Raw genomic sequence first — 56,022 nt, 5'->3', positions numbered from 1 at the left:
ACGACCTGGGCGTGGTCGCCGACGTCGCGGACAAGATCGCCGTCATGTACGCGGGCCGGATCGTCGAGGCGGCCCCCGTCCACGAGATCTACAAGGCGCCCGCGCACCCGTACACCCGCGGACTGCTGGACTCCATCCCGCGGCTCGACCAGAAGGGCCAAGAGCTGTACGCCATCAAGGGCCTGCCGCCGAACCTCCTCGCCATCCCGCCCGGCTGCGCCTTCAACCCCCGCTGCCCGATGGCGCAGCCCGTCTGCCGTACGGACGTCCCGCCGCTCTACGAGGTGACCGACTCGCCGGTGCCCCGGACCAGCGCCTGCCACTTCTGGAAGGAGTGCCTCCATGCCTGAGCCCCTTCTCGAAGTGAAGGACCTGGTCAAGCACTACCCGCTGACCCGGGGCGTCGTCTTCCGCAAGCAGGTCGGCGCGGTCAAGGCCGTCGACGGGGTCTCCTTCGACCTGCGCGCCGGCGAGACGCTGGGCATCGTCGGCGAGTCCGGCTGCGGGAAGTCCACCGTGGCCAAGATGCTGGTCCACCTGGAACGGCCGACGGCGGGCGCGATCTCGTACAAGGGCGAGGACATCACCAAGCTGTCCGGGCGCGCCCTGAAGGCGGTGCGCCGCAACATCCAGATGGTGTTCCAGGATCCGTACACCTCGCTCAACCCGCGCATGACGGTCGGCGACATCATCGGGGAGCCGTACGAGATCCACCCCGAGGTCGCCCCGAAGGGCGACCGGCGGCGCAGGGTCCAGGAGTTGCTGGACGTGGTCGGGCTCAACCCCGAATACATCAACCGCTACCCGCACCAGTTCTCCGGCGGCCAGCGCCAGCGCATCGGCATCGCCCGCGGCCTGGCCCTGCGGCCCGAGGTCATCGTGGCCGACGAGCCGGTCTCCGCGCTGGACGTCTCCGTACAGGCCCAGGTGATCAACCTCCTGGCGCGGCTCCAGAACGACTTCGACCTGTCCTACGTGTTCATCGCGCACGACCTCTCGATCGTGCGGCACATCTCCGACCGGGTCGGGGTCATGTACCTGGGCCGGATCGTCGAGATCGGCTCGGACACGCAGATCTACGACCACCCCACCCACCCGTACACGCAGGCGCTGCTTTCGGCCGTGCCGGTGCCCGATCCGGAGGCCCGCGCCCACCGCGAGCGGATCATCCTCTCCGGCGACGTGCCCTCCCCGGCCAACCCGCCGTCGGGCTGCCCCTTCCGCACGCGCTGCTGGAAGGCCCAGGAGCGGTGCGTGGTGGAAGTGCCGCTGCTCGCGGTCCCGGAGGTCTTCCCGTCGGGTCCGGCGGCGCATCCCTCCGCCTGTCACTTCGCGGCGGAGAAGCAAGTGGTCCCGCAGGTGTCGCCGCCGCCGGGGCCGCCGCCCGGGGCCCCGCCGGGACCCTCGCCGACTCCGCTGACCAAGGAGTGACGGACCGATCATTTTGCGCCACCCGTGGATATGCCGCGCCAACGCCGTTTACACGGGGGCAACTTGACCGTTTCTGACCCGAGATCTCGGGCGTGCAGCTTGGATGACGTGCGGCCGTGCGGGTGCCGACAGCCGGCCGGAGGGGCGTACAGGCACTCCGGCCGGCCTCCCCGTGACCCTCTCCATGCGCGGCGTGCGCCCCTCGTGCTGCCGGATTTCGATCGATGCGCTGGCACGGATAGTTATGATCCGTAGCGCACGGTGGGTATGACTCCCGCCGAGCACGAATATGCGTACCGATATCCGCTCGACGTGGAGGTGAAACGCCGTGGCACTCTCGATCTCGGCCGTGGTGCTGCTGGCGATCATCGTATTCCTGCTGGTCCGCAAGTCGGGCCTGAAGGCGGGACACGCGGTGGTCTGTGTGCTCCTCGGTTTCTACCTGGCGAGTTCCACCGTCGCCCCGACCCTCAGCCAGCTGACCTCCAACGTGGCCAGCATGATCAGTGGGCTCAAGTTCTGAGCCCGGCCTCGTAGGCTGGGGCCCATGAACGGTCTTCCCGCCCGTCGGCTGCTCCTCGTGCACGCGCACCCGGACGACGAGTCGATCAACAACGGCGTCACCATGGCCAAGTACGCGGCCGAGGGGGCCCACGTCACCCTGGTGACCTGCACCCTCGGCGAGGAGGGGGAGGTCATCCCGCCCGGGCTCGCCCACCTGGCGGCCGACCGCGACGACGCGCTCGGCCCCCACCGGGTCGGCGAGCTCGCCGCGGCCATGGCCGAACTGGGCGTCACCGACCACCGGTTCCTCGGCGGCCCCGGCCGCTTCCGGGACTCCGGGATGATGGGCGCCCCGCAGAACGACCGCCCGGAGGCCTTCTGGTCGGCCGACGTGGACGAGGCCGCCGCGTATCTCGTGGAAGTGATCCGGGAGGTGCGCCCCCAGGTGCTCGTCACCTACGACCCCGACGGCGGCTACGGCCACCCCGACCACATCCAGGCCCACCGCGTCGCCATGCGCGCCGCCGAACTGGCCGCGGAATCCGCCTACCGGCGCGACCTCGGCGAGCCGCACGCGATCGGGAAGGTCTACTGGAACCGCGTGCCCCTCTCGGTGGTCGAGGAGGGCTTCGCCAAGCTGCGCGAGGCCGGGAACACCGCGCCCTTCCCGGGGCTGGCCTCGCCGCAGGACGTGCCCGGGGTCGTCGCCGACGAGCGGATCACGGCCGAGATCGAGGCCCCGGAGGAGTTCGTGGCGGCGAAGGCGGCCGCCATGCGGGCCCACGCCACCCAGATCGCCGTGGACGGGCCCTTCTTCGCCCTCTCCAACGACCTGGCGCAGCCGCTGTTCGCCCGCGAGTACTACGAACTCGTCGCGGGCCGCCCGGGCGCCCCGGCGGGCGAGCGCGAGCACGACCTCTTCGCGGGGGTGGCGGCGTGAGCGCGGCGCTGACACCGGGGCGGATCGCCGCCTGCCTCGGCCTGCTGGTCGCGGGCGCGCTGACCGGCGCGGCCGGCTGGCTGGTGGTGGACCTGTGGCCCCCAGGCGGCCTGGTGCTCGGGCTGCTCGCCGTCCTCGGGCTGTTCCTCGGAGGGCGGATCGCCCTCGGCGTCGGGCTCGGGGTGGGCGGGGCCGCGGCCGGCTGGTTCCTCTCCTACGTGGTGCTCGGCCTTCCGCGCCCCGAGGGGGACTTCCTGCTGAGTTCGTCCGGAATCCGTACGTATGTATACCTTTTGGGGGGAACGGTCTTCGCTGTGATGTGCGCCACGATGCACGGGCCGCCGGACCGGCCGGTTCCGGCCGCCCGGCCCGCCAAGTGACGTGGTGTCGGACCCCGTCGGAGGGCCGGTCCACAGGGGCGCGCGTGGGCCTCGCGGGGCGCTCGGACACCGTCGGGGGACGGCTATGAGGAACCGCTGATTCCCCATGGTCAGTTGCGCACGGGCGGCGGCCAGTATGGTGGACGGGCCGCCGAGCTGCCCGCGCACGGTATGACGGGCGGCGGAGCCAACCGGGAGAACCTGCCTTGAGTCGTGAAACTGACAGTTCGTCCTCCGGGCCCCAGGGGCGCGGTGGAGCCGCCTACCCCCCGGGTACGCCGCCGTATGGAACCGGCCAGTACCCGTCCACGGACGCTGCGGCGAACACCCCGGAGGAGAACGCTGTGACCTCGAAGTCGTCCACGCCCGATTCCGACGGGCCCAAGACCGAGACCACCCTGACGACCCGGATCCGGATCAACATCCCGGGTTCGCGGCCGATCCCGCCGGTGGTCGTCCGCAAGGCCATGGGCAGCAACTCGGGCCCGGCCGGTGCCGAGCCCGAGGCGCGCCCGACGGCGCCGCAGGGGCCCGACCCGACGCCCGAGGCGGCGTACGGCCCCGGGCGGGGGTCCGATCCGGCGCTCGGGCAGCGGCCGAAGCCCGTGCCGACGCGGATCCAGGCCGAGGCGGAGCCGGCCCGCGACCAGGGCGGCGCCGCGAAGGGCGAAGGGCCCGTCGGCCACTGGTTCGCCCCGCGCAAGGCGCCCGCGCCCGCCCCGGCCCCGGCGCCCACGCCGCCGCCCGCGGCTGCTCCGGCTCCGGGTATGGGGGCGGGCATGCGCGCCGGCATGGGCGCGGCCCCGGCTCCAGGTCCGGGAGGGGGCCCCGCCGGGCCTCCGGCCCCGGTTCCCGGTGCCCGGGTGGGCGGCCCGCAGCCTCCGGCTCCCGGCGCCCGGGTGGGCGGCCCGCAGCCTCCGGTTCCCGGTGCCCGGGTGGGCGGCCCGCAGCCTCCGGCCGGACCGGGCGCGGGCTTCGCGCCGCCCGTACACACCTCCGGCCCGCCGGCCCCCGACTACGGCCAGGGCTTCGCCCAGCCCCCCGCCGGCCCCGGGGCCCCGCGCCCCGGCGGCCCCGGTGTCGGCGCGACCCAGGGCTTCCCGGCGTACGGCCCCGGCCAGGACCACGCCGGCCCCGCCACCGAGGCGTTCCCCGTCTACGGCACTCCGGCCGGCGGCACCCCGACCGGCCCCGCGGGCCCCTCCGGCCCCACGGGCGGCCCCGGCTTCGGGACCGGCCCCCTCGGCGCCCCCCACCCCGACGAGGCGCCGCGCTGGCCCGGACCCGAGGTGCCCGGCCCCGGCCCGGACTCGGTGCGGCCCCCCGTGTCCGACGTGCCCGGGCCCGCGCCCGCCGCCCCCCGGCCCACGCCCGCGCAGCAGAAGGCCACCGGCAAGTCCGCCAAGAAGGGCCGCTCCAAGCTGGTCCTCCTCGGCGGCGGCCTCCTGGCCCTCCTTGGCGTGGCCTACGGCGCCGGGCTGCTCCTGAACCACTCCGACGTCCCCAAGGGCACCACCGTGCTCGACGTCGACATCAGCGGCAGCCGCGCCGAGGCCGTGACCAAGCTCCAGACGGCCTTCGGCACTCGCGCCACCGCCCCGCTCCAGCTCAGCGTCGGCGGCAAGCAGGTCGAGCTGAAGCCCGAGAAGGCCGGCCTGTCCCTGGACACCCAGACCACCGTCCGCAACGCGGCCGGCAGCGACTACAACCCGGTCACCGTCATCGGCTCCCTCCTGGGCAACGAGCGCACGGCCGACGCCGTGATGCCCGTCGACGAGGAGAAGCTCCAAGTCGCGCTCCAGGAACTCGCGGGCACCGCCGGCACGGCCACCGAGGCCACCATCACGTTCGACACCGGCAAGGCCGTGGCCGTCCCCGGCACCCCCGGCACCACCCTCGACGTGGACGCCTCCGTCGACAAGGTCACCAAGGCCTTCCGCGACATGGTCGCCACCGGCAAGCCCGCCGTCGTCGAACTGCCGGTCACCACCAAAACGCCGGCCATCGACCAGGCCGAACTGGACCGGGCCATGAAGGAGTTCGCCGAGCCCGCGATGTCCGCCAACGCCATCGTCAAGATCGGCACCAAGTCCGTGCCCTTCGGCAGCAAGACCCTGCCCAAGATCCTCAGCATGCAGGCGGTGGACGGCCACCTCGTCGAGAAGTTCGACCTCGAAGCCCTCAAGGAGGGCTACGGCAACACCTTCGACGGCATCCTGATCACCCGCGGCACCGGTGCCAAGACCGCGGTCACCCCGCAGGACGTCGCCGGCGCCCTCGGCAAGGCCCTGCGCGGCAAGACCACCGCCGAGCGGACCGTCGTCATCGACACCAACGCCGGCTGACCCCTGGCCAGTGCCCCCGCCCCGGCTGCAAGGCCCGGTGCGGGGGCACTGTCATGCCCGCCGTATGACATCCGTCATCCGCCACCCACGACGGCCGACACTGCCGCGCGAGGCCCCGTACGGGCGAGTCTTGGGCCATGACGACGACCACCGCGACACGCACCGCGCAGCCCGCCACCGACACCGTGGTGAGCTTCGAGAACGTGACCAAGAGCTACGGCACGGTCCGGGCGGTCGACGGCCTCTCCCTCGCACTCCACCCGGGCGAGACCGTCGCACTCCTCGGCCCCAACGGCGCCGGCAAGTCCTCCACCCTCGACCTCCTCCTCGGCCTGCGCCCCGCCGACTCCGGCTCCGTACGCCTCTTCGGCACCACCCCGCGCGAGGCCGTCGCCGCCGGCCGGGTCGGCGCGATGCTCCAGAGCGGCGGCCTGATGGAGGACGTGACCGTACGCGAACTCGTGGCGCTCGGCTGCTCCCTGCACCCGCGCCCGTACCCGGTGGAGGAGGTACTGGCCCGCGCCGGGGTCTCCGAGATCGCCGGCCGGATGGTCAACAAGCTCTCCGGCGGCCAGGAGCAGCGCGTCCGCTTCGCCCTCGCCACCGCCGGCCGGGGCGACCTGATCGTGCTCGACGAGCCGACCACCGGCATGGACGTCACCGCCCGCCAGGCGTTCTGGGCCACGATGCGGGAACAGGCCGCCCAGGGCCGCACGGTGCTCTTCGCCACGCACTACCTGGAGGAGGCGGACGCGATCGCCGACCGGGTGCTGGTCCTGAACAAGGGCCGGCTCCTCGCCGACGGCACCGCCGCCGAGATCAAGGCCAGGGCCGGCGCCCGGAAGATCTCCTTCGACCTGGACGGCCACGACGCCGTGGACGATCAGCTGCTCCGCGCCCTGCCCGCCCTCAGGGCCTACGAGCGGCACGGCGCGACCGTGCGGCTCCAGTCAGCCGACGCCGACGCGACCGTCCGCGCCGTGTACGCGCTCGGGCTCTACCCCCGCAACCTGGAGGTCGCAGGCCTCGGCCTGGAACAGGCCTTCATCGCCCTCACCGAGGAGGCCTCCCAGTGAACGCGCTCATCAAGCTCGAAATCACCCGCGCCCTGCGCAACAAGAAGTACCTCTTCTTCACCGTGCTCTACCCCGCCGCCCTCTTCCTGATGCTCGGCGGCACCCTCGGCGGCACCACCAAGGTCATGGGCACCGAACTGGCCATGCCCGCCTTCTACATGGTCGCCATGGCCTCCTTCGGAGCCCTGACCGCCGTCCTCATGGGAAACAGCGAGCGCATCGCCAAGGAGCGCGAGAAGGGCTGGGTCCGCCAGCTGCGACTGACCGCCCTCCCCGGTCACGGCTACGTCCTCGCCAAGACCGCCGGCGCGGGCGTCCTCTCGCTCCCGTCCATCCTGGTCGTCTTCGCGGTGGCGGCCGCCGTGAAGGACGTACGGTTCGAGGTCTGGCAGTGGCTCGCCCTCACCGGCGCGATCTGGGCCGGCAGCCTGGTCTTCGCGGCACTCGGCGTGGCCATCGGATACCTGGCGACCGGGGACAACGTCCGCCCCATCACGATGCTGTTCTACTTCGGCCTGTCGATCCTCGGCGGCCTGTGGATGCCCACGGCCAACTTCCCGCAATGGCTCCAGACCATCGCGAGCTGGCTCCCCACCCACGCCTACGCGGGCCTGGGCCAGGCCATCGAGCTGGGCGGCGCTCCGCACGCAAAGGACGTGGCGGTCCTCGCCGTGTACTTCGTACTGTTCACCGGTGCCGCCGCCTGGCTGTACCGCAAGGACTCAGTGAAGGCGTGAACCCGTGGCGTGTACGAAGGAATACGAAGACCGCGCAGACCGGGGCTTCCCCGAGATCGCCAAACGGCCGGAGAGCCGCGGCCAGAAGGTGGTGAAGGCCCTCTGGATCAGCATCTGGCTCTTCTACCTGAGCGCGCCCGTCACCGACCTGGTCAGCGGCGGACACGGCCTCGGGGCCCGGCTGCTCGGCGGCGTGGGCCTCGCGGCCTTCGTCGCCTGGTACCTGGTGCTGATCTTCCGCACCATCCCGCAGATGGCGGTCCGCCGGGTCCTGCTCTCCCTGGCGGTGCTCTCCACCCAGGCCACGGTCCTGTCGCTGAGCCTGGGCCGGGAATGGCTCGTCCTGTTCGTCTACGTGTCCATCTCCTCGGGCGTCGCGCTGCCCGGGGAGATCTCCCGGTGGACGGTCCCGGGAGCGACCGCCCTGATGACGGCCACGGCCTTCGTGGTCCCGGGCGGCGACGCCTACCTGGCGGGCCTGCTGATCCCGGCCCTGATGGGCGGCTTCGCGATGGTCGGCATCCGCGCGATGATCCGTACCACCATCGAACTGCGCGAGGCGCGGGCCACGGTGGCGCAGCTCGCCGCCAACGAGGAACGGCTGCGAATGGCGCGGGACCTGCACGACCTGCTGGGCCATTCGCTGTCGCTGATCACGCTCAAGAGCGAGCTGGCGGGCCGGATGCTGCCCGGGCAGCCGGAGGCCGCCGCCCAGCAGGTGGCGGACATCGAGCGGGTCAGCCGGCAGGCGCTGGTCGACGTACGCGAGGCGGTGAGCGGCTACCGGCGGCCCACGCTGCCCGGTGAACTCGCCGGCGCCCGGACCGCGCTGGCGGCGGCGGGCGTGGTGGCCGAGCTCCCGGCGGGGCCGGCGGACGACCTCCCGGAAGAACTCTCGGAGGAGGCGGAGTCGGCCCTGGCCTGGTCCCTGCGCGAGGCGGTCACGAACGTGGTCCGGCACAGCGGGGCGAAGCGGTGCGCGGTCACGCTGACCGGCCGGCAGACACTGGCGGGCCGTTTCGTGGAACTGACGGTGGCGGACGACGGATCCGGCGGCCCGGCCGCCCCGGCAGGCAACGGCCTGACGGGCCTGACGGAACGCCTGGAGGCGGTCGGCGGCAGCCTGTCGGCGGGCCCGGCCGGCAAGACCGGCTTCCGGCTGGTCGCCCGCATCCCCCTAGGATCGGACTCATGACGGCCGCCCCCATCCGCATCCTCCTCGCGGAGGACCAGTCGATGGTCCGCGAGGCCCTCGCCGCGCTCCTCGGCCTCGAGCCGGACATCGAGGTCCTGGCGCAAGTCGCCCGCGGCGACGAGGTGGTGGAGGCGGCCCGCGCCCACGACGTGAACGTCGCGCTGCTGGACATCGAGATGCCGGGCCTGACGGGCATAGAGGCGGCGGCGGCCCTCCGCTCGGCCCTCCCGGAGATCCGGATCGTCATCCTGACCACCTTCGGCCGACCCGGGTACCTGCGGGGCGCGATGGAGGCGGGCGCCTCGGCCTTCCTGGTCAAGGACGCCCCGGCCGCGCAGCTGGCGGACGCGGTCCGCAAGGTCCTGGCGGGGGAGCGGGTCATCGACCCCACCCTGGCGGCGGCGGCCCTGGCGGAGGGCGCGAATCCGCTGACCGACCGCGAACGGGAGGTCCTGCGGGCCGCGGAGTCCGGGGCCACCAACGCCGAACTGGCGCAGCGGCTCCACCTCTCCCCGGGCACGGTCCGCAACTACCTCTCGACGGCGATCCAGAAACTGGCGGCCCGCAACCGCACCGAAGCGATCCGCACGGCCCGCAACAAGGGCTGGCTCTAGCCTCGCCGTTTCACTTGGGTACGGCTGGCTTTGGGGGCGGAAACGCGAAAGTGCCCTTCCTGACCTGGGACGATGAACCTTGCTGAGGGGTTCTGTCGGTCCAGGCGGAGGGCACTTTCTACGTGCAGGCTATCGGGTTGCGTCCCAAGGTCCATGTCAGTGCCGATGGGTCGGGGGTGCTCGGGCATGCAGGGGCACGGTTGCTGGCGGATCTCGCTGATGCCACCGGGCTGACCGCCGCGTACTCCGCCGCTCTCAGGCCGCTTCGGCCGCGCGGGACCGGGCATGATCCGGGCCGGGTCGCCACCGATCTCGCGGTGATGCTCGCCGACGGCGGTGAGGCGATCGCGGATCTGGCCGTGCTGCGGGACCAGGGCGAGGTGTTCGGCCCGGTCGCCTCCACGCCCACGGCTTGGCGGTTGCTCGCCGACACCGACGAGGCTGCACTCGCTTCGCTGCGAGCAGCCCGCGCTTCAGCCCGGGAAGTCGCCTGGATACAGGCCGCCGAGACCGGCGAGGGCGTAACCTGCTGCTCGGGCCGGCCGACGAGAACTTCCCGGCCTGGTCCTGGACCTCGACGCCACGCTGGTCACCTGCCACTCCGAGAAAGAGCAGGCCGCCCCGACCTATAAGGGCGGCTTGGCTTCCATCCGCTGCTGTGTTTCCTCGCGAACACCGGCGAGGCCATGTCGGGGCGGCTACGGCCCGGCAACTCCGGAGCCAACACTGCAGCCGATCACATTGCGGTGTTCGCCCAGGCGCTCGCGCAGATCCCCGACGCTCACCGGCACGGCACCGACATCCTGGTCCGTGCCGACAGTGCCGGATCCGCGAAAGCCTTCCTCTCGCACGTCCGCGACGTGCGGAAACGAGGAATCCGTACCTTCTTCTCGGTCGGATACGCCATCACCGAGCCGGTCCGCCGCGCTGTCCGGACCATGCCCGACCGCCTCTGGCATCCCGCCCTGGACCAGGACGGCACTCTGCGAGGTGGCGCCGAGGTCGCCGAGCTGACCGGGATGGTCGACCTGGACGGCTACCCGGCCGGCACCCGCATCATCGTGCGCCGGGAGCGGCCGCACCCCGGAGCCCAGCTATCCCTGTTCGACCAGGACGAGGGCCTGCGCCACCAGGTGTTCCTCACCGACACCCCGTACTCCGGAGGCGGCTCGGCCCAGTTCCTGGAGGTCCGCCACCGCGGGCATGCCACCGTCGAGGACCACATCCGGTGCGGCAAGACCACCGGCTTCGGCCGCTTCCCCTCCCGCAACTTCCACGTCAACGCCGTCTGGTTCGAACTCAGCCTCGCGGCGATCGATCTGCTGGCCTGGATGCGCGTCCTGCTGCTGGATGGGGAGCTGACCGCTGCCGAGCCGAAGAAGCTCCGCTACCGGCTGCTGCACGTCGCCGCCCGTCTCACCCGCGGCGGCCGACGCCTGCGCTTGCGGATATAAAAGACCTGGCCCTGGAGACACGAACTCGCAACGGCCTTCCATCGCCTCGCCGCACTGCCCAGACCCGCCGGCTGACCGGCAAGACCCCGCCCGCCCACGACCTGAAGGACCCCGGAGAACCCGACCACCGCGCCGGGACTCCGCCCTACCCAATTACCGAAATCACGTCGGCCACCCGACAGTTGGTGACCAGCGACGCCGCCTCATCCCAACCGAAACGCCGAGGCTAGACGACATCGAGCGTCGGGCGGTCTATCTCTCGGAGGGGCTGGGGCATGGCTTCTGCGCGCTCACCGACGACGCGACCCTGAGGTACCTGTGCTCGACGACGTACCGACCGACGCGCCGCTGCTCTCCGCCAGGGACGCGGCGGCACCATCGTGGGCCGAGGTGGATGCTGCCGTCGTACGACGCATGCCTGGCGTACCGCACCTCCGTCCTGTCGTTCAGCCCCGGACAGGCCCCAGAAGCGAAGGCTGAGCAGCCCGCATGCAGGCCCGTGCGCCAATTGAATGAAGCGCAGCGACATTCGCTGTCAACGTCAACCGTCGGCGCCGCAGGTACTAAATCATCGGTTGCCGCTGTGAAATCGGGGCTCAGGGACACGTACGAGCAGGTCGGCGGGTACGACGCCACACGCATGGTGTTGGACGACCAGGACTTGATGTGCCGTCTCTTCCTGGCCGGTGACTTCCACCGCATCCCCCGATGCCTGTACATGCAACGCATGCATCCCGACAACACCCAACGCGACACCGAGATCAACGCACACATCCAGCGCGAGACCGTCGCCCTCTATGACAAGTACATCGAGCCCAGCGCGCTCGCCTGGACCAAGCGGCGCGGGCTGCTCGCGCTGGACCTCGGCGCTGCGCACCGCAAGCCGCCCGGCTACCTGGGAGTGGATCAGTACGCAAGGGACGGCGTCGACATTGTTGCGACGCTGCCCGCGCCCCTGGACCTCCCGGACGACTCGGTCGGTCTGCTCAGGGCGGTGGACTTCCTGGAGCACGTGCCCGCGAAGGTTCCACTGATCAATGAGCTGTACCGCCTGCTGGCACCGGGCGGCATGCTCCTCACCCTCACTCCCAGCTCCGACGGCCGGGGAGCCTACCAAGACCCGACACATGTCGCCTACTACAACGAGAACTCGTTCTGGTACTACACCGACAACCAGTACCGCGCCTTCGTACCGGAGATCCAGGCCCGATTCCAGAACTCACGGTTGGTCACCTACTTCCCGACCGACTGGCACTCCAGGAACCAGATCTCCTATGTGCAGGCCAATCTGATCGCGATGAAGGACGGCGCCGAACGCTGCGGCGGTCCATTGCTGGTGTGACGCCCTGGGCGACGAGGTGCGTGCATGGAACGCGGTCACCCTCCGGACTCGTCCGCGTGATCGCTGACGAACCGAAGGGTGACCGCTGTCTGGATGTGGGTGCTACGTCTCCTGGTGGGATGTGCCGGTTTGATGTCAGTCTGACCGAGCAGTACCAGGAGGCCCTGTTGTCACATGTGTACGCGGTTGCGCCTGTCGACTTCAACTCGGCTGCCCGGTCGTGCGATTGCCTCGCGCACGTGTACGGGAAGGCTGCCGATTGTCAATCCCCTCCGAACGTGGAGGCCTTCCTATGCAGCCAGTTCCTCGGTGAGGCTGGCCTTGCGGTCGAGTTCGTAGTCGATCGGGCTCTTCCAGCCGCACACGCTGTGTAGCCGTCTTGCGTTGTAGAAGTCGGTGATCCAGGTCGCGATCCTGATTGCCCGGCGCAGGCCCGGATTGCCCCCGTCCGGCCGGTGTCCCCGGCCCGTGCCGCACAGGGCAGACGGCAGCGGCCACATCCAGCCCCGCCGGCGTTTGAGGCGCCGGTCCGGGCGGAGCCCGGGAGCCCCCGCGCAGGGGTACTCCTGGCCCAGCCAGCCGCACTGGGCGGACGGCAACAGCCACTTCCGGCCCCGCCGGAGTGTGAGGCGCGGGTCCGACGGGAGCCCGGGGGCCTCAGTTCAGCAGCGCACGCGCAGAGGCGGCTTCGGCGCGGATTCGGGCTGCCGTAGCGGAGTCCACCGCGTCCACGACGGCCGCGTACGCGTCGAGTTCCGCAGCCCCCTCCTGGAAGGAGCCCCGCTCCACCAGCAGCCGCGCCCGCTCGTACCGCAGCGACGCCGGATGCGACGGCAGCAGCAGCGACAGGTCCAGCGCCCACAGCGCCACCCCCGACTGCTCCGGCCGAGCCGAGGCCCACGCACGGACGTTGTTCAGGATCCGCAGCACGATGTCCAGCGTCCGCGCAGGCGTGCGCGGCGCCGCCGCCAGTTCCGCCGGTCCCGCCCCCAAAGACCCACCGCCCGCGAACGGGTCCACCACCACGCCCTCCTCCGGGTCCCCGAAGCCCACCACGAAGTGCCCCGGCAGCCCCAGCCCGTACACCGGCGCACCCGCCCGCCGGGCGACCTCCAGCCAGACGACCGAGAGGAGGATCGGCAGGCCGCGCCGCCGCCGCAGCACCTCGTGCAGCAGCGAGGACGACAGCCGGTCGTAGTCCGCCGGGGTGCCGTGGAAGCCGAGCTCCCCGCCCAGCAGCCGCGTCACCGCCGAGGCCCACGCCCGCCCGCCCCGCAGCCCGTACGGAAGCATCCCGGCCAGCCGGTCCAGCTCGATCTGCGCCCAGTCCAGCACGCGCTCGTCCAGCTCCGGGTCCGCCTCCATCGCCAGCAGCAGGCACAGCAGCGACAGGTCCGGCCGTTCCGAGCGGGCCTCCGCCGCGAACCGCTCCCGCGAGGGCGAGGTCACCGCGCCGCCCGGTAGTGGTGGTAGGCGTGGTGCGTCGCGAAGCCCAGCCCGTCGTACAGGCCCCGCGCCTGCGCGTTGTCCGTCTCCACCTGGAGCCACGCTGCCGAGGCGCCCTCCTCCAGCGCCCGCCGCGCCAGCGCCGCCATCACCGCCGTCGCCAGCCCCTCCCGCCGGTGTGCCGGATCGACCGTCACCGCCGCGAAGCCGGCCCACCGGCCGTCCACCACGCACCGGCCGATCGCCCGGCCGCCGGCCAGCGACGCGAACCACACCGACGGCCCGGCCACCAGCATCCGCCGGGCCAGATCCGGGTCGGTGACCTTTCCGTAGCGCCCCAGCCACTCCTCGTCCGGGGTACGGGTCAGACGTGCGGCCTCGGCCGCCGGCGCGTCCACGTCGCCCACCGGCGCCAGCGCCCCGATCCGTACTTCCGCCGACACCTCGGCCGCCCAGCCGCGCCGCTCCAGCTCCGCGATCAGCAGCTCCTGGGTGCCGACGGCCCCCGTCGCGGCCTGCACATAGGCCGGAAGATCTCGTTCCGCGTACCAGGAGGTCACTCGCGCGAGTGCATCGTCCAGCGGTATCCCGGGCTCGCCGAGCGGCAGCACCGAATTGGCCCGCCGGGTGAAACCGGCGGCCGCCCGCAGCGTCCACTCGCCGAGCCGCTCGCTCTCCAGCGGCTGCCAGGACCGAGCCGCGACCCGCGCCAGCTCCTCGAAGGAGGCCGTGGGACCCCGCCGACGGGCCGGCGCCGGGGGCACGACCTTGCCCGCCACCAGCGCGGATTCCGCGATGTGGACGGACGCGCCGTTCTTTTGTGTGATCAGCAGCACACCCTCGGTCCAGGATGTGAGAACCCCTACGGTGTCCGTGAACGCGGGTGTCCCGCCCGGCCCCTGCTCGACCCGTCGTACGGAGACGCGCTTACCCACGTCAGCTGGGGTAATACGGACCTCCAGCAGTCCACCGGCAGTGATTTCCACAGCTCTGTCCGCCCCTCCTGTTCGGATCGTGCCCGGGAACGGAGATACTAGAGGCGGGCATCGACGACGCCGCGCTCCCGCGCGATATGGAAAGCCCTACCGAGGAGGAACGAGAGCGTGACCTACGTCATCGCGGAGCCTTGTGTCGACGTCAAGGACAAGGCATGCATCGAAGAGTGCCCCGTCGACTGCATCTACGAGGGCCAGCGGTCCTTGTACATCCACCCGGACGAGTGCGTCGACTGTGGTGCCTGTGAGCCGGTCTGCCCGGTCGAGGCCATCTTCTACGAGGACGACACTCCGGAAGAGTGGAAGGACTACTACAAGGCGAATGTGGAGTTCTTCGATGAGCTCGGTTCGCCCGGTGGCGCTTCCAAGCTCGGCCTGATCGAGCGCGATCACCCCTTCATCGCTGCGCTGCCCGCCGGCATCAACGGCGAGCACTGACCTTTCAGGCAGACGCGCCCCTCGGTCCCGTACGGCCTTCCCGCCGCACGGGACCGAGGCGTTTTCCGACCCCCGCACCCCGCACCCAGCACCCAGAGAGAGCAGAGACCACCGTGGCCGCAGTATCCGACCGTCTTCCCGCCTTCCCCTGGGACAAGCTGGAGCCGTACAAGGCGACGGCGGCGGCCCACGCGGACGGCATCGTCGACCTGTCGGTCGGCACGCCCGTGGACCCGGTGCCGCAGCTGATCCAGCGCGCCCTGGTCGGGGCCGCCGACTCCCCGGGCTACCCGACGGTGTGGGGCACGGCCGCCCTGCGCGACGCGATCACGGGCTGGCTACGCGGCCGCCTCGGCGCGAGCGCCGCCGAGCACCGCAACGTCCTGCCGGTGGTCGGCTCCAAGGAGCTGGTGGCCTGGCTGCCGACCCAGCTGGGCCTGGGCGCCGGGGACAAGGTGGCCTACCCCCGGCTCGCCTACCCGACGTACGAGGTCGGCGCGCGGCTGTGCGGCGCCGAGGCCGTCGTCTACGACGACCCCACCGATCTCGACCCGGCCGGCGTGAAGCTGCTGTGGCTCAACTCCCCCTCCAACCCCACCGGAAAGGTCATCCCGAAGGAAGACCTGATCCGGATCGTGGCCTGGGCGCGCGAGCACGGGGTCCTGCTCTTCAGCGACGAGTGCTACCTGGAGCTGGGCTGGGAGGCCGAACCCGTCTCCGTCCTCCACGACGACGTCTGCGGGGGTTCGTACGAGGGCATCGTCGCCGTCCACTCCCTCTCCAAGCGGTCCAACCTGGCCGGCTACCGCGCGGCCTTCATCGCCGGTGACGCGGACGTGCTCGGCGAGCTGCTGGAGATCCGCAAGCACGGCGGCATGATGACCCCCGCCCCCGTGCAGGCGGCCACGGTCGCCGCGCTCGGCGACGACGCGCACGTCGAGGAGCAGCGCGCCCGCTACGCCGCCCGCCGCACGGCGCTGCGCACGGCCCTGGAGTCGCACGGCTTCCGCGTCGAGCACAGCGAGGCCAGCCTCTACCTGTGGGTGACCCGCGACGAGCCCTGCTGGGACACGGTCGCCCACCTCGCGGGGCTGGGCATCCTGGTCGCGCCGGGCGACTTCTACGGCGAGGCGGGCGCGCGGTTCGTGCGCGTGGCCTTCACCGCCACCGACGAGCGGGTCGAGGCAGCCGTCAAGCGCCTCGGCTGACCGTCCGAACAGCCCGAAGGGGCCGGGAGTTCGCGCTCCCGGCCCCTTCGGCGTCTTCCCGCAGGGCTCCACGGCCCTGCGGTCAACGGCTTACGGCTCTACGGCTCTACGGCTCTACGGCTCTACGGCTCTGCGGCTCTGCGGTGATCAGCCGTCGAGCGGCAGGCCACCCGGCAGACCGCCCGGCAGACCGCCCGGCAGACCGCCCGGCAGGCCGTCACCCAGGGAGGGCAGCGTGCTCACCGGCAGATCCTGGGTGGCGGGCAGGCCGCCCAGCAGTCCGCCCGCGGTGCCGGCCACGTCGGCGGCGGGAGCGGCCGCCGGAACGGCCTCGACGGCGCTGCTCGCGGTGTCCGTGGCCACGTTCGTCGCGGCCGTGGCTGCCGCGGCGTCGGGGGCGTCCGCGGCGCTGGCCGCGCCGGCCGCACCGACCACGGGCGCTGCCCCGGCTGCGAGGAGCAGCGCGGCACGGGCGATCCGACGGGTCAGGGGGAGGGACATGTTGCTCCTAAGCGGTAGCGGCTGAGTACGCCGTGTACAACCGCTCGGGGGGCGGGTGGAGTTGCGGAGCCGGTAGGTAAAGGATCGGTAACGCATCTTTTAATCGGCTTCCGCGACAAGCGCATTGGATGTGCGCCCACCAGGCCTTCTGTGCCTCCCGGGACCCCCGCGGCCCGCCACGGCGGACACCCCCGCAAGAGTGACCCCTCGTACGCATGGCCGGACCGCTCGGCACCTCGCTAGCGGGCGACGAAGATCCGCACCTCGCCCGGCCCCGCGTTGTGCGGGTCCCCGTCGCCGTCCTTGCCGCCCCTGCCGCCCTTGAACTCCCACTCGTCGCCGTCCTTGCCCGAGACCCACGCGCGCATGCCGTACGAGACCCGCGCGATGCCCAGCTCCCGCGCATGCGCCACCGCCCAGTGCGCCATCGCCCGGCCCCGGCGTGCCTCGGCCGCCGCGCCGCCGCCCGGCTTCAGCTGGACGCTGACCTCGGCCTCCCGGACCGGGCCCGGCGCCGACCGGCCGCCCGGCGCCCCGTCCCGTACCTCGTACAGCGCCTCCTTGCCGAAGGCCCGCGAGAGCTCCGCCTTGACCTTCGCCGGATCGCCCGGCGCCGAGGGGGCCGGCCCGGAGCACGCCAGCGCGCCCGTGCCGTTGTCGCCGAAGGCCGCCGTCACGACCGTCGCGTCCGTCTCGTGCTTGGCGTACGCCTGCGGGAAACCGCTGAGCTGCACCTTCTGCGCCGCCACGGTCAGCGGGAGCCGCGTGTACCCCTTGATCTCGGCGAGCCGGTCGTAGAAGATCCCGGCCGAGTACACGGGGTCCATGATCTGCTCCGGGGTCCCCCAGCCCTGCGAGGGCCGCTGCTGGAACAGCCCGAGCGAATCCCGGTCCCCGTGGTCGAGGTTGCGCAGCGCCGACTCCTGCATCGCGGTCGCCAGCGCGATCGTCACGGCCCGGTCCGGCAGGCCCTTGGCGATCCCGACCGCCGCTATCGTCGCCGCGTTGGCCGCCTGTTCCGGGGACATCTCGTACGACTGGGCGGTGCCCTCCGAGGCGGAACCCGCCCCGGTGGCGGTGGCCGTGCAGTACGGGGCGCCCATGCCGCCGTTGGAGTACCGCTGCACGGCGAAGTAACCGATCACCGCGATCAGGACGAGCAGACCGAGGGCCGTACGGGACAGCCTGCGGCGACGGGGGCGTGGATCACGGGTCTCGGACACGCGGCCCACCGTACTTGAGGCATATGACGCGTCCACCGTCCGGACGTACGAGGCTGCGCCCCGGTCCGGGGCGTTAGGGTCGGTTCATGCCCGAATCCGAGCTGGACCTCACCCAGGACGCAGCCGAGCTGACCGCCCGGCTCGTCGACATCCCCTCCGTGAGCGGCGACGAGAAGGTGCTCGCCGACCTCGTCGAAAGCGCGCTGCGTGGCCTGCCCCACCTCACCGTGGACCGCTTCGGCAACAACGTCGTGGCCCGTACGCAGCTCGGCCGCGCCGAGCGCGTCGTACTCGCCGGCCACCTCGACACCGTGCCGATCGCCGACAACGTCCCCTCCCGCCTCGACGAGAACGACGTCCTGTGGGGCTGCGGCACGACCGACATGAAGTCCGGCGTCGCCGTGCAGCTGCGCATCGCGGCGACGGTCCCCGAGCCGAACCGGGACCTCACCTTCGTCTTCTACGACCAGGAGGAGGTCGCCGCCGACCTCAACGGCCTCGGCAAGGTCGCCGCGGCCCACCCCGACTGGCTGACCGGCGACTTCGCGGTGCTCCTGGAGCCCTCCAACGCCGAGGTCGAGGGCGGCTGCCAGGGCACCCTGCGGGTCCTGCTCCGCACGAAGGGCGAGCGCGCCCACTCCGCGCGCAGCTGGATGGGCTCCAACGCCATCCACTCCGTGAGCCCGATCCTGGCCCGGCTGGCGGCGTACGAGCCGCGCAGGCCGGTCATCGACGGCCTGGAGTACCACGAGGGCCTCAACGCGGTCCGCATCGAGGGCGGCGTCGCCAACAACGTCATCCCCGACGCGTGCACGGTGACGGTCAACTTCCGCTACGCCCCGGACCGCAGCGAGGCGGAGGCCCTGGCCCACGTACGGGAGGTCTTCGCGGACTGCGAGATCGACGAGTTCGTGGTGGACGACTCCTCCCCCGGCGCCCTCCCCGGCCTCTCCCACCCGGCCGCCGCAGCCTTCATGGAGGCCGTCGGAGGCCAGGCGATGCCCAAGTTCGGCTGGACGGACGTGTCCCGCTTCAGCGCGCTGGGCGTCCCGGCGGTCAACTACGGCCCGGGCGACGCCCTGCTGGCCCACAAGGTGGACGAACGCGTCGAGACGAAGGCGATCCTGCACTGCGAGGAACGACTCCGAGCCTGGCTGACCTCGTCACCCGCCCGCCCTTGAGAGGCAAGGCTTGCGTTGCAGCGCATCACTGGCTGTGATGCGCTGTCCGCGTCCGGTCATCTCGCGGGCGCGGGATGACCGGGGCCGGCGACGGGGCCCCGCTTCGCCACAGCATCTGCGCGCGTGCGCGGATGTTGCGGGAGCCGTTGCGGTCTGCGTGCCTCGGGTACCTCGCAGGTGGCGGAGAGGTACCAGGAACCGTCGCGATAAATGAGATCCGATTCGCCTCGGCGGTACGCGGCGATCATCTCCAGATGAACGGGGCTACCGGTGTACGACAGTCCCTTGAGGCGTCCGCCGGTGGTCCAGATCGAGACGGTGCGCGACTCGGCCCGCCAGGACAGCATGCGATCGTCGTAGGGCTGAGCGGCCGATGGGGCGTCTGTTCGTTTCGCAAGTCCATCCGGCCACGCCAGTAACCTGCCGAGTTCCGATTTTCGTCACTCCCCTGTGTCTACCCTTGGCCGAACGATCAGCAGGAGGGAGCACATCATGGGCAACCCCGAAAGTTCCGCTCGTCGTCGGCCCGAGGAGCAGCAGCTCGGTCCGGTGCTGAGGAGGCGGAGCCAGGTGCAGGCGGGCAGTACGACGGACCAGCGGCTGCTGGATTCGGCCGGGCCCTCCGAGTGGGTGCACACCGATCCCTGGCGGGTCCTGCGCATCCAGTCGGAGTTCATCGAGGGCTTCGGCACGCTCGCCGAGCTGCCGCCCGCCATCAGCGTGTTCGGGTCCGCCCGGACCGCGCCGGGCACGCCCGAGTACGAGGCGGGCGTACGGATCGGAAGTGCGCTCGTCGACGCCGGCTTCGCGGTGATCACCGGCGGCGGCCCCGGCGCGATGGAGGCGGCCAACAAGGGCGCCCGCGAGGCCAACGGCATCTCCGTGGGCCTCGGCATCGAGCTCCCCTTCGAGCAGGGGCTCAACGAGCACGTCGACCTCGGGCTGAACTTCCGGTACTTCTTCGTCCGCAAGACGATGTTCGTGAAGTACAGCCAGGGCTTCGTGGTCCTGCCGGGCGGCCTGGGCACGCTGGACGAGCTGTTCGAGGCGCTGACCCTGGTCCAGACCCAGAAGATCACCCGCTTCCCGATCGTGCTGTTCGGGTCGGAGTACTGGAGCGGCCTGATCGACTGGCTGCGCAACACGGTGATCGCCCAGGGCAAGGCCTCGGAGAAGGACCTCTACCTCTTCCACGTCACGGACGACGTGGACGAGGCGATCGCGCTGGTGACGAAGGAAGTCGGGAAGTAGCCGACCTGTCAGGCCGGCCCTCGGCGGATGACCGCCGGGGGCGTCAGGCCAGGCCTCGGCCCGACCGCCGGGGGCCGGTGCCCCTGGATCGAGCGGACCATGTCGCCTTCTTGACGCCGCTCTCGCGCGGTTCGGCGCCGGGGCGCCTCACCGGCTTCGAGCGGCTGCGCCGGCCTCCGGCCGGCGGGGCGTCAGGCCAGGCCTCGTCGGGCGACCGCCGGGGGCCGGTGCCCCTGGATCGAGCGGACCATGTCGAGGATCTGGCGGGTTTCCGCGACCTCGTGGACCCGGTAGACCTGCGCGCCCAGCCAGGCCGAGACCGCCGTCGTGGCCAGGGTGCCCAGCAGGCGCTCCTTGACCGGCTTGTCGAGGGTCTCGCCGACGAAGTCCTTGTTGGACAGGGAGACCAGGACCGGCCAGCCCGTCGCCGTCATCTCCTCCAGCCGGCGCGTGGCCTCCAGGGAGTGGCGGGTGTTCTTCCCGAAGTCGTGGCCCGGGTCGATCATGATCGCGTCGCGGCGGACGCCGAGCGCCGCGGCCCGGTCCGCGAGGCCGACCGTCACGCGCAGGATGTCGGCCATGACGTCGTCGTACGCGATCCGGTGCGGGCGGGTCCGCGGTTCCACGCCGCCCGCGTGGGTGCACACCAGGCCCACGCCGTGGCGGGCGGCCACCTCGGCGAGCTTCGGGTCCACCCCGCCCCACGCGTCGTTCAGGAGGTCGGCCCCCGCTTCGCACACGGCCTCGCCGACCTCGTGCCGCCAGGTGTCCACGCTGATCACCACGTCCGGGTGGCGGCGCCGCACCTCGGCCACGAAGCCGACCGTGCGCCGGGCCTCCTCGGCCGCGTCCACGTGCTCGCCCGGGCCCGCCTTGACCCCGCCGATGTCGATGATCGCGGCGCCCTCGGCCACCGCCTGCTCGACCCGGTCCAGCGCCGGCTCGTCGCGGAACGTCGCGCCCTGGTCGTAGAAGGAGTCCGGAGTCCGGTTCACGATGGCCATGATCACCGGCTCGTGGGTGTCGAACTCGCGCCTGCCCAGTCGCAGCATCCTGCTCTTTCCTCCTTCGGCGACCCTTGCGCCTCGCTTGCGACCTTAACCTGGTGGCCGGAGTCTCTCAGGGGAGTTGATCGTGTTCTTCTTCTTGATGATCGCGCTGGTCGTGGTCGTGGCAGCGGTCACCCTGGCGGTGATCGGGGGCGGCTCGGAGGCAGTCCTGCCGGAAGCGGAGCCGGACCGGGTGGCCGACGGGCTGCCGGAGACCCGGCCCGTCACACGGGCGGACGTCGACGCGCTGCGGCTGCCGGTCGCGCCGCGCGGCTACCGGATGGCCGAGGTGGACGACGTACTGGAGCGGCTGGCGGCGGAGCTGGCCGAGCGGGACGCGCGGATCGCGCAGCTGACCGCCGGAGCGGCGGCGGCCGACGCCGCCGCGGGCGCCCCGGCCGACGCCCACGTCGACCTCACCAAGCGCGGTGAGGGATGAGCGGCACGGTGCCGGGGCTGGACGGGCGGCGGCGCTGCCCCTGGGCGCTGTCCACGGAGGAGTACGTCCTCTACCACGACACGGAGTGGGGCCGTCCGGTCCACGGCGACGACGCGCTGTACGAGCGGCTGTGCCTGGAGGCCTTCCAGTCGGGCCTGTCCTGGCTGACGATCCTGCGGCGGCGGGAGGGATTCCGTAAGGCCTTCTCGGACTTCGGGATCGCGAAGGTGGCCGCCTTCGACGAGCGGGACGCGCAGCGGCTCCTCGCCGACGCGGGGATCATCCGCAACCGGGCCAAGATCGAGGCGACCCTGGCCAACGCGAAGGTCCTGGCCGAGTGGCAGCCGGGCGAGCTGGACGAGCTGATCTGGTCGCACGCGCCGGAGAAGCCGGCACCGGCCCCCACGGCGGCCGGCGAGATCCCGGCGATCACCCCGGCGTCCACGGCCCTGGCCAAGGCGCTGAAGAAGGCGGGCATCCGGTTCGTCGGCCCCACGACCGCCTACGCCCTGATGCAGGCCTGCGGGCTGGTCAACGACCACCTGGCCGACTGCGACGCGCGCGACCCCGCCTGATCCGGCACCGGGACCGGCACCGGGCCCGGGGGTAGCGGCTGCCGCGGCCGGGTGCGGATCGCCCCCGGCCGCGTCGGCGGTGCCGCTAGCGGCCCAGGTACTTCGGCGGCTGCTTGGCGAGGAAGGCCTGGACGGCGATCGAGTGGTCCTCGGAGGCCCCCGCGCGGGTCTGGAGGGTGTCCTCGTGGGCCAGCGCCTCCGGGAGGGAGTGGGCGGCGCCGTACGCGAGGGACTCCTTCAGCGCGGCGTAGGCGACCGTGGGGCCCGAGGCCAGCGCGCGGGCCACGGCCTCGGCCTCGGCGTGCAGGGAGTCCGAGGGGACCAGGCGGTTGGCGATGCCGAGTTCGTACGCCTCCTGGGCCTTGACCGAGCGCGGGACGAGCAGCAGGTCGGAGGCTCGGGAGGCGCCGATCAGGCGGGGGAGGGTCCAGGAGACCCCGGAGTCGGCGGTGAGCGCCACCCCGGCGAACGACGTGTTGAAGGAGGCGGTGTCGGCGACGACCCGGAAGTCCGCCGCCAGCGCGAATCCGAAGCCAGCCCCCGCCGCGACGCCGTTCACCCCGGCCACCACCGGCTTCGGCATCTCGGTGAGCGCCCGCACGATCGGGTTGTAGTGCTCGGCGACCGTGCTCATCGTGAGCGAGGAGCCGCTCTCGCGGTCCGCCGCGAGGTTCCCGATGTGCTCCTTGAGGTCCTGGCCCACGCAGAAGGCCCGGTTTCCGGCGGCGGTGAGCAGGACGGCCCGTACCGCCGGGTCGGCGGCCGCCGCCTGGACCGCGTCGCGCAGGGCGACCTTGGCCTCGGTGTTCATGGCGTTCATCGCGTCGGGGCGGTTGATCGTGACGGTCGCGAGTCCGTCGGTCACTTCGTAGAGCACGCTGTCGGCCATGGCAGGGAGTCCCCCTTCGTCGCGGGATGGCTACCGGCCGGTACCGGCCGGTGCAAGGGCCAAGCATGGCGGACCGGGCCGCGTGCGCACATGTGATGTGCGTCAAAGAAAGCGGAGGCCGTACTCCGGGTGCGGCGGCGAAGTATCGCAGGCGGGTCCCCGAAATGAGTGGTTTTGGTCGAGCGCGTTGCCGAAGCGTTCACTGCCGATGTTGGTCATCGGGTCCTGACATGCGGGATAATGGCCGGGAAGCAATGTGTTCGATGCCGGGTTCCAGGCGCCTGAATGGGGCCGTCGGCTGACGATGAGCTGGTTTCAGGAAGGGGAACGAGCATGGCGGCCATGAAGCCGCGGACGGGCGACGGCCCGCTCGAGGTCACCAAGGAGGGGCGGGGCATCGTCATGCGCGTACCGCTCGAGGGCGGCGGTCGGCTTGTCGTCGAGCTGACCCCGGACGAGGCGGACGCCCTGGGTGACGCCCTGAAGAAGGTCGTCGGCTAACAGCGTCGGCACCATCTGCATTCTGCAGTCTGCATTCTCTGCGCTGCCCCGACCGCGACAAGCGGCCGGGGCAGCGTTGTGTCCGCGGGCAGGCCGGAGCGGGCCCGCCCGCGGACCGGCCTGTCTCTGCGGCCTGCCCGCTCACACCCTGCCCCCTGGCGACCCGCTTACCCGTCCCGGAGCCGTGACGTGACCTTCTCCCCGCCGGCGCCGCCCGCCTTCGCCGACTCCAGCCCCCGCCAGAAGGCCGCCCGGATCCTCTCCGAGCCCTGGCCCCGGCGAACCTGGTGGTCGGCCTGCTCCTGCTGATCGGCTGGTACAGCACACGGTCGTGGAACGGACTCGGCTGGGGTCTGCTCGCCGCCCTCTTCTGCGGGGTGATCCCGATCGGGATCATCGTGCTGGGCGTCCGCCGCGGGGCGCTCACCGACCAGCACATCCGCGTGCGGCACCAGCGGCTCGTCCCGATGGCGCTGAGCCTTTTCTCGGTCGCCGCAGGGATCACCCTGCTGCACGTCCTCGGCGCCCCTCGGCGCCCCGGGGGACGTCTTCGCGCTCGTCGTGGCGATGCTGGTGGGCCTCGTATCGTCCCTGCTGGTCACGATCGGCTGGCAGATATCCATCCACATGTCGGTGGCGGGCGGCACCGTGATGATCCTGCTGCTCGTCTTCGGGCCGCCGGTGCTCCCCGCGGCCCTGATCGCCGCCGCCATCGGCTGGTCCCGGCTGGTGCTGAAGGCGCACACGCCGGCCCAGCTCCTCGCCGGCACCGCACTGGGCGGCACAGCGGCCCTCGCCTTCGCGCTGCTGCGGTGACCTCAGCGCCGCACGGCGCACAGCAGCCCGTCGCCCACCGGGAGCAGGGCCGCCTCCAGGGCGGGACTCTCCCGGACGCTGCGCAGCAGCTCGCGGACGCGGAGCACCTCCACCGGCTGGGCCGAGGAGTCGACCGTACGGCCGTCGGAGAAGACCCCTTCGAAGCACACGAGTCCGCCGGGGCGCAGCAGGCGCAACGATTCGGCGAGGTAGTCGAGCGACTCGGACGGGTCCCCGTCGCAGAAGACGAGGTCGTACCCGCCGTCGGCGAGGCGGGGCAGTACGTCGAGCGCACGGCCGGGGATGAAGCGGGCGCGGTTGCCCGCGAAGCCGGCGGCGCGGAAGGCCTGGCGGGCGAAGGCCTGCCGGTCGGCTTCGGGATCCACCGTGGTCAGCACCCCGTCGGGGCGCATTCCGTGGAGCAGGTGGATGCCGGAAACACCGGTTCCGGTGCCGATCTCGGCGACCGCCTTGGCGTCCGCGGTGGCGGCCAGCAGGCGCAGCGCGGCCCCGGTGCCGGGGGAGACGGAGCGCAGGCCCGCTTCCCTGGACCGGTCGCGGGCCCATCGCAGAGCGTCGTCCTCGGCGACAAACGCGTCGGCGAACGCCCAGCTCGTCTGCCGGTTGCCGGTAATGACCCTCTCCTGTCCCCATAGTTGGCGCAACGGTGACTGTATCCGTTGACGTCGGGAACCCGCAGATGGGACCGGGCGTTGTGAAGGGTGGAGGCAGGGTCAGAAGGGACGGCGCCGGGCAGATCGACGGCAAGGCCCCTTCCGAGAGCCAAGATCCATGCAAAGTTACTGCAAAAATGCTTATCCAAAGCTGACGGAGGGGGTGGCTATGGTAGGGAATCCACTGGACACCACCAGAGCCGACAGGGGAGGTGCGGCTGCGCCTGTGGATCGTGGGGGCGTACTGAGACGCCTCTTCTGGTCGGCGGGTGAGCCGAAATCCGTGACCTACATTGCTGACCGCTTCCACACCGCCGACACCGCAACCACCGCGACCTTCGCCGCCGATGCGGGCTCGCAGGCGTGGACCCCTCCTTCGTGGGAGGAGATCGTCAGCACGCACAGCGCGCGGGTGTACCGCCTTGCCTACCGTCTGACGGGCAACCAGCACGACGCCGAGGACCTGACCCAAGAGGTCTTCGTCCGCGTCTTCCGCTCGCTGTCCACGTACACGCCCGGCACGTTCGAGGGCTGGCTGCACCGCATCACCACGAACCTGTTCCTGGACATGGTCCGCCGCAAGCAGCGGATCCGCTTCGACGCGCTCGGCGACGACGCGGCCGAACGGCTGCCGAGCCGTGAGCCGTCGCCGCAGCAGGTCCTGCACGACACGCACTTCGACGCGGATGTGCAGCAGGCGCTGGACACCCTCGCTCCCGAGTTCCGTGCGGCCGTGGTGCTGTGTGACATCGAGGGCCTGTCGTACGAGGAGATCGCCGCCACGCTCGGCGTGAAGCTCGGCACCGTGCGCAGCCGTATCCACCGGGGCCGTTCGCACCTGCGCAAGGCGCTCAAGCACCGTTCTCCCGAGGCCCGTGCGGAGCAGCGCGCGCTGGCCGGGGTGGCGGTGGGTGCGCCGGGCGCCGGGGGAGAGGGCGGACCAGAGTGAGCGGAGTCAGTCCGTCCCCCGCCGAACAGCACCTGGGCGACCGGCTTGCCGCCCTCGTGGACGGCGAGCTCGATCACGACGCGCGCGAGCGGGTCCTGGCGCACCTGGCCACCTGTGCCAAGTGCAAGGCCGAGGCCGATGCCCAGCGCCGTGTGAAGACCATGTTCGTGGAGAGCGCGCCGCCGCCCCTGTCCGAGGGGCTGCTGGCGCGGTTGCAGGGGCTGCCGGGCGGCGGCCACGACGGTCCGTCGGGTCCGTCGGGTCCCGCAGGACCGCGGGGCCGGCAGGGTGGTCCCGTCGGCGCCGACCCCTTCGCCTCGTTCGCGTACGGCCTGCCGGCCGCACGGCCGCGGCAGGAGGGCTTCCGCATCCACGAGGTCGGCCGTTCGCGCCGCCGCTTCGCCTTCGTCGCGGCGGGAGCCGTATCGCTGGCCGCCCTCGCGCTGGGCGGTTCGCTGCCGCTGGAGGCCGTGGATCCGAACGCGCGGGGGGAGTCCCCCGCGCCCGCCTCCCGGCCCGGCCCCGCCGTGTCCGTGGCCGACGCGTCCGTCCGCGACCGCGTGCCCACGCCCGCCGCCGTTCCGACCCTCCTGTCGACCGTCGCGACCCCGCTTCCGCCGCTTCACCCCTCCCCGCCGAGTTCGGCCCGCCCGGCCTCCCTGCTGCGCTGACCCGGGACCTGGTTGAATCTGCGGCACATGCGCACGAGTACGCGGGGAGCGCCCATGGCCGACAGGCAGCAGACCGACCCGGCTCCGCAGTGGTGGAGCCGGCCCGAGGGCACGGCGGACGCCCGCGGCGAAGGGGTTCCCGCCCCGCGGCCCGAAGCCGGCGCCGAGGCCGAGGGCGGGCCCGAAGCCGGGGCCGAGGGGGCGGGCGAGCAGCACGGTGACTCCGGTCCCCGCGAGGTGCGGTACGACCCCTGGGGCGCCCAGCCGTTGCAGGTCGTGGACCGCGGCCGGCCCGGGCGCGGATTCCGGTTGTGGCAGGTGGCGGTCCTCAGCCTGGGTACGGCCCTGTTCGCCGGCGGGATCGGCGGGTACCTCGGCGTGCTCGCCGAGCGGGAGAGCAGCACCCGGCTGGAGCTGCCCCAGGCCGCGGCCGCCGCGGACAAGGGCCGCGCGCCCGAGAGCGTGGCGGGCATCGCCGCCGCCGCGCTGCCCGGGGTGGTCACCCTGCACGTGCGGGGCGAGAAGAGCAGCGGGACGGGGACCGGCTTCGTACTCGATCCGCAGGGGCACATCCTGACCAACAACCACGTGGTCGCCGACGCCAAGGAGATAGCGGTCACCTTCAGCACCGGCGAGAGCGTCACCGCCGAGCTGGTGGGCCGCGATTCCGGATACGACCTCGCCGTGGTCAAGGTCAGCGGGGTCCGGGGGCTCCGGCCGCTGAGCCTCGGGAACTCCGAGAACGTGAAGGTCGGCGACCCGGTGGTGGCCATCGGCGCGCCGTTCGACCTCTCCAACACCGTCACCGCCGGCATCATCAGCGCCACCGGCCGGCCCGTCACCGCGGGCGGCGACAAGGGCGACGGCAGCGACGTCAGCTACGTCGACGCCCTCCAGACCGACGCCCCGATCAACCCCGGGAACTCCGGCGGCCCCCTCCTCGACGCCAAGGCCCATGTGGTCGGCATCAACAGCGCCATCCGAGGCGCCGACAAGGACGGCGACGGCGCCGACGTCCGCCAGGGCGGCTCCATCGGCCTCGGCTTCGCCATCCCGATCAACCAGGGCAAGCGCGTCGCCGAGGAGCTGATCCGCACCGGCCGCGCCACGCACCCCGTCATCGGCGTCACGCTCGACATGCAGTACACGGGTGACGGAGCCCGGGTCGGGGACAAGGGCGAGGACGGCAAGCCGGCGGTCGTCGCCGACGGGCCGGGGGCCCGCGGCGGGATCAAGGCCGGCGATGTGATCACCAAGGTGGACGGGGTGCGGGTGCACGGCGGCGACGAGCTGATCATCAAGATCAGGGCCCACCGGCCGGGCGATCCGCTGGCCCTCACGGTGCTGCGCGAAGGCCGCGAGCGCACGCTGGAAGTGGTGCTCGGATCGGCGAACGGCTCGTAAGAGCACTGGGGTACCGTGTGTCCGGGCCCGCAGTGAAGAGAGCCGAGGAGCGGCAAGGTGTTCAACGACATAGGCGCACTCGAACTGGTCACGATCGTGGTGCTCGCCATTCTCGTCTTCGGGCCGGACAAGCTGCCCAAGGTGATTCAGGACGTCACGGGCGTCATCCGCAAGATCCGCGCGTTCTCGGACAGCGCGAAGGCGGACATCCGCTCCGAACTCGGCCCGGAATTCAAGGACTTCGAGTTCGAGGACCTGAATCCGAAGACCTTCATCCGCAAGCAGCTGACCGAGAACGAGGACCTCAAGGAGATCCGCAGCAGCTTCGATCTCCGCAAGGAGCTGGACGACGTCACCGACGCCGTCAACAGCAAGGAGACGGACCCCGCCCCGGTCGCCGCGCCCGCCGACACCACCGGTCCCGACCTGCTGAAGAAGCCCGCCGCCCCCGCCTCCGACCAGCGCGCCCGCTTCGACGCCGACGCCACCTGAGGCGCGGCCTGCCCGGCGATCCGCGGTCGGGTGGCTATCCTCCATGAGTCCGGATCCATGACGCCCGAGGTGGGGGTCCCCCCAGCACAGCTAGGGGGAGGGTCGGTTCGGACCCCACGGAACGAGAGGCCGCTCAGATGGAGACGACGAGCAGTAGCCGGGTCGGGGCGCAGACCGCCGAGGCACCCGCCCCGGCCGCCGAAGGTCCCGCGCAGGACGCGCAGGACGCGCAGGACGCGCAGGACGCGCAGGGCGCACAGGACGTGCAGGACGTGCAGGACGCGCAGGACGCGCAGGGCGCACAGGACGTGCAGGACGCGAAGACCACGCCCGCACCCGCGCCCGCCGCGCAGCCGCAGGAGGCCACCGCGCCCGTCCCGGCGGCCCGCCGGACGGCCGACGGGTTTCTGGCGGCGGACTTCCCCTGGTACGGGCTGGACGGGGCCTTCACCGGCCCCCGCTGGCTCATGCAGGTGGGCACCGCCGCCGACGGAACGGTGGAGCACGGCTCCACCGGCCACGGCGACGAGCCCTCCGCCCGGGGTGAGATCGCCACCGGTGAGAAGGAGCGCTTCGCGGTGGTCATCACCGTGGCGGACAAATCGCTGCGCCGCAGCGGCGACGGCACCGGCACCCTGGAGGCCACCTCGGTCTCCTCGGCCGCCTGGCTGGCCGGCTCCGGGCTGCTGGCCTACAGCTGGCCCGGCCAGATGGACCACTCCCTGCGCAGCGACTGGCTCGACCAGCAGACCGAGGCCGCGTGGGAGCTCGCCGACGACCTCGCGGGGCCGGACTGGTCGACGCTGTCGCTGCCGGTGGACGGGGAGCCGACGCCGTTTCACTACCGTGAGTCGGAGTTCGGCTGGGTGCTCGCCGGGTCCACCGGGGGCGGGGTGCATCTCGGGGCGTACGGGCGTGGGATGAGCGCGTACGGGCTCGCGTTCTCGGTCATCGCCGACCTGGCCGCCTACGAGTAAGCCGCCTACGAGTAAACGGGTACGGGTACGGGAAAGGGCACCGCCGGTCGGCGGTGCCCTTTTCGCGCTGCGCGGCCCGTGCGGGCCGGTGGCCGGTGTGCCCACCCTCCCCCAAGCTCTCGGCTTCGCTCGAGCAGGGGGGACCCCCATCGCCCCAGCGGAACGACTGCGCACACCCCGACCAGGTCAGAACTTGTTGCGCGGGGTGATGCCCAGGGACATGCCCGAGAGGCCGCGGGCGCGGCCGCCGAGCTTGCCCGCGATGGCGCGAAGGGCCGCGCCGGCCGGGGAGTCCGGGTCGGACAGGACGACGGGCTTGCCCTCGTCGCCGCCCTCACGCAGCCGGACGTCGATCGGGATCGAGCCCAGCACCGGCACCGCCGCGCCGACCGTTTTGGTCAGGCCGTCGGCGACCTGCTGGCCGCCGCCCGAGCCGAAGACGTCCACCATCTCGTCGCAGTGCGGGCACGGCAGGCCCGACATGTTCTCGACGACGCCGACGATCTTCTGGTGGGTCTGCACGGCGATCGAGCCGGCCCGCTCCGCGACCTCGGCCGCGGCCTGCTGCGGGGTGGTCACGACCAGGATCTCGGCATTGGGCACCAGCTGCGCCACGGAGATCGCGATGTCGCCCGTACCCGGCGGCAGGTCCAGCAGCAGCACGTCCAGGTCGCCCCAGTACACGTCCGCCAGGAACTGCTGGAGGGCTCGGTGCAGCATCGGCCCGCGCCACACCACCGGCGCGTTGCCCGGGGTGAACATGCCGATGGAGATGACCTTCACGCCGTGCGCCGACGGCGGCATGATCATGTTCTCGACCTGGGTGGGCTTGCCGTCCACGCCCAGCATGCGCGGGACGCTGTGACCGTAGATGTCCGCGTCGACCACGCCGACCTTCAGACCGTCCGCCGCCATCGCCGCGGCCAGGTTGACGGTGACCGAGGACTTGCCGACGCCGCCCTTGCCGGACGCGACCGCGTACACGCGGGTCAGCGAGCCCGGCTTGGCGAAGGGCACCTCGCGCTCGGCCGTCCCGCCGCGCAGCGAGGCCGCCAGCTCCTTGCGCTGCTCGTCGCTCATCACGTCCAGCGTGACCTCGACCGAGGTGACGCCCGCGACCCGCTCGACGGCCTCGGTGACGAGCTTGGTGATGGTCTCGCGCATGGGACAGCCCGACACGGTCAGGTAGACGGTGACGGCGACGGCGCCGCCCTCACCGATCTCCACCGATTTGACCATGCCGAGTTCGGTGATCGGCCGGTGGATCTCGGGGTCGTTCACCGTCGCCAGCGCGTCCAGGATCGCGTCCTGCTCAGGCGCGGCGGCGTCGGCGGCGGAGCTTGTGTCGGTAGCCATGCACCGATGGTACGGCTCGGTAGTACGGCTCAGGAAAGCCCGTCAGCGGTCGCCTTCATCACGTTCCGCCGGGAATAGCCGCCGCTCGTCCATCTCCTTGATCAGGTCCTGGAACTCGGACCTGATCCAGTCGCGCGTGGCGACCTCGCCCAGACCCATCCGCAGGGCCGCGATCTCCCGGGTCAGGTACTCGGTGTCGGCGATGGAGCGTTCGTTCTGTTTGCGGTCCTGCTCCAGGTTGACCCGGTCGCGGTCGTCCTGCCGGTTCTGCGCGAGCAGGATCAGCGGAGCGGCGTAGGAGGCCTGGAGCGACAGCATCAGCGTCAGGAAGATGAACGGGTACTGATCGAACCGCAGATCGTCCGGCGCGAAGATGTTCCACAGCACCCAGACGACGACGACCAGGGTCATCCAGACGATGAACCGGCCCGTGCCGAGGAACCGCGCCACCCGCTCCGAGAGCCGCCCGAAGGCCTCCGGGTCGTACTCGGGCAGCAGCCGGCGCCGCGCGGGCCGCGGCAGGTCGAGGCGCGCCCGCGAGCGCGTCAGCGCGCTGGCGCCGGTCACGCCGGCCGCCTTCGAACGCTCTGCCCGCTCGGCGCGCTCCACCCGCTCCCGGACCCGCTCGGCGGCCTCCTCCATCCGGTCCGCCAGACCGTGCTCGCGCGCCTGCCGGCCCTGCTCGCGCCGCTCCCGCCGCCGCTCGCGCGACTGGTCGCCGCGCCCCCGTTCAGTGGCCACCCACGGCCTCCTCGGAGTGGAAGTCGGTCTCGCGCCAGTCGTCCGGCAGCAGGTGGTCCAGTACGTCGTCCACCGTCACCGCGCCCAGCAGCGAGCCGCTCTCGTCGACCACCGGCACCGCCACCATGTTGTACGCGGCCAGGTAGCTGGTCACCACCGGCAGCGAGGCGTCCGGCCGCAGCGGCGGCAGGCCCGTGTCCACGATCGAGCTGACCAGTGTGAACGGCGGGTCCCGCAGCAGCCGCTGGAAGTGCACTGTGCCCAGGTACTTGCCCGTGGGCGTCTCGTCCGGCGGCCGGCACACGTACACCTGGGCCGCCAGCGCCGGCGACAGGTCCGCCTGCCGTACGCGGGCCAGCGCGTCGGCGACCGTCGCGTCCGGCCGCAGCACGATCGGCTCGGTGGTCATCAGACCGCCCGCCGTGCGCTCCTCGTAGGACATCAGGCGCCGTACGTCGGCCGCGTCGTCCGGCTGCATCAGCGTCAGCAGCCGCTCCTTGTCGTCCTCCGGCAGCTCGGACAGCAGGTCGGCCGCGTCGTCCGGGTCCATCGCCTCCAGGACGTCGGCGGCGCGCTCCTCCTTCAGCTTCCCGAGGATCTCCACCTGCTCGTCCTCCGGCAGCTCCTCCATGACGTCCGCGAGCCGGTCGTCGTCGAGGGCGTTGGCCACCTCGGCGCGCCGCTTCGGCGACAGGTGGTGCAGGACGTTCGCCACGTCGGCCGGGCGCATCTGCTCGAAGGTGGCGACCAGGTTCTCGGCGCCCTGCCCGTGCTCCTCCAGCGAGAAGCCGGTGACGGCGGACCACTCCACCGTCAGGGTCTCGCCCCGCCGGCGCAGCGCGCCCCCTTTGCCCTTCCGTACGAAGATCTTGTCGATCTCCCAGTCCCGGCGGGCCGGGAGCTGCTGGATGGCCACGTCCAGGACGGTGACCTCCTCGCCGGTCGCGGTCAGTGTCACGCGCCGGTCGAGCAGCTCGCCGAGGATCAGCCGCTCGGTGGGGCGCTGCTCGAAGCGCCGCATGTTCACGACGCCGGTGGTGATGACCTGCCCGGACTCCACGCCCGTGACCCGGGTCATCGGCAGGAAGATCCGGCGCCGGCTGACCACCTCGACCACCAGGCCCAGCAGCCGGGGCGGACGGCCGCCGACGCGCAGCATCGCGACGAGGTCGCGGACGCGGCCGACCTGGTCGCCGTTGGGGTCGAAGACGGGCACACCCGACAGATGCGAGACGAAGATCCGCGGGGCGCCACCAGCCATCCGAGCGCCTCCTAGAGCGTCCCTCAACAGTCCTGCCGACCCTCAGGCTAGCCCGTGCCCCCGGCAAGCGTCCTGGTGGGGCGGTCCGGCCGGGGTCCCCAAGGGGGGTTGAGGGGCGCGGACCACAGGCGGGTACGCTGCCTGCTGCCCGCCTACGACGACGAGAGGCACCCGCCCGTGACCGCCTACCTCCCCGCCGCGAGGCTGCGCCGGGCCGCCTTCATCGGTGTGCTGTGCGCGGGACTCGCCGTCACCGCCACGGGCTGCGGGGACGACCCCGACGAGGGGACGAACGGGGTCGGGAAGCTCTCCGCGGACAAGATCGAGGAGAAGGCGAAGGCGGCCGCCACCGAGGCGGACTCGGTGCACCTGTCCGGCACGCTGGTGAGCGGCGGCAAGACCTTCACCCTCGACATGCGGCTGAAGTCGGACGGCGGCTCCGGCGAGGTGAAGTCCCAGGACGACACCTTCCAGCTGCTGCGGGTGGGGGAGCAGCTGTACCTGAAGGCGAACGCGGCCTTCTGGGGCAAGTCCGACTCGGCCGGCAAGCTCGGCGACAAGTACGTGAAGGTGCCGGAGGCAGACCCCTCCTACAAGCAGTTCCGCGGCTTCACCGACATGGACGTCCTGCTCGACGGGCTGCTCGGGCTGGAGGGGAAGCTCGCCAAGGGCTCCTACACCAAGGTCGGGCACACCCGCGCGGTCCAGGTCACGGCGGACGCGGGCAAGGGCGGCAAGCTCTCGGTGTCCCTGGAGGGGACCCCGTACCCGCTGCTCATGGAGCGTGCGGGCGGCGCCGGCCGGGTGGAACTCGCGGAGTGGGGCAAGACCTTCCCGCTCGACCCGCCCGCGCAGGACCAGACCGTGGACTACGGCTCCCAGCTCCCCACGACGAAGAGCGGCGACCCGGCCCCGGCTCCCTCCAAGGGCTCGGGCCAGGGCTCGAACCCCACCACACCCTGACCGGGCTACTCGGGCCAGGGCTCCAACCCCACCACACCCTGACCCGGGCTACTGGGCCGCCTTCTTCCGCTTCAGCAGCAGCTTCGGCAGGTGCGCCGGGATCGGCCGGCGCGTGATCGCCGGCGAGGCGAGCGGGGCCGCGGCCAGCGAGCCGCCCGGGAGGGCGGAGAGCGCCTGCGGCTCCAGCCGCAGCAGCCGGCACTCCCGCGCCCACCGCTCGGTCATCTCCTCCGAGTCGGGCGCGTTCAGCCGCTTGCCCTTGAGCTCGGCGACCGCCGCGTGCCACTCCTCGCTGCGGGGCGCGAGCTCCCGTACGGTCGCCGTCCAGGCCACCAGCCGGCCGCCCTTGTCCTTGCTCCGCACGGTCACCTCGGCGGCCGCGCCGTCGGCCAGGCCCGGGAACGGCTGCTCGCCGGGCCCGTCGCCGAGCACATGGGCCGCGCCGTCCACCCACGCGTGCCACAGGGCCCGGTCGGCTCCGGCGCCGCGGACCCAGATCAGGCCGGACTTCTTCGTGGCCTCCTCGACGAGGGCCAGGTCGAGCGTGCTGAGAGTCATGCGCACCAGAGTAGGGGAGGCCCGTGTGCGGTCCTGAGGCGGTCAGAGCCAGCCGTGGCGGCGCAACGCGCGGTGGATGGTGAAGCAGATCCCGACGATCGAGGCCATCACCATCGGATAGCCGTACTTCCACTGGAGCTCGGGCATGTGCTCGAAGTTCATCCCGTACACCCCGCAGATCATCGTCGGCACGGCGATGATGGCCGCCCAGGAGGTGATCTTGCGCATGTCCTCGTTCTGCGCGACCGTCGCCTGCGCGAGATTGGCCTGGAGGATCGAGTTCAGCAGCTCGTCGAAGCCCACCACCTGCTCGTGCACCCGCGCCAGGTGGTCGGCGACGTCCCGGAAGTACTTCTGGATGTCCGGGTCCACCAGCCGCATCGGCCGCTCGCTCAGCAGCTCCATCGGACGCAGCAGCGGCGCGACCGCCCGCTTGAACTCCAGCACCTCGCGCTTGAGCTGGTAGATGCGGCCCGCGTCGCCGCCCCGCGTACTGCCCTTGGCGGGGCCGGCGAAGACCGCGCTCTCCACCTCGTCGATGTCGTCCTGCACGGCCGCCGCGACCGCGATGTACCCGTCCACGACATGGTCGGCGATGGAGTGCAGGACCGACGAGGGGCCCTTGGACAGGAGGTCGGGGTCGTCCTGGAGCCGGTGGCGCAGCCCCTTGAGGGAGCCCTGGCCGCCGTGCCGGACGGTGATGACGAAGTCGGGGCCGGTGAAGCACATCACCTCGCCGGTCTCCACCACCTCGCTGGTGGCGGTCAGTTCGGCGTGCTCGACGTAGTGGATCGTCTTGAAGACGGTGAAGAGGGTGTCGTCGTAGCGCTCCAGCTTCGGCCGCTGGTGCGCGTGCACCGCGTCCTCCACGGCCAGCGGGTGCAGCCCGAAGGTGGCCGCGATCCCGGCGAACTCGGCCCCGGTCGGCTCGTGCAGGCCGATCCAGACGAAGCCGCCGTCCTCGCGGACCCGGCGGATCGCCTCACGCGGCGTCAGACAGACCGGCCCCAGCACGCGCCGGCCGTCGCGGTACACGGCGCAGTCGACCACCGCGCTGCTCGCCGAGGGATCGCGGGTGGTGTCGTATCCGGGCTGGGCGGGGCTGGACTTGCGCAGCGACGGACGGACGGCCGCACGCAGGTAGGGCAGCATCGACATGGCAGGCTCCTTCGCACGCACGGCTGCGGACCGTACGGGTGGGAGACCCTCCACCGCGGCGGGCGGGCAGGCCCGGCAGGCGGAAGGAACAGGACGGGAGGACAACGTTCTGCCGTCGCTCTTCTACTGATCGGAAGATCAATGGGGGCGGGAGACGCCCGTCACAGAAGCGGAAGAGCGATTGGTACTGCACGATCGACTTCGATCCATTGCAGCCCCACCTCCTCCGGCCGGTCCCCCTTGAGGGACGTCCTGTCTCCGGAGCCTTGAAACAACGCTTCTGCGTGCGGCCCCGAACAGCTGTCAACACTATCAGCCGACGGATGGTCAAGACCCGCCCTTTACCCGGCTGATACGAGTTCTATGCTCGCTCCATGGCAGAAATTCTGGCCCTCGTCGAGGCCCGGCTGCGCACCGCGTTCGGTGAACCCGACGCACGCGCCGCCGTCACCTTCCTGGGCACCGACCGCATCGAGGTACTCCGCTTCGCCGAGGGCGACCTCGTGCGGTACGCGACCCTCGGGATGTCCGCGCACCCGATGACCGACCCGACCGACGTCGTCGCCGACCCCGTACGCGGGCCGCGCGCCGAGCTGGTGCTGACCGTACGGGGAGGACTCGCGCCCACCGGCAAGCTGCTCAGGCCGCTCGCGGTGCTGGCCGCCTCCCCGCAGGTCGAGGGGCTGATCGTGGCCCCCGGAGCCTCGCTCGACGTGGGCGAACCGCTGTGGGACGGGGCGCCGTTCAGCACCGTCCTCGTGGCGGAACCGGGGGGACTGGTGGAGGACCTGGAACTGGACGAGCCCATGGACCCGGTGCGGTTCCTCCCGCTGCTCCCGATGACGGCGAACGAGGCGGCCTGGAAACGGGTGCACGGCGCGGCCGCCCTCCAGGAGCGCTGGCTCGCGCGCGGCACGGATCTGCGGGATCCTCTGCGTACCGCTGTCGCACTGGACTGAGACCGGCACCGGCCGCCCGGACGGGTGATCGCGTCTTGACGGGGCGCCGGGCGGGGAGGAGCGTGGCTTCCTATGAGGGGCGAACCAACTTGCCCGAAGTGCGGTGGCCGGGTCAGGGCGCCCGGTCTCTTCTCCGACTCCTGGCAGTGCCCTGTGCACGGCGCTGTCCACCCCCTGCAACCCGCCATCCCGCCCAGCGTCGAGGGCCTCGGCGTGGTCGTGCACCGGGCGCGGGTGCCCGTGTGGATGCCGTGGCCGCTTCCGGTGGGGTGGCTGTTCACCGGCGTCGCGTCCGCCGGTGACGACCGCAGCGGGGGCCGGGCGACGGTCGTGGCCTGCTCGGGTCCCGGTCCGCTCGGCGGCATGGGCGAGATGCTGCTGATCGCCGAGGAGCTCGGCGTCGGCCTGGGCGCACGGTTCGCGGGGATCGACGGCCCCGACCCCGGCGCGCACATCGACGTATCGGCCCCGCCGCACGCCAAGGTGGTCGCGGCGGGCCGTCCCACACCGCTGTGGCACCTCAACGGGGTCCCCGACGACCGGGCCGTCTTCGCCGGCGAGGCGCGGGGCCTGTGGCTCTGGGCGGTCGTCTGGCCGGAGCAGTCCGGACTCCTGCTGTACGACGAGCTCATCCTCACCGACCTGCGCGAGGCCGGAGCCGAGGTCGAACTCCTGCCCTGCGGGGCCCTGAGCCCGCGCATCCTGGGCCCGGCCTGACCTGCGACCGCTGACATGGGGGGCCTTCGGCCCGGTTATCCTGGAGTGTCCTCCCCCAGCCGGCGCCGGGAGGTGTCCCCTCCCGTCCGTCCAACCCATGGAGCCAGGCTGTGCGCATCGACCTGCACGCCCACTCCACGGCTTCCGACGGTACGGACACCCCCGCCGAGCTGGTGCGGAACGCCGCCGCGGCAGGGCTGGACGTGATCGCGCTGACCGACCACGACACCGTGGGCGGGTACGCCGAGGCCATTGCCGCGCTGCCCGCCGGGCTGACGCTGGTGACCGGGGCCGAGCTGTCCTGCCGGCTCGACGGGGTCGGGATGCACATGCTCGCCTATCTCTTCGACCCCGAGGAGCCCGAGCTCTTCCGTGAGCGCGAGCTCGTCCGGGACGACCGCACGCCCCGCGCGCAGGCCATGGTCGGCAAGCTCCGGGCGCTCGGCGTCGACGTCACCTGGGAGCAGGTGGCCCGGATCGCCGGCGCGGGCTCGGTGGGGCGGCCGCACATCGCGACCGCGCTGGTCGAGCTGGGCGTCGTACCCACCGTGTCGGACGCCTTCACGGCCGACTGGCTCGCCGACGGCGGCCGCGCGTACGCCGAGAAGCACGAGCTCGACCCCTTCGACGCCATCCGCCTGGTCAAGGCGGCCGGCGGCGTCACCGTCTTCGCGCACCCCGCCGCCGTCAAGCGCGGCGAGTGCGTGCCCGAGGCCGCGATAGCCGCGCTGGCGGCCGCCGGCCTGGACGGCATCGAGGTGGACCACATGGACCACGACACCGGCACCCGTGCGCGGCTGCGCGGCCTGGCGGCGGACCTCGGGCTGCTGACCACCGGATCCAGCGACTACCACGGCAGTCGCAAGACCTGCGGCCTCGGGGAGTACACGACCGACCCCGAGATCTACGGCGAGATCACGCGCCGCGCGACCGGGGCCTTCCCCGTTCCGGGCGCCGGCGGACGCGAGCGCTAGGCCTTCCGTCCCCTTCGGAACAGGTCCGCACTGCCCGTCCCACCGCCTTTTCTTCGCCACACCCCTCTCTCCTGCAAGGCCTCACTGTGTTTGATTTCGCCGTCTTCGGATCCCTGTTTCTCACGCTTTTTGTGATTATGGACCCTCCGGGTATCACGCCGATCTTCCTCGCCCTGACCTCCGGACGCCCCGCCAAGGTGCAGCGCCGCATGGCCTGGCAGGCCGTCTGCGTGGCCTTCGGTGTCATCGCCGTCTTCGGCATCTGCGGCCAGCAGATCCTGGACTACCTGCACGTTTCCGTGCCGGCCTTGATGATCGCCGGTGGTCTGCTGCTCCTGCTCATCGCGCTCGACCTGCTCACCGGCAAGACCGACGAGCCGAAGCAGACCAAGGACGTGAACGTCGCCCTCGTCCCGCTGGGCATGCCGCTGCTCGCCGGGCCCGGTGCGATCGTGTCCGTCATCCTGGCCGTGCAGAAGGCCGACGGGGTCAGCGGCCAGGTCTCCGTCTGGGCCGCGATCATCGCCATGCACGTCGTGCTGTGGATCACCATGCGCTACTCGCTGGTGATCATCCGGGTCATCAAGGACGGCGGCGTCGTCCTCGTGACGCGGCTCGCCGGCATGATGCTCTCTGCGATCGCCGTCCAGCAGATCATCAACGGCGTGCTCCAGGTGGTCCGCGGCGCCTGACCCGCGCGCCCGCCTACGCGAACGCCCCCGCACCGGATCGGATCGGTGCGGGGGCGTTCGGCGTTGTGTGGGAAGCGTCAGGAGGACGCGCTCTCGGCCGGTCGGATCAGAATGCGCTGGCCGACCGCGGCCGCCTGCTGCACGATCCGGTTGACGGAGGCCGCGTCCACGACGGTGCTGTCCAGGGCGGACCCGTCGACATCGTCCAGGCGCAGAATTTCGAAGCGCATGGGGCTTCTCCCTTCGTCAGTGTTCTCCTTGCACTGGTTCCAACGAAGTGTAGGAGGCAAACATTCCCTACGCTAAGGAAATTTTTTCACTGGCTAAGTACTAGCGGGCGCAGGAGTCCCAGAAGGCGACCAGCGCACGGGCTGTGACCTGCGGATTCTCCGCATTGGGGGAGTGTTCGGCGGCGGGAACGACGACCCGTTCGGCCCCCAGGCGACGGGCCATGTCGTCCATCAGCGGGACCGGCCAGGCGTAGTCGACCATCCCGGACAGGACCAGCTTCGGCAGCGCGACCGCCGCCAGCTCCTCCACCCGGTCGGGCTCGGAGATCAGCACCCGGCCGGTGGCGATCAGCTGCTCGGGGAGGGTGGCCAGCCACCGCGCGCGCAGGAACTCCACCAGCTCGGGGGAGTTGGGGACGGCGTCCTGCGGGTCGTGGGACCGCATCGCCGCCCAGATCCCGGGCATGTCCTCGCCCATCGCCTCCAACGCGGCGACCAGCAGCTTCGTACGGCCCTGCTGCTGCTCGGAGATCGCCGCCGGGCCGCTGCTCATCAGGGTGAGGGAGGCGAAGGGGGCGGGATCGCGCAGCACGGCGGCGCGCGAGATCAGCCCGCCGAGCGAGTGGCCGACCAGGTGGACCGGACCCTCGCCCAGCGCCGCGGCCTGCGCCAGGACGTCCAGCGCCAGCTCCTCCAGGGCGTACGCCGACTCCTCGCGCGGCCCGGGCGTCTCGTACTGGCCCCGCCCGTCGACGGCGACCGCCCGGTAGCCGGCGGCGGCCAGCGGCTCCAGGAGGGCCACGAAGTCCTCCTTGCTGCCCGTGAAGCCGGGAACCAGCAGGGCGGTCCCGCGGGCGGCCCCGCCCGCCTCGTGCACGGCGAAGTCGCCGCGGGCGGTCGAGAGGCGGTACGCGCGGGCAGCGGCGGGCAGGGTGAGGCGCGGCGGCTTGCTCATGGCGCCGAGGTTACCGGCCCGTAGGGGCCTGGTGCGGCCCCCGGCCCGGGTACGCCGACGGCCCGGCTCCCTCGAAGGGGGCCGGGCCGTCGGAGCGCTCAGTGCGGGGCTTACGCCTTCGGCGCCTGGGCGGCCTTGCGGGGCCGCGTGGTCCGGCGCGGGGCCCTGACGGGCTCGACGGCGGGGGCCATCTGGAAGTCCGGCTCGGGAGCCGACGGCGCCACGACCTTGCGGGCACGCCGCGGCTTGACCGGGGCCTCCTCGGCCACCTTGGCCGGATCGGCGACGACCGGGGTCTGCGTGGCCTTGCGGGTCCGGGTGCGCTTCGGCTTGTCCGGAGCCTCCTCGGCGACCGCGTCGGCCACGGGGGCCTCGACCACGGCGGCCTCGGCGGCGGCGGGGGCCGCGGCGGGCTTGCGGGTGCGGGTGCGCTTCGGCTTGTCCGGAGCCTCCTCGGCGACCGCGTCGGCCACGGGGGCCTCGACCACGGCGGCCTCGGCGGCGGCGGGGGCCGCGGCGGGCTTGCGGGTGCGGGTGCGCTTCGGCTTGGCCGGAGCCTCCTCGGCGACGGTGCCGGAGACCGGGGCCTCGACCGCGTCGGCGACCGGGGCCACGGCGACCGGAGCGGCCTCGACGAAGGTGACCGCCTCGACGGCCTGAGCCGGTACCGCGCCCACACGGGTGCGACGGCGGCGCGGCCTGCGCGACTCATCGGCGGCCGGAGCCTCCGAGGCCTCGGGAGCCTCCGTCACCGGGGTGACGGCCGCGGCCTCGGCGCCCAGCTCGAGCTCGGTACCGCCGCGGGTGCGGCGACGCTGGCGCGGGGTCCGCGTACGGGCCGGACGCTCCTCCGTCACCACGGCGGCGGCAGCGGCAGCCGGACCGCGTCCGCCACGGCCACCGCGGCCGCCGGTCTCGCCCAGGTCCTCGACGTCCTCGGCCTTCAGGCCGGCCCGCGTGCGCTCGGCGCGCGGCAGGATGCCCTTGGTGCCGGCCGGGATGTTCAGCTGCTCGTACAGGTGCGGGGACGTGGAGTACGTCTCCACCGGGTCGTGGAAGTCCAGCTCCAGCGCCTTGTTGATCAGCTGCCAGCGCGGGATGTCGTCCCAGTCGACCAGGGTGACGGCGATGCCCTTCTTGCCCGCACGGCCGGTACGGCCCACACGGTGCAGGAAGGTCTTCTCGTCCTCGGGCGTCTGGTAGTTGATGACGTGGGTGACACCCTCGACATCGATACCGCGCGCGGCGACGTCGGTGCACACCAGCACGTCGACCTTGCCGTTGCGGAAGGCGCGCAGGGCCTGCTCGCGGGCGCCCTGGCCCAGGTCGCCGTGGACGGCGCCCGAGGCGAAGCCGCGCTTCTCCAGCTGCTCGGCGATGTCGGCCGCCGTGCGCTTGGTACGGCAGAAGATCATGGCCAGGCCACGGCCCTCGGCCTGGAGGATGCGGGAGACCAGCTCCGGCTTGTCCATGTTGTGCGCGCGGAAGACGTGCTGCGCGGTGTTGGCGACGGTCGCGCCCTCGCCGTCCTCGGAGACGGCGCGGATGTGCGTGGGCTGCGTCATGTACCGGCGGGCCAGGCCGATGACCGCGCCCGGCATGGTCGCCGAGAACAGCATCGTCTGACGCTTCGGCGGCAGGTAGCTCATGATCCTCTCGACGTCGGGCAGGAAGCCCAGGTCGAGCATCTCGTCGGCCTCGTCCAGGACGAGCGCCTTGACGTGCGAGAGGTCGAGCTTCTTCTGTCCGGCCAGGTCGAGCAGGCGGCCCGGGGTGCCGACGATGATGTCGACGCCCTTCTTGAGCGCCTCGACCTGGGGCTCGTACGCGCGGCCGCCGTATATGGCGAGCACGCGGACGTTGCGGACCTTGCCCGCGGTCAGGAGGTCGTTGGTGACCTGGGTGCACAGCTCGCGGGTCGGAACCACCACGAGGGCCTGCGGGGCGTCGGTCAGCTGCTCGGGCGTCGCCCGGCCCGCCTCGACGTCCGCGGGAACGACGACCCGCTCCAGCAGGGGAAGGCCGAAACCGAGCGTCTTGCCGGTACCGGTCTTGGCCTGGCCGATGACGTCCGTGCCGGAAAGGGCGACGGGGAGGGTCATCTCCTGGATCGGGAAGGGGGACACGATGCCGACGGCCTCAAGGGCTTCGGCGGTCTCGGGGAGAATCCCGAGGTCTCGGAACGTAGTCAGGGTGCTGCCTCTTCTGTGAGACGCGGCGCGAGGCGGCGAGGGGGGTCGTACCGTGCTGTGCTTGCAGTACTGCTACGTACGAAGCTGCGCGGGACCACTAGCCTTCGCTCAGGCGCATCTGCCGCTGAGGGGGCCCCTCGTAAGAGGCGGTACGTATGAACGTACGCACCACGCCGAGGGCGGTCGGTTGGAGCCGATCGGGCCACCGACCGGGCATCCTCATTCGGATGGCCCGCCGAGTATCCGGCAGGCGCATTACCACTGTACCCCGGAATCGCGCAGGTGTGTCGGGCGAATTCACCACGGCGGCGTGTTCAGGTGGACTGACAGCGACTCGACGTGGTGACTTGCCGCACCTTTCGGCGGGCTATTGTGCGGTGCATGTCGACCGTTGAAAACGCCTCGCCCGCCGACGACAGCAACCCCGCCGACGCGGCGGGCATCGCCGCCCAGGACTGGGCGACCGCCTCCGCCTCGCCGCAGTACCGGGCCGCCGTCGTGGACCTGCTCGGCGCGCTCGCGTACGGAGAACTCGCGGCGTTCGAGCGCCTCGCCGAGGACGCGAAGCTCGCGCCCACCCTCGACGACAAGGCCGAGCTCGCCGCCATGGCCTCCGCCGAATTCCACCACTTCGCGCAGCTGCGCGACCGGCTCTCCGCGATCGACGCCGAGCCCACCGCTGCCATGCAGCCCTTCGCCAAGGGCGTGGACGACTTCCACCGCCAGACCGCGCCGTCGGACTGGCTGGAGGGCCTGGTCAAGGCGTACGTCGGCGACTCGATCGCCAGCGACTTCTACCGCGAGGTCGCCAGCCACCTGGACACCGACACCCGCGCGCTCGTCGTCGGCGTGCTCGACGACACCGGTCACGGCAACTTCGCCGTCGGGAAGGTGCGCGCGGCGATCGAGGCCGACCCGCGCGTCGGCGGCCGCCTCGCGCTGTGGGCGCGCCGGCTGATGGGCGAGGCCCTCTCGCAGGCCCAGCGCGTGGTCGCCGAGCGCGACGCGCTCTCCACCATGCTGGTGGGCGGCGTCGACGGGATGGCGGCGGGCTTCGACCTGGCGGCCGTCGGCGAGATGTTCACCCGCATCACCAAGGCGCACACCAAGCGGATGGCGGCCCTCGGCCTCGCCGCCTGACGCGGCCATCTGCAGACGTACGCACACGTACGGCGGCCCCCGCAGCGCGATCACGCGCTCGGGGGCCGCTTGCGTCTACGCGTCAGCCCCCGGACGGGAGCGAAAACGGAGTCCTGTGGGCGGGCCTGCGGGGCCCGGAGGCCGGCCGGAGCAGCAGCGACACGACCACGGCCGACACCAGCACGGCGCCGAGGAAGGTCGCGGTGAGGGTGTTGTGCCCGGGGCCGAGCGCGAAGTGCATCAGATACGCCCCGAACAGCGCCCCCAGCACCCCGCTGACCAGCACCACTCTCGCCGAGGGCAGTCTGCGGGCGAGCACTCGCGCGGCTGTCGCGGAAAGGGCGAGGCCCAGCAGAGCAGAGCCGAGCGCTTCCATCAGCAGCATGAGGTCCCTCCCATACGTCAGGGCAAAGCGGGTCACTGCCGTCCTACCCGAAGCGGAAGAAAGGGAAACGGCCCGGTGGATTCAACCACCGGGCCGTTCCCCACAGTTCTCGGCACCTCGGTGCCACCGCGTCAGAGCGCGCCGAAGCCGACCTTGCGCACGCTCGGCTCGCCCAGGTCCACGTAGGACAGGCGGTCGGACGGCACCAGGACCTTGCGGCCCTTGTTGTCGGTGAGGCTCAGCAGCGGCGTGGTACCGGACAGAGCGGCGGCGACGATGCTCTCCAGCTCCTCCGCACTCAGGTCGCTTTCCAGCACGATCTCCCGGGGTGCGTGCTGCACGCCGATCTTGACCTCCACGGCTTTGTCCCTCCGACGATCCGTTCGCGCGATCAGCCGCGCCGTACGCGGTCCACATTAGCCCGGAGAGGGGACGGGAACTGCGTGGAGCGGACACGCTGGCAGCGAACACCGGCCGAGCCCGTCCGAACACCGGCCGAGGCCGTCAGCCCTCGCTGCCGTGCAGCGGGAAGCCCGCGATACCGCGCCAGGCGAGCGAGGTCAGCAGGCCGACCGCCGTGTCCCGGGCCACCGGGCTCTCGCTGGACAGCCAGTAGCGCGCCACCACCTGCGAGACACCGCCCAGGCCCACGGCGAGGAGCATCGACTCGTCCTTGGACAGGCCGGTGTCCTCGGCGATCACGTCGGAGATGGCCTCGGCGCACTGCAGCGAGACGCGGTCGACGCGCTCGCGCACGGCCGGCTCGTTCGTCAGGTCGGACTCGAAGACCAGCCGGAAGGCGCCGCCCTCGTCCTCCACGTACGCGAAGTACGCGTCCATCGTGGCGGCCACACGCAGCTTGTTGTCCGTCGTCGACGCGAGCGCGGTGCGCACGGCGAGCAGCAGGGCCTCGCAGTGCTGGTCCAGCAGCGCCAGGTAGAGGTCGAGCTTGCCGGGGAAGTGCTGGTACAGCACCGGCTTGCTCACTCCGGCACGCTCGGCGATGTCATCCATCGCCGCCGCGTGGTAACCCTGCGCGACGAAAACCTCCTGGGCCGCGCCCAGCAGCTGATTGCGTCGGGCTCGGCGCGGCAGTCGTGTGCCCCGCGGACGCGCTGCCTCGGTCTGCTCGATGGCTGTCACGCCGCCTCCCACTTTCTCTAAGAACACAGTGCGCTCTGCGCCGCGCCGCCATCGTACTTTTCGGTAATCGAATCTGGAGGGTTCAAGCCGAGTTTTCTCGCGGTACGGACCGCCGGAGGCGCTGGTCAGCGGTAGTCGTCCTCGTCCAGCGGCACCACCCGCGCCTGCTCGGCCGCGTCAGCGTCCGCGGCCTCGTGCCGTGCCCGGCCGACCTCCGGGTCGTCCTCGTGCGGCTGCAGTTCCGCCAGCTGCTCTGCCACGTCCGCCTCGGGCGCCTCCGGGTCCACGACTTCGGGAAACCGCTCCCGGAAGGTGTCCGGCTCCGCAGGGTCGACAGTCATTCCGCTCCCCTCGCTTCCTTGTGTCCTCTATGAGCCTAGGAGGATCGCGGTTACCCCGCTATACGGATCCGCAAGCGTCTGTGACCGCGAACACAACAAGTCCGGCGTGATCGTCTCGTAACATTGCCCGCATGTCTTCGACCGAGCTGCCGGGTGTACGGTCCACCACCGAGCTGTCCTCCCAGGTGGGAGCCGGCCGAGTGGCCGACGGAGAACAGCTGCGCACCGTCGCGCTGCCGGGGCTGGAACTCGCCGTACGGGTGCGCCCGCCCGTCCGTACCGGCCTGCCGCCCGCGCTGTTCGTCCACGGACTCGGCGGTTCCTCGCAGAACTGGTCCGATCTCATGGCGCAGCTCGCGGACACCGTCGACGGCGAGGCCCTCGACCTGCCCGGCTTCGGCTGGTCCCCGCCGGCCGCCGACCGGGACTACTCCGTCACCGCCTTCGCCCGCGTCGTCATCCGGCACCTCGACGCCGCCGGGCGCGGCCCGGTCCACCTGTTCGGGAACTCCCTCGGCGGCGCCGTCTCCACCCGCGTCGCCGCCGTACGCCCCGACCTCGTACGGACCCTGACGCTGGTTTCGCCCGCGCTGCCCGAGCTGCGCGTGCAGAGGTCGGCCGTGCCGACCGCGCTGCTCGCCCTGCCCGGCGTGGCGGCCCTGTTCGGCCGGCTGGCGCAGGCTCTGACCGCCGAACAGCGCACCAGGGGAGTGACGGACCTCTGTTACGGAGACCCCGGCCGGGTGACACCGGAGGGCTTCCGCAACGCCGTGGAGGAGATGGAGCGGCGGATGGCCCTGCCGTACTTCTGGGACGTCATGACCCGTTCCTCGCGCGGCATCGTCGACGCCTACACCCTGGGTGGGCAGCACGGACTGTGGCGCCAGGCGCAGCGTGTCCTCGCACCGACGCTGCTCGTCTACGGTGGCAAGGACCTGCTCGTCTCGTACCGTATGGCGCGCAGGGCCGCCGCGGCCTTCCGGGATTCGCGGCTGCTGAGCCTGCCCGAGGCCGGGCACGTGGCGATGATGGAGTACCCCGAGGTGGTGGCAGCCGGCTTCCGGGAGCTGCTCAGGGACACCGAAGACGGCAGAGGCTGAGGACCGTGGGACGACATAGTCGCAAGGACCCCGCTCCTGCCCCGGCGCCCGCGCCGGCGGAGCCCGACCCCCTCCCGTACGAGCGGTACGAGGCCTACGAGCGCTTCGAGGCCTTCGAGGCCTTCGAGGCCTTCGAGGCGTACGGGAAACCGCGCGTCCGGGCATGGCCGGAACCCACCGTCACCCACCACGGGTACGTGCCCCAGGACCCGCCCGTCCCCGGCGGCCATCCCGCCGATCCGTACGAGCCCCGCGGCGCCCGGGGGACCGGCGCCGGCTCCGTGTACGGGGACTGGCGCGGGGTGCCGCGCCCCCGCAGCGCGCCCCCGGCCGCCGCCTTCGACACCGACACCCCCGCCTTCGGCACCCCCGCGGTGGGCTTCCCGCAGATCACCCTGGACCCGCCACCCGCGCCCGCACCGCCCGCGCCCCGGCGGGTCTCCGAGCCCGCGCCCGACGCCGTCACCTCCACCGGCTCGCACCGCCGCGTGCCCGGACCGCGCAAGCCGGCCGACGCCGCCGCCGAGCCCGTGGCGCCCGAGCGGCCCGGCTCGGGGCGCGGCCGGAAGGCCCGCACCTACACCTGCATGGCCGCCGCGGCCGTCACCACCGTCCTCGCCGTCGTCGTCGCCGTCCAGGCGGCCTCCGACGGGGACGGCGCCCCGCACGGACCGCTCGCCGCCATGGACGAACCCCGGGCCGACGCCGCCGCCCACCGCCCCGACGGCGCACCGGCACCTGACGCGGTCGCCGCGGCGCCGTCGGCCTCGGCGTCCGCTCCCGCGCAGGAGCCGACGTACGAGCAGAAGATGGCCCAGCAGCTGCCGATCGACGAGAAGCTCACCGGGCCCGGGACCTTCGACACGGTCCCCGGCGTGGCCAAGGCACCCGGCAAGGGCAAGGTCGTGCGCTACCGGGTCGACGTCGAGCAGGGCCTGGGCCTGGACCCGCAGCTCTTCGCCGAGGCCGTCCACCGCACCCTCAACGACGACCGCAGCTGGGGTCACGGCGGGACGAAGACCTTCGAGCGCGTGCCGGGCGGCGAGGCCGACTTCGTGATCACCCTGGCCAGCCCGGGGACCACCGGGGCCTGGTGCGCCAAGTCCGGGCTCGACACCACCATCGACAACGTCTCCTGCGACTCCGCGTCCACCGACCGCGTGATGATCAACGCGTTCCGCTGGGCCCAGGGCTCGGCGACCTACGGCCCGGACCAGATGTTCGCCTACCGCCAGATGCTCATCAACCACGAGGTCGGCCACCGCCTCGGGCACGGCCACGTCAACTGCCGCACGCCGGGGGCGCTCGCCCCGATCATGCAGCAGCAGACCAAGTCCCTCGACATCGACGGCATCTCGTGCAAACCCAACCCGTGGGTGTATCCGGGGAATTGACATCCTGGACCTGTTGCACGGGCTGCGGGAGGAGCGGGGGGCGGTCTCTGCGGTGCTGTCGGCCCCGGCCGAGCGGTATACGCGGGCGCTGCTGGCGGCGGTACCGAGGGTGGACGCGCGGCGGGGTTCCCGGGCGAGGGCTGCCGCTGCGCGGAGCTTCTCAACGCCGGCGGGACTGCCCGGCTCCGCGCCTCAAACGCCGGCGGGGCTGGAAGGTTGCCGGGCGCCGCGTTTCGCGGCAGGAGGTGTTCGCGTAGCACCCAACGCCCGACGCTTCACGCCTTCTTAGCGTGCTCGAACGCGAACCGTACGGGAAAGTTACGACTCTTCACCCCTTCCGGTGGCGCGACGGACAACCGTCCGTCGCGCCTTCGGCATATCCGCTTGAGTTCTTCCGCGGCGGGTCGCCGGACCGACGGCGACCGCCCTGAACGGGAGATCGGGGGTGCCACTCGTGCGGATCGGACTACTCACGGAAGGTGGTTATCCGTTTGCCACGGGAGAGGCGAGGCTGTGGTGCGACCGGCTCGTGCGCGGGCTCCCGCAGCACGAGTTCGAGCTCTACGCGCTGAGCCGCACCGCCGAGCAGGAACGCGCCCGCGTCCCGCTGCCCCAGCACGTCACCCGGGTCCGGACCGCCCCCCTGTGGGCCCCGGCCGACGACGGGCGGACGTACTCCCGGCGCGAGCGCCGGCGGTTCGCCGACTGCTTCAGGGAGCTGGTCCGCGGGATCTGCGCCGGCGAGCCCGGGGCCTTCGCGTCCGGGCTCTACGGGCTCGCCGAACTCGCCCGCGAACAGGGCGGGCTGTACGCGGCCCTGCGCTCCGAGTCCGCGGTGCGTCTGCTGGAGTCCGCGTGCCGGGCGCCGGGCGCGGGCCGGGCCGTACAGGCGGCGCAGGTGCCGGACCTGCTGGAGGTCGTGGACGAACTGGAGCGCATGCTGCGGCCGTTGTCCCTCGACTGGTACGAGGAACTGGGCAGTCTCGGCGCGGTCGACGTCTGCCACGCGGCGGCGGGCGGGGTCGCGGCGCTCCCCGGACTGCTGGCCAAACGCTTCTTCGGAGTTCCACTGCTGGTCACCGAGTACGGGGTCCAGCTGCGGGCCCACTACCTGGACCACCGGCCCGACGCGCGGCCGGCCGTACGGGTCCTGCTCGCGGCCTTCCACATCCGGCTCGCCGGCGAGATCTACGACCGGGCCGACCTGCTGACCCCGGGCAACGCGCACGCGCGGCGCTGGCAGGAGCGGTGCGGGGCCACCCGGGACCGGGTGCGGACGGTCTACCCCGGGATGGAGGCGGACCGATTCGCCACCGTCGGGGAGGCCGTGGACGGCGGGGACCCCGACACGCTCGTGTGGGTCGGCCGGATAGAGCCCGCCAAGGACCTCATCGCCCTGCTGCACGCCTTCGCCGAGGTCCGCAAGGCCGCGCCGCAGACGCGGCTGCGGATCTTCGCGACGGCCGTGGCCCCCGGCTACCTCGCCGACTGCACGTCCCTGGCGGCGCAGCTGTTCCCGGACGAGGCCGCCGACGCCGTCACGGTCGGGGAGAACCCCGTCACCTTCGAGGAGATCGGCGGACCGGACGCGCCGTCCCCGGCGGAGGCGTACGGCGCCGGGCGGGTCGTCGTGCTGTCCTCCGTGATCGAGGGCTTCCCGATCACCCTGGCCGAAGCGATGTTCTGCGGGCGGGCCACCGTGTCCACGGATGTGGGTGCCGTGTGCGAGGTCATCGGGGGCACCGGGCTGGTGGTCCCGCCGCGCAACCCGCGGGCCCTCGCCGAGGCCTGCCTCTCCCTGCTGGGCGACCCCGAGCGCGCCCAGCGGCTGGGGGCCGCCGCCCGGGCGCGGGCCCTGGAGCTGTTCACCGTCGAGCAGAACGTGGCCGCCTTCCAGGAGATCTACCTGCGGCTCCTGGCCGGCGGCTGCGCCCGGCCGGACGGTGACATCCCCTTCGCCCACCCCCCGGAGGCCCGGGTCCCCGGCCACTGGACCACCCCCACGTGGGCCACCGCCCCGGAGGCAACCGTATGACCACCGCGAACCCGGGCATGCCGGCCCCTTCGGAGGCGCCGCCACCCCCGAGGGGGGCAATTCCAGCCTCGCCGGCGTTTGAGGCGCGGGGTCCGGGGCGGAGCCCCGGCAGCGGCGCCGCACCTGACACCTCGTTCCCCGGCGCAGCCGCAGGGGCACCGGTGAGCACCCCGGAAGCAGCGACGCCGCAGGCGGCCCGCCGGCGGGCCAAGGGAGATCCCGTCAAGGCGCTGCTGCACCGGCACCGGGAGCTGTGCGAACGGGCCGTCGACCCGCTGGAGATCGCCGCCGGGCTCGAGACCCACGGGATCACCGACCGCACCGCCGCGCGGTTCCGGCACCGGGACGTCTTCTCGCTCGCCGAGGAGCTCTACGCCCGGACCCCCCGCGGCGACGCACCCGCCGCCACGGCCGCGCGGACCCCGGCCCGGGCCCCCGCATTCCGGGGGTTCGGGTACGCCCTGCTGCCCGGCGCCCTCGCCTTCGGGGCGGCCGCCGCCGGGCTGCCGTGGGCCGGGCCCGCCGCCGTGGCCGTCACCGTCGCCGCCCTCGTGTGGCCCGGGCGGGCCGCCGGCGGCCGGTTCCCCTTCGCCGCGCACCTGCTCGCCGCGGCCGCCACCGGCTGGGCCGCGCACCGGCACGGCACCGCCCTCGCCGTCGGCCTCGCCCTGGCCACCGCCCCCGGGCACCTGCTCGCCGCCGCCTTCGCCGCCCGCGCCAGGGCCCGGCTCGCCGGGAGCCGCGCCCTGGAGGACTTCACCGACCGGGCCCGGCCCCTCCTGCTGGCGGCCGTCGCCGCGTTCACCGCGGCCGCCGCCGGGGCGGCCGCGCTCGCCGGAGCACCGCTCACCGCGGCCGTACCGCTCGCCCTGGTCCTGTTCCTGACCCGGCTCCTGCTCCGCCACGGCGCCCACCGCGGGCCCGTGGCCGCCGCTCTGGCACTCGCCCTGCTCCCCTTCCCCGCGGCGGCCGCCGCCGCCGCGGCGGGACTCCTCGTACACGCCGTCCTCGCGCTGTCCCGCGCATCCGCACATGCGCTGCCCCATCCACCCACTCGCAAGGAGAAACAGAAGATGACCGGCCAGCCAACCAATCAAGGGGCCACGCGATGAGGGTGCTGCTGATCGGAGCCAACGGATACCTCGGCCGCTACGTCGCCGACCGACTCCTCGCCGACCCCGCCGTCCAGCTCACCGCGCTCGGCCGCGGCGACGACGCCGACGTCCGCTTCGACCTCGCCACCGGCAGCCCCGGCGCGCTCACCCGGTTCCTCGACGCCGTCCACCCGGGCGTCGTCATCAACTGCGCCGGCGCCACCCGCGGCGGGGCCCGGGAGCTGACCCGGCACAACACCGTCGCCGTCGCCACCATCTGCGAATCGCTGCGCCGCAGCGGCTGCGGGGCCCGCCTCGTCCAGCTCGGCTGCGCCGCCGAGTACGGGCCCAGCCAGCCCGGGTCGTCGACGGCCGAGGACGCCGTCCCGAGACCAGGCGGGCCGTACGGCGTCAGCAAGCTGGCCGCCACCGAGCTGGTGCTCGGTTCCGGGCTGGACGCCGTCGTCCTGCGGATCTTCTCGCCCGTCGGCCCCGGCACCCCCGCCGGGTCCCCCCTCGGCCGGCTCGCCGAGGCCATGCGCCGCGCGATGCAGTCCGGCGACGGCGAGCTCAAGCTCAGCGGGCTCGGCGTGCACCGCGACTTCGTGGACGTACGGGACGTGGCGCGGGCCGTGCACGCCGCCTCCCTCTCGGCCGCCCAGGGCGTCGTCAACATCGGCACCGGCCGCGCGGTCCGGCTGCGCGACGCGGCCGCCGTCCTGGCCCGGGTCGCCGGATACGGGGGCGCCCTGCACGAGCTGGACGTCCCGCACGGCGGACCGCAGCAGCACCCGCACCCGCACCCCGGCCGCCCGGCCGGGCTCGCCGCCATCGGCTCCCCCCGCGCCGAGGCGACGGCCGAGCAGCTCGCCGCCGCGGCCCCGCCCCCGTACCCGTACCCGTACCCCGACGGCTGCGGGGCCTGGCAGCAGGCCGATGTCCGCACCGCCCGCGACCGCCTCGGCTGGCGGCCCCGGATCAACCTGGAGGAATCCCTCGCGGACATCTGGATGGAGGCGGCGTGCCGTATCTGACCACCCCGCCGGGGGCCGCGGCGGCCCCCACGACCGAGGCCGGCCGTCTCGGCCTCGGCATTCCCGGCTACGCGCACCCGCTGCTCGCCCCCGTCGAGTGGGCCGAGCTGAGCCGCCCGGGCACCCCGCTGCACTGGGCCGTGCTCAATGTCACCGACGGCCCGGGCGGGCGGCCCGACCCGCACTGCACGGAAGCCGCGGCAAAGCTCCGCGGCATCGAAGGCGCGGGGCCCCGGCTCCTCGGCCATCTCGCGATGCGAGACGGTGAACGGACTTTCGGGGAGCTGATCTCCGACGCCCACCGCTTCCGCGACTGGTACGGGGTGGGCGGCTTCTACCTCGCAGGCGCCCCGGCCGGCAAGGCGGAACTGGCCTCGGTGCGCCGGGTCACGGACACCCTGCGCGGCCTCGGCGAGGACATCCGGATCGTGCTCGGGCACGGCACCCACCCCTACGAGGGCTACGTGGAGGCCGCCGACCAGCTGGTCACCTTCTCCGGGGCCTGGGGCGACTACCGCTGGTCCCAGGTGGCGGAGTGGACCGCCGACCATCCGGCGGAGCGGTTCTGCCACCTCGTCCACGGGGTGCCCCGCACCCACCTGGAGGAGGCCATGCGGATCGCCCGCTGGCAGGGCGCGGGCACCATCTGGTTCACCGACCGGCGCGGGGCCGGGGACCGGGACCCATGGGCCTCAATGCCCGCGTACTGGGACGAAATCGTCTCACGTATCGGGACAGGTGTCTTGGAATGAAGACGGGCGTGGCAGTGTTACGGGATAGAACAACCTACAAATGCTCCCCGCGTCCGCGGGGATGACCCTGGAGTCCCCGTGTCGCTGCCACCCCTGGTTGAGCCGGCTGCTGAGCTCACCGTTGACGAGGTCCGCCGGTACTCGCGTCACCTGATCATCCCCGATGTCGGGATGGACGGCCAGAAGCGCCTGAAGAACGCCAAGGTGCTGGCCGTGGGCGCGGGCGGCCTCGGCTCGCCCGCCCTCATGTACCTGGCCGCGGCCGGCGTCGGCACGCTGGGCATCGTGGAGTTCGACGAGGTCGACGAGTCGAACCTCCAGCGCCAGATCATCCACAGCCAGGCGGACATCGGCCGCTCCAAGGCCGAGTCGGCCCGCGACAGCGTACTGGGCATCAACCCGTACGTGAACGTGGTCCTCCACGAAGAGCGGCTCGAAGCCGAGAACGTGATGGAGATCTTCAGCCAGTACGACCTCATCGTCGACGGCACGGACAACTTCGCCACGCGCTACCTGGTCAACGACGCCTGTGTGCTGCTGAACAAGCCGTACGTGTGGGGTTCGATCTACCGCTTCGACGGCCAGGCCTCGGTCTTCTGGTCCGAGCACGGCCCGTGCTACCGCTGCCTGTACCCGGAGCCCCCGCCGCCGGGCATGGTCCCGAGCTGCGCCGAGGGCGGCGTGCTGGGCGTGCTCTGCGCGTCCATCGGGTCCATCCAGGTCACCGAGGCCATCAAGGTCCTCACGGGCGTGGGCGAGCCGCTGGTCGGCCGCCTGATGATCTACGACGCCCTGGAGATGCAGTACCGCCAGGTCAAGGTCCGCAAGGACCCCGACTGCGCGGTCTGCGGTCCGAACGCGACCGTCACCGAGCTCATCGACTACGAGGCCTTCTGCGGCGTCGTGTCGGAGGAGGCCCAGGAGGCGGCCGCCGGTTCGACGATCACTCCCAAGCAGCTCAAGGAGTGGATCGACGACGGCGAGAACATCGAGATCATCGACGTCCGCGAGATCAACGAGTACGAGATCGTCTCGATCCCCGGCGCGCGGCTGATCCCCAAGGGCGAGTTCCTGATGGGCACCGCCCTCCAGGACCTGCCCCAGGACAAGCGGATCGTCCTGCACTGCAAGACGGGTGTCCGCAGTGCGGAAGTCCTCGCGGTCCTGAAGTCCGCGGGCTTCGCGGACGCGGTCCACGTCGGCGGCGGCGTGATCGGCTGGGTCCACCAGATCGAGCCCGGGAAGCCGGTCTACTAGTCGCACCCCGAAGGGGCCGTACCGCACACGCGGTACGGCCCCTTCAGGTGTTTCCGGGTCCGCGCGGTCTCAGGCGCCGAGCGGCTCGGGCGGCGCCGCGGGTGACTCCGATTCCGCCGGGCTCTGCGCCGGCGCCGGCGTGCAGACGGCGTTGGCGCCCGGCATCTTCCCGTCCAGCAGGTAGGAGTTCACGGCCTGCTGCACGCAGGTGTCGCCGCTGTTGTAGGCGCCGTGGCCCTCGCCCTTGTACGTGAGCTCCACGCCCACGCCGGGGCCGAGCCGCTCCATCATCTTGCGGGCCCCCTCGTACGGGGTGGCCGGGTCGCCGGTATTGCCGATCACCAGGATCGGGGCGGCTCCGGGGGCGGACACGTCCGGGGTCTCCCAGGCGCCCGCGACCGGCCAGCCGGTGCAGCCCATCATCGCCCAGCCGAGGAAGTCCCCGAAGACGGGCGAGGCCGAACGGAACGCCGACAGCTTGGCCTTGGTCTGCTCCAGCGAGTAGCGGTCCTTGGAGTCCGCGCAGTTGATGGCGGTGTTCGCGGCGCCGATGTTGCTGTAGCGGCCTTCCTGGTCACGGCCGTTGAGGGCATCGGAGAGCGCGAGGAGCAGCTGCCCCTGGCCGCCGTCCGCCTCGTCGAGGCCCTGCTCCAGCAGCGGCCACAGCTCCTTGGAGTACAGCGCCTGGGCGATGCCGTTCGTCGCGGCGGTCTCGGTCAGCTGCCGGTCGCCGATGCCGGCGACGGGCTTCGCGGCGAGGTCCTTCTGGAGCTTGATGATGTTCGCCTCGATCTCCCGGGCGGTGCTGCCCTGGAGCCGGCACTCGTCGCCGCGGTCCACGCAGTCCTGGGCGAAGTTGCCGAGCGCGAGCTGGAAGCCGTTGGCCTGGCCGAGCGCCCCCTCCTCGGAGGTCTTCGTCGGATCGACGACGGCGTCGAAGACGGCCCGGCCGACGTTCTTCGGGAAGAGGTGGGCGTAGACCCCGCCGAGCTCGGTGCCGTAGGAGATCCCGAAGTAGTGGAGCTTCTCGTCGCCGAGGGCCTGGCGGATGCGGTCCAGGTCGCGGGCGGCGTTGGAGGTGCCGACGTGCGGGAGGAGCTTGGCGGAGTTCTTCTCGCAGGCCTTCTGATAGGTGCGGATGTTGTCGGCGAAGGCCTTCTCCTGCGCCGGGGTCGCGGGGGTGGAGTCCTGGGCGTAGTACGCGTCCAGCTGCCTGTCGTCCTCGCAGCGGACGGGGGCGCTGCGGCCCACCCCGCGGGGGTCGAAGCTGACCAGGTCGTACCGGGTGCGCAGGGCCTCGTACTCCTTGGCGGCGCCGGGGAGCGTGCTGATGCCGGAGCCGCCGGGGCCGCCGAAGTTGAAGACCAGCGACCCGATCCGGTTCTTCCGGTCGCGGGCCTGGGCGCGAATGAGCGCGATCGGGATGGTCTCGCCTTCGGGCTTCGCGTAGTCGAGCGGGACGTCGAGGGTGGCGCACTGCCAGTCCTTGGGCGGGGCCTGGCCGCCGCCCTCCAAGGGGGTGGGGGCCTCGCAGGCGCCCCACTTGAGGGGCCGGACCTCCTTGGTGCCGTCGGCCTTCGTCTTCTTCCCGTCGCCGTCGTCGGAGCACGCGCTGGTGGTGAGCAGCGCGGCCGCCAGGGCGGCGGTGACGGTGACCCGCTGGACTTTTCTCGGCATGCCCCCATCCTCTGCGCCGTTCGACCGGCCCGCCCCCGCGCTGACCCATCCGGGCGGTCGGGGGCGATCCGGCGGCGGTTCCGGGCGGTTCCGGTGGGGCCGGGCGCGCGCCGGGGCGGTTCCGGGCGGGCCGGGCGTGCACTGGGGGGCTTCCGGTGGGGCCGGGCGCGCGCCGGGGCGTCTCCTCGGGCACCGAACGTGGCCAGGGGGTGGACAG

The 56,022-nt window shown here is 72.4% G+C and carries 58 protein-coding genes and 2 pseudogenes (1 of these 60 only partly in view); 39 read left to right on the top strand and 21 right to left on the bottom strand.

The window, feature by feature from the left end:
* The 13 genes and pseudogenes from J7E94_RS02490 to J7E94_RS34115 form a co-directional block, all read left to right on the top strand.
* Positions 1-350: the end of an ABC transporter ATP-binding protein gene (locus J7E94_RS02490; protein ID WP_215011898.1), read on the top strand. 634 nt of this gene lie to the left of the window's left edge; only the last 350 of its 984 coding nucleotides appear in the window; its start codon lies beyond the left edge, outside the window; the stop codon is at positions 348-350.
* Positions 343-1,431: an ABC transporter ATP-binding protein gene (locus tag J7E94_RS02485; protein ID WP_215011897.1), complete on the top strand. Its 1,089-nt coding sequence runs from the start codon at positions 343-345 to the stop codon at positions 1,429-1,431. The genes J7E94_RS02490 and J7E94_RS02485 overlap by 8 nt, the downstream gene beginning before the upstream one ends.
* Before the next feature lie 328 nt (positions 1,432-1,759).
* The gene (locus J7E94_RS02480) at positions 1,760-1,954 is read left to right on the top strand and encodes a hypothetical protein (protein ID WP_215011896.1); all 195 of its coding nucleotides are present in this window, start codon (positions 1,760-1,762) and stop codon (positions 1,952-1,954) included.
* 24 nt (positions 1,955-1,978) lie between these two features.
* The gene (gene mshB, locus J7E94_RS02475; RefSeq protein WP_215011895.1) at positions 1,979-2,875 is read left to right on the top strand and encodes an N-acetyl-1-D-myo-inositol-2-amino-2-deoxy-alpha-D-glucopyranoside deacetylase; all 897 of its coding nucleotides are present in this window, start codon (positions 1,979-1,981) and stop codon (positions 2,873-2,875) included.
* Positions 2,872-3,255 (top strand): DUF6113 family protein, encoded by a 384-nt coding sequence (locus tag J7E94_RS02470; RefSeq protein ID WP_215011893.1) that lies wholly within the window; start codon positions 2,872-2,874, stop codon positions 3,253-3,255. The genes mshB and J7E94_RS02470 overlap by 4 nt, the downstream gene beginning before the upstream one ends.
* Before the next feature lie 344 nt (positions 3,256-3,599).
* The gene (locus tag J7E94_RS02465; protein ID WP_308344423.1) at positions 3,600-5,600 is read left to right on the top strand and encodes a peptidoglycan binding domain-containing protein; all 2,001 of its coding nucleotides are present in this window, start codon (positions 3,600-3,602) and stop codon (positions 5,598-5,600) included.
* A gap of 137 nt (positions 5,601-5,737) precedes the next feature.
* Complete coding sequence (locus J7E94_RS02460; protein WP_215011890.1) at positions 5,738-6,676, top strand: ABC transporter ATP-binding protein; 939 nt, start codon at positions 5,738-5,740, stop codon at positions 6,674-6,676.
* The gene (locus tag J7E94_RS02455) at positions 6,673-7,413 is read left to right on the top strand and encodes an ABC transporter permease (RefSeq protein ID WP_215011889.1); all 741 of its coding nucleotides are present in this window, start codon (positions 6,673-6,675) and stop codon (positions 7,411-7,413) included. The genes J7E94_RS02460 and J7E94_RS02455 overlap by 4 nt, the downstream gene beginning before the upstream one ends.
* Before the next feature lie 4 nt (positions 7,414-7,417).
* Positions 7,418-8,608 (top strand): histidine kinase, encoded by a 1,191-nt coding sequence (locus J7E94_RS02450; protein WP_308344422.1) that lies wholly within the window; start codon positions 7,418-7,420, stop codon positions 8,606-8,608.
* Entirely contained in the window at positions 8,605-9,222 is a 618-nt protein-coding gene (locus tag J7E94_RS02445; protein ID WP_215011888.1) for a response regulator transcription factor, read from the top strand. Before J7E94_RS02450 ends, J7E94_RS02445 begins: the two co-directional genes overlap by 4 nt.
* 92 nt (positions 9,223-9,314) lie before the next feature.
* Positions 9,315-10,751: pseudogene (locus tag J7E94_RS02440) on the top strand (IS1380 family transposase).
* Positions 10,717-10,965: pseudogene (locus J7E94_RS35570) on the top strand (hypothetical protein); the annotation flags it as partial. The pseudogenes J7E94_RS02440 and J7E94_RS35570, both read left to right, overlap by 35 nt.
* Positions 10,966-11,070: 105 nt before the next feature.
* The gene (locus J7E94_RS34115) at positions 11,071-12,018 is read left to right on the top strand and encodes a class I SAM-dependent methyltransferase (protein ID WP_251056010.1); all 948 of its coding nucleotides are present in this window, start codon (positions 11,071-11,073) and stop codon (positions 12,016-12,018) included.
* A 290-nt stretch (positions 12,019-12,308) separates the two neighbouring features.
* Here the strand turns inward: J7E94_RS34115 and J7E94_RS02430 are convergent, their stop codons facing one another.
* From J7E94_RS02430 to J7E94_RS02420, 3 genes are read right to left on the bottom strand one after another with little or no spacing between them, the layout of a single operon-like run.
* The gene (locus J7E94_RS02430) at positions 12,309-12,617 is read right to left on the bottom strand and encodes a hypothetical protein (protein WP_215011944.1); all 309 of its coding nucleotides are present in this window, start codon (positions 12,615-12,617) and stop codon (positions 12,309-12,311) included.
* Positions 12,618-12,675: 58 nt separating this feature from the next.
* Positions 12,676-13,467: a transglutaminase-like domain-containing protein gene (locus tag J7E94_RS02425; RefSeq protein ID WP_308344419.1), complete on the bottom strand. Its 792-nt coding sequence runs from the start codon at positions 13,465-13,467 to the stop codon at positions 12,676-12,678.
* Entirely contained in the window at positions 13,464-14,450 is a 987-nt protein-coding gene (locus J7E94_RS02420; protein ID WP_215011886.1) for a GNAT family N-acetyltransferase, read from the bottom strand. Before J7E94_RS02420 ends, J7E94_RS02425 begins: the two co-directional genes overlap by 4 nt.
* A 117-nt stretch (positions 14,451-14,567) precedes the next feature.
* Between J7E94_RS02420 and fdxA the strand changes: the two genes are divergently transcribed.
* Together fdxA and dapC are read left to right on the top strand one after the other, a co-directional pair.
* Positions 14,568-14,897, top strand: a complete 330-nt coding sequence (fdxA, locus tag J7E94_RS02415) for a ferredoxin (protein ID WP_030713714.1) — start codon at positions 14,568-14,570, stop codon at positions 14,895-14,897.
* A gap of 113 nt (positions 14,898-15,010) precedes the next feature.
* Positions 15,011-16,105: a succinyldiaminopimelate transaminase gene (gene dapC, locus J7E94_RS02410; RefSeq protein WP_215011884.1), complete on the top strand. Its 1,095-nt coding sequence runs from the start codon at positions 15,011-15,013 to the stop codon at positions 16,103-16,105.
* 147 nt (positions 16,106-16,252) lie between these two features.
* On the opposite strand, the gene J7E94_RS02405 is transcribed toward dapC, so the two are convergent.
* Positions 16,253-16,606, bottom strand: coding sequence for a hypothetical protein (locus J7E94_RS02405; RefSeq protein ID WP_215011882.1), 354 nt, complete (start codon positions 16,604-16,606; stop codon positions 16,253-16,255).
* A 239-nt stretch (positions 16,607-16,845) separates the two neighbouring features.
* Positions 16,846-17,829 carry a hypothetical protein gene (locus J7E94_RS02400; RefSeq protein WP_308344417.1) on the bottom strand — a complete coding sequence of 328 codons (984 nt, stop codon included), beginning with the start codon at positions 17,827-17,829 and terminating at the stop codon, positions 16,846-16,848.
* An 86-nt stretch (positions 17,830-17,915) separates the two neighbouring features.
* Here J7E94_RS02400 and dapE point away from each other — a divergent pair, with 86 nt between their 5' ends.
* Both dapE and J7E94_RS02390 read left to right on the top strand, forming a co-directional pair.
* On the top strand, positions 17,916-19,010 hold the full coding sequence (dapE, locus tag J7E94_RS02395; protein ID WP_215011881.1) for a succinyl-diaminopimelate desuccinylase: 1,095 nt from the start codon (positions 17,916-17,918) through the stop codon (positions 19,008-19,010).
* 492 nt (positions 19,011-19,502) lie between these two features.
* Positions 19,503-20,261: a TIGR00730 family Rossman fold protein gene (locus J7E94_RS02390; protein WP_215011880.1), complete on the top strand. Its 759-nt coding sequence runs from the start codon at positions 19,503-19,505 to the stop codon at positions 20,259-20,261.
* Positions 20,262-20,452: 191 nt separating this feature from the next.
* Here the strand turns inward: J7E94_RS02390 and folP are convergent, their stop codons facing one another.
* A complete protein-coding gene (gene folP / locus J7E94_RS02385; RefSeq protein WP_215011879.1) occupies positions 20,453-21,313 on the bottom strand; it encodes a dihydropteroate synthase in 861 nt (286 codons plus the stop codon).
* Between the two features lie 76 nt (positions 21,314-21,389).
* On the opposite strand from folP, the gene J7E94_RS02380 reads away from it, so the two are divergent.
* Positions 21,390-21,749, top strand: coding sequence for a DivIVA domain-containing protein (locus J7E94_RS02380; RefSeq protein ID WP_215011878.1), 360 nt, complete (start codon positions 21,390-21,392; stop codon positions 21,747-21,749).
* The gene (locus J7E94_RS02375) at positions 21,746-22,324 is read left to right on the top strand and encodes a DNA-3-methyladenine glycosylase I (RefSeq protein WP_215011877.1); all 579 of its coding nucleotides are present in this window, start codon (positions 21,746-21,748) and stop codon (positions 22,322-22,324) included. The genes J7E94_RS02380 and J7E94_RS02375 overlap by 4 nt, the downstream gene beginning before the upstream one ends.
* Positions 22,325-22,409: 85 nt before the next feature.
* Here J7E94_RS02375 and J7E94_RS02370 read toward each other — a convergent pair whose 3' ends face one another.
* Complete coding sequence (locus J7E94_RS02370; RefSeq protein WP_215011876.1) at positions 22,410-23,213, bottom strand: enoyl-CoA hydratase/isomerase family protein; 804 nt, start codon at positions 23,211-23,213, stop codon at positions 22,410-22,412.
* Positions 23,214-23,546: 333 nt separating this feature from the next.
* Between J7E94_RS02370 and J7E94_RS02365 the strand changes: the two genes are divergently transcribed.
* Positions 23,547-23,714 carry a DUF3117 domain-containing protein gene (locus tag J7E94_RS02365; RefSeq protein ID WP_003966491.1) on the top strand — a complete coding sequence of 56 codons (168 nt, stop codon included), beginning with the start codon at positions 23,547-23,549 and terminating at the stop codon, positions 23,712-23,714.
* 567 nt (positions 23,715-24,281) lie between these two features.
* On the top strand, positions 24,282-24,530 hold the full coding sequence (locus tag J7E94_RS34110; protein ID WP_374224375.1) for a phosphatase PAP2 family protein: 249 nt from the start codon (positions 24,282-24,284) through the stop codon (positions 24,528-24,530).
* Between the two features lie 2 nt (positions 24,531-24,532).
* On the opposite strand, the gene J7E94_RS02355 is transcribed toward J7E94_RS34110, so the two are convergent.
* Positions 24,533-25,195, bottom strand: coding sequence for an O-methyltransferase (locus J7E94_RS02355; RefSeq protein ID WP_215011874.1), 663 nt, complete (start codon positions 25,193-25,195; stop codon positions 24,533-24,535).
* A 178-nt stretch (positions 25,196-25,373) separates the two neighbouring features.
* Here J7E94_RS02355 and sigE point away from each other — a divergent pair, with 178 nt between their 5' ends.
* The 5 genes from sigE (at position 25,374) to J7E94_RS02330 (ending at position 29,697) form a co-directional block, all read left to right on the top strand.
* Positions 25,374-26,153 carry an RNA polymerase sigma factor SigE gene (gene sigE / locus J7E94_RS02350; RefSeq protein ID WP_215011872.1) on the top strand — a complete coding sequence of 260 codons (780 nt, stop codon included), beginning with the start codon at positions 25,374-25,376 and terminating at the stop codon, positions 26,151-26,153.
* Entirely contained in the window at positions 26,150-26,824 is a 675-nt protein-coding gene (locus tag J7E94_RS02345) for a zf-HC2 domain-containing protein (protein WP_215011870.1), read from the top strand. Before sigE ends, J7E94_RS02345 begins: the two co-directional genes overlap by 4 nt.
* Before the next feature lie 54 nt (positions 26,825-26,878).
* The gene (locus J7E94_RS02340) at positions 26,879-28,228 is read left to right on the top strand and encodes a S1C family serine protease (RefSeq protein WP_215011868.1); all 1,350 of its coding nucleotides are present in this window, start codon (positions 26,879-26,881) and stop codon (positions 28,226-28,228) included.
* Positions 28,229-28,285: 57 nt separating this feature from the next.
* Positions 28,286-28,720: a sec-independent translocase gene (locus J7E94_RS02335; protein ID WP_215011866.1), complete on the top strand. Its 435-nt coding sequence runs from the start codon at positions 28,286-28,288 to the stop codon at positions 28,718-28,720.
* Between the two features lie 137 nt (positions 28,721-28,857).
* Entirely contained in the window at positions 28,858-29,697 is an 840-nt protein-coding gene (locus J7E94_RS02330; RefSeq protein WP_374224373.1) for a hypothetical protein, read from the top strand.
* A gap of 186 nt (positions 29,698-29,883) precedes the next feature.
* On the opposite strand, the gene J7E94_RS02325 is transcribed toward J7E94_RS02330, so the two are convergent.
* The 3 genes from J7E94_RS02325 to J7E94_RS02315 form a co-directional block, all read right to left on the bottom strand.
* Positions 29,884-31,053 (bottom strand): Mrp/NBP35 family ATP-binding protein, encoded by a 1,170-nt coding sequence (locus J7E94_RS02325; RefSeq protein ID WP_251056007.1) that lies wholly within the window; start codon positions 31,051-31,053, stop codon positions 29,884-29,886.
* Between the two features lie 42 nt (positions 31,054-31,095).
* Entirely contained in the window at positions 31,096-31,695 is a 600-nt protein-coding gene (locus J7E94_RS02320; protein ID WP_215011931.1) for a DUF1003 domain-containing protein, read from the bottom strand.
* 88 nt (positions 31,696-31,783) lie between these two features.
* Positions 31,784-33,055, bottom strand: a complete 1,272-nt coding sequence (locus J7E94_RS02315) for a magnesium transporter MgtE N-terminal domain-containing protein (protein ID WP_215011864.1) — start codon at positions 33,053-33,055, stop codon at positions 31,784-31,786.
* Between the two features lie 177 nt (positions 33,056-33,232).
* Between J7E94_RS02315 and J7E94_RS02310 the strand changes: the two genes are divergently transcribed.
* Positions 33,233-34,018: a hypothetical protein gene (locus tag J7E94_RS02310; protein WP_215011862.1), complete on the top strand. Its 786-nt coding sequence runs from the start codon at positions 33,233-33,235 to the stop codon at positions 34,016-34,018.
* A 48-nt stretch (positions 34,019-34,066) separates the two neighbouring features.
* Here J7E94_RS02310 and J7E94_RS02305 read toward each other — a convergent pair whose 3' ends face one another.
* Both J7E94_RS02305 and J7E94_RS02300 read right to left on the bottom strand, forming a co-directional pair.
* Complete coding sequence (locus tag J7E94_RS02305) at positions 34,067-34,576, bottom strand: hypothetical protein (protein WP_215011860.1); 510 nt, start codon at positions 34,574-34,576, stop codon at positions 34,067-34,069.
* A gap of 42 nt (positions 34,577-34,618) precedes the next feature.
* A complete protein-coding gene (locus tag J7E94_RS02300) occupies positions 34,619-35,734 on the bottom strand; it encodes a magnesium and cobalt transport protein CorA (RefSeq protein WP_215011858.1) in 1,116 nt (371 codons plus the stop codon).
* Positions 35,735-36,108: 374 nt separating this feature from the next.
* On the opposite strand from J7E94_RS02300, the gene J7E94_RS02295 reads away from it, so the two are divergent.
* The 4 genes from J7E94_RS02295 (at position 36,109) to J7E94_RS02280 (ending at position 39,076) form a co-directional block, all read left to right on the top strand.
* Positions 36,109-36,693, top strand: a complete 585-nt coding sequence (locus tag J7E94_RS02295; protein ID WP_215011856.1) for a suppressor of fused domain protein — start codon at positions 36,109-36,111, stop codon at positions 36,691-36,693.
* A 72-nt stretch (positions 36,694-36,765) separates the two neighbouring features.
* Complete coding sequence (locus J7E94_RS02290) at positions 36,766-37,410, top strand: DUF6758 family protein (RefSeq protein ID WP_215011855.1); 645 nt, start codon at positions 36,766-36,768, stop codon at positions 37,408-37,410.
* A gap of 110 nt (positions 37,411-37,520) precedes the next feature.
* Positions 37,521-38,384 carry a PHP domain-containing protein gene (locus J7E94_RS02285; protein WP_215011853.1) on the top strand — a complete coding sequence of 288 codons (864 nt, stop codon included), beginning with the start codon at positions 37,521-37,523 and terminating at the stop codon, positions 38,382-38,384.
* 86 nt (positions 38,385-38,470) lie between these two features.
* Positions 38,471-39,076, top strand: a complete 606-nt coding sequence (locus J7E94_RS02280) for a MarC family protein (protein ID WP_215011851.1) — start codon at positions 38,471-38,473, stop codon at positions 39,074-39,076.
* Between the two features lie 77 nt (positions 39,077-39,153).
* On the opposite strand, the gene J7E94_RS02275 is transcribed toward J7E94_RS02280, so the two are convergent.
* From J7E94_RS02275 to J7E94_RS35275, 3 genes are all read right to left on the bottom strand, one after another.
* Positions 39,154-39,306: a hypothetical protein gene (locus J7E94_RS02275; protein WP_215011849.1), complete on the bottom strand. Its 153-nt coding sequence runs from the start codon at positions 39,304-39,306 to the stop codon at positions 39,154-39,156.
* A 100-nt stretch (positions 39,307-39,406) separates the two neighbouring features.
* Entirely contained in the window at positions 39,407-40,261 is an 855-nt protein-coding gene (locus J7E94_RS02270; protein WP_215011847.1) for an alpha/beta fold hydrolase, read from the bottom strand.
* 110 nt (positions 40,262-40,371) lie between these two features.
* Complete coding sequence (locus J7E94_RS35275; RefSeq protein WP_308344410.1) at positions 40,372-42,387, bottom strand: DEAD/DEAH box helicase; 2,016 nt, start codon at positions 42,385-42,387, stop codon at positions 40,372-40,374.
* A gap of 447 nt (positions 42,388-42,834) precedes the next feature.
* Between J7E94_RS35275 and J7E94_RS02260 the strand changes: the two genes are divergently transcribed.
* Positions 42,835-43,593: a ferritin-like fold-containing protein gene (locus tag J7E94_RS02260; protein WP_215011845.1), complete on the top strand. Its 759-nt coding sequence runs from the start codon at positions 42,835-42,837 to the stop codon at positions 43,591-43,593.
* Between the two features lie 82 nt (positions 43,594-43,675).
* Here J7E94_RS02260 and J7E94_RS02255 read toward each other — a convergent pair whose 3' ends face one another.
* The 4 genes from J7E94_RS02255 to J7E94_RS02240 form a co-directional block, all read right to left on the bottom strand.
* Positions 43,676-43,978, bottom strand: coding sequence for a hypothetical protein (locus J7E94_RS02255; protein WP_251056005.1), 303 nt, complete (start codon positions 43,976-43,978; stop codon positions 43,676-43,678).
* Positions 43,979-44,109: 131 nt separating this feature from the next.
* Positions 44,110-44,337: a DUF3107 domain-containing protein gene (locus J7E94_RS02250; protein ID WP_215011843.1), complete on the bottom strand. Its 228-nt coding sequence runs from the start codon at positions 44,335-44,337 to the stop codon at positions 44,110-44,112.
* 145 nt (positions 44,338-44,482) lie between these two features.
* Complete coding sequence (locus J7E94_RS02245) at positions 44,483-45,121, bottom strand: TetR/AcrR family transcriptional regulator (RefSeq protein WP_215011841.1); 639 nt, start codon at positions 45,119-45,121, stop codon at positions 44,483-44,485.
* 125 nt (positions 45,122-45,246) lie between these two features.
* Positions 45,247-45,462, bottom strand: a complete 216-nt coding sequence (locus J7E94_RS02240; RefSeq protein ID WP_215011839.1) for a hypothetical protein — start codon at positions 45,460-45,462, stop codon at positions 45,247-45,249.
* A 131-nt stretch (positions 45,463-45,593) separates the two neighbouring features.
* Between J7E94_RS02240 and J7E94_RS02235 the strand changes: the two genes are divergently transcribed.
* The 7 genes from J7E94_RS02235 (at position 45,594) to moeZ (ending at position 54,128) form a co-directional block, all read left to right on the top strand.
* Entirely contained in the window at positions 45,594-46,562 is a 969-nt protein-coding gene (locus tag J7E94_RS02235; protein ID WP_215011838.1) for an alpha/beta fold hydrolase, read from the top strand.
* Positions 46,563-46,567: 5 nt separating this feature from the next.
* Positions 46,568-47,956 (top strand): DUF3152 domain-containing protein, encoded by a 1,389-nt coding sequence (locus J7E94_RS34100; protein ID WP_308344407.1) that lies wholly within the window; start codon positions 46,568-46,570, stop codon positions 47,954-47,956.
* 454 nt (positions 47,957-48,410) lie between these two features.
* On the top strand, positions 48,411-49,991 hold the full coding sequence (locus J7E94_RS02220; RefSeq protein WP_215011837.1) for a DUF3492 domain-containing protein: 1,581 nt from the start codon (positions 48,411-48,413) through the stop codon (positions 49,989-49,991).
* 161 nt (positions 49,992-50,152) lie between these two features.
* A complete protein-coding gene (locus J7E94_RS02215) occupies positions 50,153-51,103 on the top strand; it encodes a hypothetical protein (RefSeq protein WP_215011836.1) in 951 nt (316 codons plus the stop codon).
* Positions 51,100-52,119, top strand: coding sequence for an NAD-dependent epimerase/dehydratase (locus tag J7E94_RS02210; protein WP_215011835.1), 1,020 nt, complete (start codon positions 51,100-51,102; stop codon positions 52,117-52,119). Before J7E94_RS02215 ends, J7E94_RS02210 begins: the two co-directional genes overlap by 4 nt.
* Positions 52,107-52,871, top strand: coding sequence for a spherulation-specific family 4 protein (locus J7E94_RS02205; protein WP_215011834.1), 765 nt, complete (start codon positions 52,107-52,109; stop codon positions 52,869-52,871). Before J7E94_RS02210 ends, J7E94_RS02205 begins: the two co-directional genes overlap by 13 nt.
* A 78-nt stretch (positions 52,872-52,949) precedes the next feature.
* Positions 52,950-54,128, top strand: coding sequence for an adenylyltransferase/sulfurtransferase MoeZ (gene moeZ, locus J7E94_RS02200; RefSeq protein WP_215011833.1), 1,179 nt, complete (start codon positions 52,950-52,952; stop codon positions 54,126-54,128).
* Positions 54,129-54,197: 69 nt separating this feature from the next.
* On the opposite strand, the gene J7E94_RS02195 is transcribed toward moeZ, so the two are convergent.
* A complete protein-coding gene (locus tag J7E94_RS02195) occupies positions 54,198-55,805 on the bottom strand; it encodes an alpha/beta hydrolase (RefSeq protein WP_215011832.1) in 1,608 nt (535 codons plus the stop codon).
* Between the last annotated feature and the right edge of the window lie 217 nt (positions 55,806-56,022).

Source organism: Streptomyces sp. ISL-94 (assembly GCF_018614075.1).
Classification (GTDB): domain Bacteria; phylum Actinomycetota; class Actinomycetes; order Streptomycetales; family Streptomycetaceae; genus Streptomyces.
This window is presented reverse-complemented; position numbering and strand designations above follow the sequence as displayed.

Bases quoted from the DNA above. Each gene is read 5' to 3' on its own strand.
- J7E94_RS02485 (WP_215011897.1), top strand. From the start codon at position 343: ATGCCTGAGCCCCTTCTCGAAGTGAAGGACCTGGTCAAGCACTACCCG.
- mshB (WP_215011895.1), top strand. From the start codon at position 1,979: ATGAACGGTCTTCCCGCCCGTCGGCTGCTCCTCGTGCACGCGCACCCG.
- J7E94_RS02460 (WP_215011890.1), top strand. From the start codon at position 5,738: ATGACGACGACCACCGCGACACGCACCGCGCAGCCCGCCACCGACACC.
- J7E94_RS02445 (WP_215011888.1), top strand. From the start codon at position 8,605: ATGACGGCCGCCCCCATCCGCATCCTCCTCGCGGAGGACCAGTCGATG.
- J7E94_RS34115 (WP_251056010.1), top strand. From the start codon at position 11,071: ATGCTGCCGTCGTACGACGCATGCCTGGCGTACCGCACCTCCGTCCTG.
- J7E94_RS02405 (WP_215011882.1), bottom strand. From the start codon at position 16,606: ATGTCCCTCCCCCTGACCCGTCGGATCGCCCGTGCCGCGCTGCTCCTC.
- dapE (WP_215011881.1), top strand. From the start codon at position 17,916: ATGCCCGAATCCGAGCTGGACCTCACCCAGGACGCAGCCGAGCTGACC.
- J7E94_RS02390 (WP_215011880.1), top strand. From the start codon at position 19,503: ATGGGCAACCCCGAAAGTTCCGCTCGTCGTCGGCCCGAGGAGCAGCAG.
- folP (WP_215011879.1), bottom strand. From the start codon at position 21,313: ATGCTGCGACTGGGCAGGCGCGAGTTCGACACCCACGAGCCGGTGATC.
- J7E94_RS02375 (WP_215011877.1), top strand. From the start codon at position 21,746: ATGAGCGGCACGGTGCCGGGGCTGGACGGGCGGCGGCGCTGCCCCTGG.
- J7E94_RS02370 (WP_215011876.1), bottom strand. From the start codon at position 23,213: ATGGCCGACAGCGTGCTCTACGAAGTGACCGACGGACTCGCGACCGTC.
- J7E94_RS02365 (WP_003966491.1), top strand. From the start codon at position 23,547: ATGGCGGCCATGAAGCCGCGGACGGGCGACGGCCCGCTCGAGGTCACC.
- J7E94_RS34110 (WP_374224375.1), top strand. From the start codon at position 24,282: ATGCTGGTGGGCCTCGTATCGTCCCTGCTGGTCACGATCGGCTGGCAG.
- sigE (WP_215011872.1), top strand. From the start codon at position 25,374: ATGGTAGGGAATCCACTGGACACCACCAGAGCCGACAGGGGAGGTGCG.
- J7E94_RS02340 (WP_215011868.1), top strand. From the start codon at position 26,879: ATGGCCGACAGGCAGCAGACCGACCCGGCTCCGCAGTGGTGGAGCCGG.
- J7E94_RS02330 (WP_374224373.1), top strand. From the start codon at position 28,858: ATGGAGACGACGAGCAGTAGCCGGGTCGGGGCGCAGACCGCCGAGGCA.
- J7E94_RS02325 (WP_251056007.1), bottom strand. From the start codon at position 31,053: ATGGCTACCGACACAAGCTCCGCCGCCGACGCCGCCGCGCCTGAGCAG.
- J7E94_RS02320 (WP_215011931.1), bottom strand. From the start codon at position 31,695: ATGGAGGAGGCCGCCGAGCGGGTCCGGGAGCGGGTGGAGCGCGCCGAG.
- J7E94_RS02315 (WP_215011864.1), bottom strand. From the start codon at position 33,055: ATGGCTGGTGGCGCCCCGCGGATCTTCGTCTCGCATCTGTCGGGTGTG.
- J7E94_RS02305 (WP_215011860.1), bottom strand. From the start codon at position 34,576: ATGACTCTCAGCACGCTCGACCTGGCCCTCGTCGAGGAGGCCACGAAG.
- J7E94_RS02300 (WP_215011858.1), bottom strand. From the start codon at position 35,734: ATGTCGATGCTGCCCTACCTGCGTGCGGCCGTCCGTCCGTCGCTGCGC.
- J7E94_RS02295 (WP_215011856.1), top strand. From the start codon at position 36,109: ATGGCAGAAATTCTGGCCCTCGTCGAGGCCCGGCTGCGCACCGCGTTC.
- J7E94_RS02290 (WP_215011855.1), top strand. From the start codon at position 36,766: ATGAGGGGCGAACCAACTTGCCCGAAGTGCGGTGGCCGGGTCAGGGCG.
- J7E94_RS02275 (WP_215011849.1), bottom strand. From the start codon at position 39,306: ATGCGCTTCGAAATTCTGCGCCTGGACGATGTCGACGGGTCCGCCCTG.
- J7E94_RS02270 (WP_215011847.1), bottom strand. From the start codon at position 40,261: ATGAGCAAGCCGCCGCGCCTCACCCTGCCCGCCGCTGCCCGCGCGTAC.
- J7E94_RS02260 (WP_215011845.1), top strand. From the start codon at position 42,835: ATGTCGACCGTTGAAAACGCCTCGCCCGCCGACGACAGCAACCCCGCC.
- J7E94_RS02255 (WP_251056005.1), bottom strand. From the start codon at position 43,978: ATGCTGCTGATGGAAGCGCTCGGCTCTGCTCTGCTGGGCCTCGCCCTT.
- J7E94_RS02240 (WP_215011839.1), bottom strand. From the start codon at position 45,462: ATGACTGTCGACCCTGCGGAGCCGGACACCTTCCGGGAGCGGTTTCCC.
- J7E94_RS02235 (WP_215011838.1), top strand. From the start codon at position 45,594: ATGTCTTCGACCGAGCTGCCGGGTGTACGGTCCACCACCGAGCTGTCC.
- J7E94_RS02210 (WP_215011835.1), top strand. From the start codon at position 51,100: ATGAGGGTGCTGCTGATCGGAGCCAACGGATACCTCGGCCGCTACGTC.
- J7E94_RS02195 (WP_215011832.1), bottom strand. From the start codon at position 55,805: ATGCCGAGAAAAGTCCAGCGGGTCACCGTCACCGCCGCCCTGGCGGCC.